This is a genomic window from Chryseobacterium barbadense, assembly GCF_042849955.1.
GTDB lineage: Bacteria > Bacteroidota > Bacteroidia > Flavobacteriales > Weeksellaceae > Chryseobacterium.
In genome coordinates, this window is record NZ_BAAFHL010000001.1 from 171653 (window position 1) to 229323 (window position 57671).

Below are 57671 nucleotides of genomic sequence, written 5' to 3' on the forward strand. Positions count from 1 at the left end.
TTTTGTATCAGGAGGAGTATTTTCACCTCTTACAAGCTTTAATTCATCTACTAATCTTCTTGCCCCTGCATATTTGTCAATTACCCAAAGAACGAAACGAACGTCAACATTGATTGTTTTTTGCCATTCAGGTTCGAAAACGATATCTCCACTTAAAGCTTCGCTGTTTCCATCGAAAGCGATACCGATAAGGTTTCCGTCTCCGTCAATTACCGGCGACCCGGAGTTACCCCCTGTAATATCATTGTTAGAAAGGAAGTTAACAGGCATATAACCAGCAGCATCTGCATACTGTCCGAAATCTTTCAGGTTGTAAAGATCAATTACTCTTTGTGGAAGATCGAATTCTTCGTCACCTTTTTTGTATTTGTTTACAAGACCTGTCATATCAGTATAATAGTTGTCCGTAACACCGTGGTAGTTTCTGTCAGTTCTTACAGGCAATCTGTCAACCGTTCCGTATGTCAATCTCATGGTAGAATTAGCATCCGGATAGAATTTTTTCTCAGGCATAGCTTTCATTAAACCAGCTAGGAATAAACGGCTGTTTTTAGCAAAGTTATCATCTACTTTAGCATACTTTTCAGCAGATAATCTTTGATCTGTAGCTAATCCGTTAGAGATTTTCAAAAGAGGATCAGCATCAAGCTTTAGACGATCCGGGTTTAGAATAAAGTTGGTAACAGAAGTTTTATTAGCGAAGATTGAAGAGAATGCTACTGTAGATAAATTTTTAGCATCCAATGCCATTAATGTAGGAGAGGCAACTTCTTTGTTTACTTTTGTCTGGTAAAGATTAACCATTGAGTTTAACATTTCTCCTTCCAGCTGCGTGTTGAAGTTTTCATAAACATTTTTCACAGCAGCATCCACCTTAGGCTTCATGGCAAGTCTTCCCTGCATATCCTGTTCAGCATAAGCCTTAAGAACAGATCCTAATTGGTAAGCAATACTAAGATATTTCGAATTTCTTGAAAGTTGAGTCATATAGTTTCTTTCAACATTTCTGTCCGAAACCTGCTTGTAATAGGATGAAATGTTTTCCAACACCCCGTCATACTCCAGGTTTCCGGGTTGTGAAGACCATTGTCTGAAGATTTTTTCAATATTTTGCTTATCAACAATCGTTTCGTTTTTGGCCACTGCATCAATGGTTCCTTGTCTGTTTTTCCAGTAGTTGGCAACAGATGCATATTGAGAAGCATAGTTAAGCTGAGTCGCTTTATCTTTATCCATATACTTCTTCATCACATCCATGGCTAATTTAGAGGCCTCTACCCATGCCGGATAATCTTTACCAACCATTTGCTGAATACCGTAAGAAGTAAGGTAACGGTTTGTTCTTCCAGGATACCCTAAGATCATTGAAAAATCACCAGGCTTGATTCCTTTAAGAGAAACAGGTAAGAAATGCTTAGGTTTTAAAGGAACATTGCTTGGAGAATATTCCGCTGGGTTTCCGGCAGCATCTGCATACACTCTGAAAACGGTAAAGTCTGCAGTATGTCTTGGCCATTCCCAGTTATCTGTATCACCACCGAATTTCCCTAACGAGGATGGTGGAGCACCTACCAATCTGATATCTTTATAGTCCTGGTAAACGAAATAATAGAACTCATTACCGTTGAAGAAGTCTCTTACCACAACAGTATATTTTCCGTTTTCAGAGTTTTCTGTCTGAATCGCTTTTGTTTCAGCATCAATCACAGCTTTTCTCTGTTCGCCGGTCATATTGTTATTTAGCTTAGAATTGATTCTTTGTGTAACATCATCCATTCTAACTAAAAATCTTACATATAGATCCTTTGCATTGAACTCGTCCTTTTGTTTCATAGCCCAGAATCCATTCTTCAGATAATCTTTTTCAGGAGTAGAAGCAGCAGCTACAGCTCCATAACCACAGTGATGGTTGGTGAAAATAAGACCTTTGTCTGAAACAATTTCTCCTGTACAAAAACCTCCAAAGCTTACAATCGCATCTTTTAAGCTTGAATTGTTAACCGAATAAATTTCTTCCGGAGTCAGGTGCAAACCTTCCTTTTGCATATCAACACCATTAAGTCTTTTGATGAGCATTAAAAGCCACATCCCTTCATCTGCTCTCATTTGAGCAAAACTCAATAAGAAAGTGAATAGTAGAAATATTCTTTTCATTTTTATAAATTAAATTTTTGTGTCGCTAATTTACTAATTTTTACGATATTCTGCTTAGAAATGGTATGAAAATGGGATAAGGCTGGATATGAAAAAAATAATAATTCTTTTTTTTCCATTGATTATAGTGGGAATAATGGGAGGCTGTTCACCGGCGCAGGTTAAAAACCCTCATATTCAAAGAGAGTGGATGTTGATTTCTTTTAAAGATTTTACCAAAGAACAACTTGTTGAAAATAAAGTAGGAATTAATCTTACGGACCAGAAAAGGGAAGGTAAGATCCATGGCGGAGCCTTTATGGGATGTAATAAAATGTTCTTTACTTCCGAATTTAAAAATAATGGAAAGGTAAAAATTTCCGGAGTAAGGAGTACCATGATGGCTTGCCAGAATATGGATTTGGAGACAGCTTTTACAGAAAGTTTTGATAAGATCACCAGATATTCTGTAGAAGGACATTTCCTTACATTATCCGGCGAAAACGGGAATATAATGAAATTTGTAGCTGCCGACTGGGATTAGTCATCCGTTTAAAAATAAAAAGTCCGCCAATTGGCGGACTTTTCTCCCGTTGAATCAGGTATTAGTTTTTAGGTATTGTCCTTTTAATTTCTTCTAATGTTGCGGTATTGGGAAGACCGGCCACATTGTTGTTTGTGTTCCTAGAATCAGCGGATACTTTACGTGTTTTTTGCCTGTTGGGAATTGTTGACAGCATTTCTTCGAAGCTTGCAGTGCTGGGCAATAGCTTTCCTGATGTATTGCTTGTACTGATGCTGGGCTGCGATTTGCTTTCCTGGGTATTGGCTTTAAGTCCCTGCTCTGAAACTAATGTATTAGGAGCTTGCTTAGGAGGTGCATTTTCCTCAAGACTTTTCAATAATTGCAGTTGGCGTTCTTTAGCCTGTTTTACAATCTGCTCCTGGTCTTCAATCTGCTCCGATGTTGTTCTCTCCTGGGCATACATGCTTATACTTAATGCCAAAAAGGGGATAATATATAATGATTTCATGGTATCTTATTTAATGTTTACTAAAACTTTTATTTTTCCGGTCTCATTTTGATTATAATCCTGAAGGGCTTTTCCTATTACCTGACCTACTTTTACTTTTTTCAGATCGGCCTTCATGGCTACTCCGGGTTTTGATGATGTCACCAGCATATCTCCTCTTTTGATGCTGCCGCCTTCAAGGCAAACCTTTGTGGGGATAACCCCGATAACTCCCATAGGGACTTTATCGGAAATGTCAGCATCAATATGTTCTTCCGTAAGCAGTACTCCCGGCTTGGTGGCATATACTCCTGCTACAAGAGTAGAATAGGGTTCAGAAGATTTTTCTACCGTTCTGTCGGAATCCGTTGAAATCACCAGAATATCTCCGGTTTCATATTCAGAAATATTGCCCTCCACGTCAAATACCTCTGCTACGTCTGCACCACTGTTTTGGGTTCCGTCATTAAAGAATCCTCTTCCTGCAGAATTGATACGGGCCACATTTACGGTTCCCGGATTTCCGGATTTGAATACGGCTATTGATCCGTTACTATGTGTTTCCACAGTAAGCGGAGGATTCGTATTGGTCGTATTGAAATTGGCAAACCTGGCTGCACGTCCGTTACCAAAATTAGGAACCCACGCATAAATGGCATTTCCTGTTCCGTCGGCCGTTGTCTCTATTCCATCTCCGGTATTTGAAGCATTGGCTGTAATCCCATTTCCGTTTCCATCTGCAATAGCGATCAATGCAGGGCCGTTACCTGCCGGGTTGCTGGCGTGAAATAAACCTGCATAACCTCCAGTCCCTGAAGATATCCCATAAATTCCGGCAGTCCCGAAATTGGCGAATTGAGAATTTACTTCCCCTCTTACGGCAGCTTTTGTTCCGGTAACTTTGTCAACCTTGAAGTTCCCTGCGATTCCGTTTCCTACAGTGGTTACAGTAATAACATCACTTGTGTTGGATTCATTGAAAATGTTAAATCTTCCTGCACGTCCTGTAGCAAAAGTAGGGACCCATGCGTACAGTGCATTTCCTGCTCCGTCAATATTGGCTTCTACACCATTTCCGTCTTTACTGGCGTTGGCGGTAATTGCATTTCCGTTACCATCTGTTATGGCTACTAACGCCGGACCGTTTCCGGATACGTTTGAAGCATGGAAGAGACCGGCAAAGCCTCCGGTGCCTGATGAGGTCCCAAAAATAGCCGCAGCACCAAAGTTTCCGAAAATGGTTTTTACTTCTGCTCTTACCGCAGCTGCGACACTATTCGTATTGTTTACCAGGAAGGATGCCGCATTTCCTTGAGTATTGTCAGGAATGTTTCCGTTTCCGTTGGTTTCTACCTCTAAAGCATTTTTCAGGTTGGTGGTATTAAGATTTTCAAAACGTCCTGCACGTCCTGTACTGTTGTTAAGCCCGATTTGTCCTAAAACACCTATCCCGGTGCCGGCAGCACTGGTAGCAACAAAGCCTCTTACTCCATATCCGCCCCCATCGTTTCTTCCTACCACAGAACCCGCGATATCACTGGTAGTTCGGCCTACCACAGCTTCGCCTCCTCCGTTATTATCTCCCACAACACCGGCAGAAGTTAACGCACTTGTGATACCGTGCAATCCGAAGCCTGCTGCTGTTGAGCTTCGTACACCGGCTCCGTTTCCAGTTGTAGTGACATTCACTACTGTTCCATTCCCTACTGAATTGGCGACGATAACATTATTGTTGTTGGCATTATTATAAATTGAAAAATTGGCCGGAATACCATTATTACTGGTTGCATTTAGCCCCGTTCCGGTATTGCTGTTTGCATATACACCATATCCATTGGCACTTGCATTTCCGTAAACCCCTAATCCGTCAGGAGTAACTCCGTAAACTCCCCATCCGCTTCCTGCCTGGCTTCCGTATACACCCACACCAAGGCCTCCGGTGCCATTATTGATCCCGCGGACTCCTGAAGAAAAACCACCGGGTGTTGCACTACTTACGATACCTCTGATGGCGGCGATGTTTGACGTTGTAGTCGCATTAGTTCCTTCCAAAGAAGTGCCGTCGCCATTATTGGTAAGTGAAAAAAGCGTAGCAGGATTGTTCAGAGAATTGGTGTATGGAAGCGTGAATCCACCACCGCCGCCACCTGCTGATTTAGCATACATGGCATAAGGAACACTAAGTAGCTGACTGGTTCCTGCAATAATATAATTAGTACCGCCCGCAGGATCGGTCTCTGTTTTTAAATAATAGCTTCCTGTAGTCCAGTCGATGGTATTGAATGTACCCGTAAGTACTGTTCCTGAACCTATTTCAAGGCTTACAAGACCGTTTGCATTGGTATTTCCTGTAAGTCTTTCCGAATATACTGCTGCTCCCGCAGGAGAACCTTGCAAAATGCTGACTTTTACAGCGATACTCTGATTAGGCACCAGTTGCCCCGAATTATTTCGGATCACTGCCTGATAACTCATTTTTTCAGGAACCTGAGCTGAAGCCAGAAAGACACCGAGCACAATCCCTATCGTAAATAAAAATTTTTTCATGGTCGTTTATTTTTTTATGATTTTAAATGTTTTGATGTCTTTGCCTTTCTGTGTTATCTTAATGATATACATAGCGGAAGGAAGATCAGAAAAATTAAGTTCGGATTTTGATTGGGTAACCTTATCATACCTGATCAGTTTTCCCTGAGCATCGAATAATTGATATTTTGAATCCCGATAACTATTTGATGTGAAATCTAAATAAAGAAAATCCTTAAAAGGATTGGGATAAAGTAAGATACCGTTTTCCGGACTGCCGGATTCATTTGTAGAAAGGGTCGTCACTTCAAAGGCGGTCTGTACTCCTTCCATTACTTCCGTATTACTGCCTTTGTGAAGATAGGCAATCTGTCCTACACTGTAGGAGCTTGAGCCGACTCCTGTGGCATTGCCTCCGGATGCTAAAACCGCCATTTGTGATTTTAGTAGTCCTGAAGTCGCTAATAGCCAAAGAAAAATAAGGTGAGTAAATTTGATTTTCATATCAGGTTTTATTTTTATGGTTATTAAATAGTTTTGTAAGTATTTAGGGACACTAAATTACCATATAATAAAACCCGATATTTTTAAAATAGATAAACGACCAAAAAAATCGACCAACGACAGTCGATAAAAGATGTCTTAAGGTTCAAAAAATGAAAGATTGCCCTTGTAAGCCCTTCCAATAGGGAGTTTAATGTTTTCTACGAGCTCTACCTCATGGTTGTTTTTACTTCTGATGAGATGGCGGGGAACCGCATAGCTCCGGTGTATCCGTACAAAAGAATCGAAATGGCTTTTATGGAGAATATTGCCAAGAGAATCCAGAATGCAATGTTTTTTTTCCTGGGTTATAATCCGGGTGTAATCTTTCAACGCTTCGAGATAAAGAATATCTGTGATCTTAACCTGTGAAATATTTCCGCCTTCCTTTATTTTGATACTGTTTTCGCCTATTAAGGCATCAAAGCAGTCACATTTTTCCTTTGTTTCAAAAAAATCGAAAAGCCGCTGCATGGAATGATGGAAACGGTCCGTTTTTAAGGGTTTCGGGATAAAATCCAGAGTGTCAAGCTCGAAAGTTTCTATGGCATACTCCGGATGAGAGCTTATAAAAATGCACGCCGGGATCTTATGGGCAAGCTTTCTGAATTCCATTCCGCTCATTCCGGGTAAATCAATATCAAGGAATAAAAGGTCTATGGGCAGGTCAAGATAGGGTATGGCTTTTTCTGCCGAATTAAAAGACGCAACAATTTCAATATTCTCATATTGTTTAAGATGATGGTGAAGAACCAGTCTGTCCAGTTCATCATCATCAATAATCATACATCTAATATTAGTAATCATGATCCGCTGGAATATTAGTTTTTATATAGCTTTCAATAATAATGGATTAAAATTGAAAAATAAGCACCATAAAGATAGTAAAATTCTATAAATCAACAATGTTGATGGTTTAAGATTATATCAATTAAATGTTAATGCTGGAAGTTTTTTTGCTTTTTATATTTAAAAATATTATCTTGTAAATCTCATAAACATAGACAAAACTTAATGTTAGAAAAGAAGGAACATCAATATGAAAAAGCGGTTTTGGTAGGATTGATTACCAAAGACCAGGATGAGGATAAGCTGAAAGAATACATGGATGAGTTGGAATTCCTGGCTTACACGGCGGGAGCAACAGTAGAAAAAAGATTCACTCAAAAATTATCACAACCGGATTCCAGAACATTTGTTGGAAGTGGAAAAGCAGAGGAAATCAGAGATTACGTGAAGGAAAATGAAATAGGGACCGTAATTTTTGACGATGAGCTTTCCCCGTCACAACTTAAAAACCTGGAAAGGGAACTTGAAGTTAAAATATTAGACAGAACCAATCTTATTCTTGATATTTTTGCGCAAAGGGCACAAACTTCTTATGCAAGAACTCAGGTGGAGTTGGCACAATATGAATATCTTCTGCCTCGTCTAACAAGGATGTGGACTCACTTGGAGCGTCAGAGAGGGGGTATCGGGATGAGAGGACCGGGAGAAACGGAAATTGAGACTGACCGTCGTATCATTCGTGACAGAATTTCCTTATTGAAGGATAAACTTAAAACGATTGATAAGCAAATGGCCACCCAAAGAAATAACAGAGGAAAAATGGTGCGTGTGGCTTTGGTAGGATACACCAATGTCGGAAAATCTACATTGATGAACGCTCTTTCAAAATCTGAGGTTTTTGCTGAAAATAAGTTATTTGCCACCCTTGATACCACTGTGAGAAAAGTGGTGATCGGAAATTTACCATTCTTATTAACCGATACGGTAGGATTCATCAGGAAACTGCCTACTCAGCTCGTAGAATCATTTAAATCTACATTGGATGAGGTGCGGGAAGCGGATCTATTGATTCATGTAGTGGATATTTCCCATGAAAGCTTTGAAGATCATATTGATTCGGTAAATCAGATTTTACAGGAAATTGATGCCCATAGAAAGCCGATGATCATGATTTTTAATAAAATTGATGATTTCAGCTATGAGAAAAAAGACGAAGATGATCTGACTCCTTCAACCAGAAAGAATATTTCCTTGGAGGAATGGAAGAAGACCTGGATGGGCAAATCAAAATATCCGACGGTCTTCATTTCAGCTTTAACGAAAGAAAACTTTCCCGAAATGAAAAGAATGATCTATGATGAGGTGATGAAGATTCATATTTCAAGATTCCCTTACAACGATTTTCTTTTTGAATACTTCGACAACGACGAAGAAGAAAACAACGATTAATGAAAAACTATTTTTTCCTTTTATTCCTGCTTTTTTCGGTTTTTGGGTTCAGCCAGAAATCAAAACTGGATTTTAAAAGCATTGAGAAAAATCTTACCAATGCACAGTCGCCTTACCATTACGACAAACTGATCTTCAAGTATAAAGGATACCCTAAATCTTTAGATAGTATTGAGGCTCAGTATCTTTATTATGGAAGAAACTTCAGAAAAGATAAAATCTCTACCTCGGATGATGTATTTAAAAGCTTAGCTGAATCATTTAAAGCTAAAAATTTTGAAGAATGCATCAGACAGGGAAAAATTTTGTATGATAAAGATCCTACCAATCTGGATGTGTTGCTTATCCTGCTCAGAGCGTATGATGATAAGAAGGACGCAAGCAATTTCAGTCATCATTTAAGCCAGCTTAGATTATTAACAGACGCCATAAAATCTTCCGGGGACGGGAAATCTGAGAAAACAGCATATCAGGTCAACTCTGTGGGAGATGAGTACATCCTGCTTAATATGCTAAATATAGGGCAGGACTATACCAGAGGTTCCAAGCCTGCAAAAGACGGCATGTTTGATATCTGGGAAAAAGACAACAATACCATTTATATCAAAGTTCTTTATCTGGATTTTTAATTTTTAAAAATATAAAAACACCTCAGTGGAGTTATACTATTCATTTTCAGCTTTAATCGTTTTAGCATCCATCTTCGCCTATCTTAATTACAGATTTCTTAAGCTTCCGAGTACCATCGGGATTATGGTGATCGCTATTGTGGTTTCCATTTTTCTGGTTTCATTTGGTGAAACGGTTTTGCCGAGGACTTTCGGACATCTCAATAAATTAATGGGCAGCATTGATTTTACAGAAGTTCTGATGGGGGCAATGCTTAATTTCCTGTTATTTGCCGGAGGGATCCACATCAATATAAATGATTTAAAGGAACAGTTCTGGCCTGTGGTTATATTTTCCACGGCGGGAGTGGTGATCTCTACATTTGTAGTTGCTTTTGGAGTGTATTATTTATTGCCTTTGGTGGGACTTCAGCTGCCGTTTATTTACTGCCTCGTTTTTGGAGCATTGATTTCTCCTACAGATCCTGTGGCGGTATTAAGTATTCTGAAACAGGCCAATGTTTCTAAAGCCCTGGAAACAAAAGTAGCCGGAGAATCTCTTTTTAATGACGGTATGGCTGTTGTTGTTTTCACCGTGGTGATGCAGCTGGCGATAGGAAAAGAAGTGGACTTGGGGGTAGAAAGCATTATCATACTCTTAATGAAAGAAGCCGGAGGCGGATTGCTTTTGGGTGTTATTTTAGGATGGGTGACTTCCAGATTAATGCGGGAAGTGGACGATTATATTATTTCCGTTCTGGTTACATTGTCTGTGGTCATGGGAGGATATCTTATTGCAAGGCAAATGCATATTTCAGGACCTTTAACAATGGTTGCGGCAGGTTTGTTCATGGGGAATTTTAATGTGAAGTTTAAAATGAAATCCGTGACTCAGGATTATCTTATCAAGTTCTGGGAATTGATCGACGAAATTCTAAATGCCGTATTGTTTTTATTCATCGGTTTCGAGCTTTTGATGATTAAAGATCTGAAGCACTTTATGATCCCGGGGTTGGTTGCTATTGTGGTAGTTTTATTGGCAAGATTCATTTCCATCTGGGGACCTACGAAATTCATGTCTTTCAAAACAAGATTCAGTCCGCAGACGGTAAAAGTTCTTGTCTGGGGTGGAATAAGAGGCGGCGTTTCCATTGCGTTGGCGATGTCTATTCCTAAAAGTGAATACAGTACGGTTATTTTAAGTATTACTTATTGTGTGGTTGTATTTTCCATTATTGTTCAGGGGCTTACCATTGCGAAAGTTGCTAATCCTAATAAAATTGCCAAAGAAGAGCAGGAGCAGGAGAATATCGCTTTAGATAATGTTCAATAATCTATTAAAAACCAGATGAGTATTGTTAAGGAAATCCGGGAAGCATTAGCGGTTTTATCCATTCCGGAAAAGGCTGAGTTTTTTCCAAGGTTCTTCAAAACAGGAAAAGGAGAATACGGGGAAGGAGACTTATTTCTTGGAGTAACGGTCCCGGATCAACGTTCCGTGGCCAAGGAATATTATTCGAAAATTTCGTTGGAAGATTTAAGTGAACTGCTTTCTTCAGCTTATCATGAACATAGATTGACGGCCTTATTCATGCTGGTTTCCAAATTTGAAAAAGCAAAAGATCCTGCCATAAAAAACAACATTATAGATTTTTACCTCAATCACCTGAAATATATCAACAATTGGGATCTGGTGGATTCAAGCTGTTATAAAATTCTTGGCAGATATGCTTTTGAGAATCAGAAAGAGGATTTGTTGAGGACACTTTCCGCTTCTGAAGAAATGTGGCATAAAAGAATAGCCGTGGTGGGAACTATGCATTATATAAAAAAAGGCTCTTACGGACTGACGAAAGAGTTGGTGACGAATAACCTGAAGCATCCTCACGATCTTATGCATAAAGCAAACGGCTGGCTGTTGAGAGAAATGGGAAATAAGAACGAAAAAGAACTGATTGACTATCTTAATACCTGCTATAAGGAAATGCCGAGAACATGCCTGAGATATGCGATTGAAAAGCTTGATGAAGATTTGAGACAGGACTACTTAAAAGGCAGGATATAATGGATTGCCTCTTTTGGAAAGCCTGTACCCATTATTTTTTACACCTGGTTTTTCCGGTTTTTATAGCGCTTGCCTTTTATCGTGAGAACTGGAAGACAGTTTATTTCATTTTACTGGCAACCATGTTGGTGGATTTGGATCACTTGTTCGCCAATCCGGTTTTTGATCCTTCCCGAAACAGCATTGGATTTCATATATTCCATTCTTATTATGCTATTGCGGTGTATTTTTTGATGTTGTTTTTTAGAGGAAATATCAGAATTATAGGCATCGGATTATTATTTCATATGCTGACGGATTTTCAGGATTTTCATCTATGGTGTCATTAAAATTTGATTAATATTTTCTTTTATTATTTCAAATTCAATAGATTTTTTGTATTTTGTAGACGCTTTATGAAATTAAAGGAACTTTTACATTATACGTATATCATCCCTGTTCTGGCAGTACTATATTACTTTTCCGGATTGATGGGAGGTGGAGTTTTGTATGATATTATAGCAGGGCTTTTGCTTACCGGGAGTGTATTGTCGGCGGTGCATCATGCAGAAGTGGTGGCCCATAAAGTCGGAGAACCTTTCGGGACAATCATCCTGGCTCTTTGTATTACTATTATTGAAGTGGCATTGATCATTTCCTTGATGGTCGCAGGCGGAGATCAGGCCATTACGCTAGCCCGAGATACGGTTTTTGCTGCTGTAATGCTGATTCTCAACGGAATTTTGGGAATATGTATTTTGGTGGGAGGTGTAAAATATTATGAACAATTCTTCGCCAGAACCTCAGCAACTACTTATCTGGTAAGTATCGTATCCATACTAGTTCTCACTCTCGTATTACCCAATTTTACCTCCAGTGTCAACGGGCCGTTTTACAATGAGGCCCAGTTAACTTTTGTTTCCATTGCGTGTCTTGTTATTTATGGTGTATTTTTAATGGTTCAGACCGTAAGACACAGGAATTATTTTACAATTCCGGAAGAACATCCGGAAGAGCTTTATATCCCTTCCTTTGCTAAAACACTGATCAGTTTTGTATTTCTGGTGGTTTGTTTGGGAATTGTAGTTCTGATGGCGAAAGGTTTATCTACCACCATCGAAAGTATGGTTCAGAGTTTCGGAGCGCCAAAATCTTTAGTGGGAGTCATCATTGCAGCGGTGGTATTGCTTCCGGAAGGTGTAGCAGCGATCAGAGCGGCAAGAAATAATCAGATTCAATCCAGTTTGAATTTAGCATTAGGCTCTGCATTAGCGAGTATAGGGCTTACCATTCCGGCTGTTGCGATGGTTTGTATCATGTATGATATACCACTAGTACTGGGTCTGGATAAGAAGGATATTATCCTTCTTTCGTTATCGGTATTTATTGTGATGCTGTCTTTAAGCAGAGGAAAGACAAATATTCTTTACGGGACAGTGCTTCTTGTTAATTTAGCTGCTTATATTTTCACTGTTATCGTTCCTTAAAGTCTTCTTGCCATTTCCATTTTATAGGCCATTAATTTGGCAATGTTTTCGGCTTTATAGATAGCCATATCAGCATTTTCACCTACAAAATTCTCTTCAATGGTTTTCTTCCAGAGCTCAATCCATTTTTCAAAATGTTTCATCTCCATAGCTTCTATTTCGTTAATGGGAAAATGAACCGCCATAGGATTACCTTTATAAGTCATTTGCCCGAAAAGAATAGATTCCCAGAATGAATACATCTTTGGAAGATGATGATCCCAGTTTACCTTGGCAATATCATTGAAAAAGAAACCAATCGTTTCATCCTGAGTTACTTTTTCGTAAAATGAATTAACGAGAAGTTCAATATCTTCTCTTGATTCCAGCTTTTTCATACATCAAAGTTAGTTCAAAATCAATTTATAAATTCAATGACAGAGTTGATAAATTTCATGAAAACAATATTTTATCTTTGCATGTTGGTTGTGGATAGATTTGTAAAAAGGTAAAATCGTAAAACTGTAAAATCCGAGAGTAAAATATACATAACGGACCAACCATTCAAACAAAATGAGATAACAATGGCAAGAGGATTCAGACAAAAAATTCGCCAGAAAAATACGGAGAACAGTGGTTTCGGAAGCAACGCACCTTCCGGAAGGTTTATTAATAAAGACGGTCTCCCCAATGTCAAAAGGCGCGGGGTAAACGTTTTCAACAGGCTGAGCTGGTATCACACCATGCTGAATCTGTCATCATTCCGTTTTCTCTCTTATCTGGTCATTGCATATATTGTAATCAACCTTGCCTTCGCATTCATCTATTACCTGATCGGGGTGGAACATCTCACAGGAATTGATAAAAGCGATCCGCTTAGTGAATTTATCGATGTGTTTTTCTTCAGCTCCCAGACTTTTACGACTGTGGGTTACGGAAGAATAGCTCCGGTCGGATTTGCAGCGAGTTTAGTAGCCACCTTCGAGGCGTTTTTAGGATTGCTTACCTTTGCCATTGCCACCGGCCTTTTTTACGGGAGATTTTCCAGACCAAGAGCGTATTTAAGATTCTCCGAAAATATGGTTCTTGCCCCTTTCCAAGACGCAACAGCTTTAATGTTCAGGCTGGCTCCTTATAAAAATAATGCGTTAACTGATGCAGACGTTATCGTTTCAGCAGCCATTGAAGTCATTGAAAACGGCATTCCTAAAAGTAATTTTTACCGTTTGGAAACTCAAATGAGTAAAATTAATACGCTGGCATTAAACTGGACGGTAGTTCATAAAATCAATGAAAATTCACCGTTCTACGGATTTACGGAAAATGATTTTAAGAATACGGATATTGAAATTATTGTTCAGTTAAGAGCATTTGATGAAGTATTCTCCAATACGGTAGTGCAAAGAACATCGTATACATCGAATGAAATTGTATATGGAGCTAAATTTACTCCGATGTATTATCCAAGTAAAGATAACCTCACGACGGTGCTGAACCTGGATAAGATCAATGAATATCAAAAAACAGAACTTCCCATTGCAGAAGAAATACCATCATAAATGAATCTGGAATTTTACAAAAAACAGGCTTTACAAAAGCAGAAAGAACATAAGAAATTTTTGGAGGGATTAAAGAAAAAACCACCCAAAAACCTGGATTATGTTGTTCAGGAAACCCATGGAGAAGTTTTTGAAAGAATAGATTGCCTGCAATGTGCGAATTGCTGTAAAACAACCGGACCTTTATATACAGAAAAAGATATTGAGCGGGTCTCCAAGCACCTCCGTATGAAGCCTGCCGATTTTGAATCCAAGTTTTTGAGAGTCGATGAAGATAACGATAAGGTGCTGCAAAACCTTCCCTGTTTTTTCCTGAATAATGATAATACATGCTCTATCTATGAAGTAAGACCAAAGGCTTGTAGAGAGTATCCACATACTGACCGAAAGAAGATATACCAGATTAATAATCTCATGATTCAAAACACAGTGATTTGTCCTGCAGCCTTTGAATTCGTGGAAAGAATTATGAAAAATTTAGGAAAATAAAGGATAATCCCAAATCGTCTTAAAGAATTATAAAGTACGTTAAATAAGCTGCTTAGACATAATTTAATAAAAAGAGCGTCGTTTAAGAAATATTAAACAACCATTTAAAATATTAGTTATGAAAAAGTTAATCTTAACAGCAGCATTCTCATTAGTCGGAGTAATCGCTGTATCGGCTCAACAAACCACTTCGTCGCAAAAACCGGCAGAAAATACTAACAACCAGACTACCCAAACTCAAACAACGCAGGCAAAAACAGATTGGAACACCACTTCAAACAGTAATACTGCAACACAGAATCAAAATACAACCGCTACCGCAACCGTAGATGCTTCAGCTGCTACAGCTGCCGCTACAGATGCCACAGTGAGTGCAAGTACAGATACAAGCCTTGAAGCCACCAAACCTTCAGAGGCTACGAAAGAAGAAAAGAAATCTAAAAAGAAAAAGTCGAAGTAGTAGAATTCAAAAAGTAGAAATGAGGTCCTGAAATATTTTATTTCAGGATTTTTTGTTGATTTCCTCTATTCTGAAATTAACGATCTTCTTAATCAATGTTATCGGAAGCTTTTCGTGAATGGGAAACTGAACGGCCCCTTTTGAAAATTTATATTTCAGTTCTTTAAAATCACTCTCAAAGTTTTCAATTCCTTCAGCTCCGGGATAAAAACCAATATGTTTCTTGTATCCGGCAAAATACACCAATGGCTTACCTTTATATTTAAAAGCAGGCATCTGATACCCTATATACTCTTCTATACCGAAAATCTGATCAAGAATTGTTTTTCTTAATTCTTCCAGCTTTTTCTGAACTTCCTCCGGAAATAAGAGAAGGTACTCATTAATATTTTTAAAAGAGTTTTCCATAGTATAAAAATAAAAAAGCATTGATGATCTCAATGCTTTCTCCTTTCACTTTTTACTTTTTTCCCATTTTCCCGGGAACAGGCTATAAGAAAAAAGGTCGGGAATTTTCCCAACCTTTATATATTTTACACAACACCCTGAGCTAACATTGCTTCTGCAACTTTCACGAATCCGGCGATGTTAGCACCTTTTACGTAGTTTACATAGCCGTTTTCTTCTTTTCCGTAGTCTCTGCAAGCCTTGTGAATTCCGATCATGATTTCTTTCAGTCTTGCGTCTACTTCTTCAGAAGTCCAGTTCAGACGGATGGAGTTTTGAGTCATTTCCAATCCTGATGTAGCAACACCTCCTGCGTTAGACGCTTTACCAGGAGAGAATAATACTTTGCTGTCCAGGAAATAGTTGATCGCATCTAATGTTGAAGGCATGTTGGCTGCTTCGGTTACGCAAACGCACCCGTTCTCAACCAATTTTTTAGCATCTTCAAGATCCAATTCGTTTTGAGTTGCAGAAGGGATGGCAACATCACACTTCACTTCCCAAGGACGTTTTCCAGCATGAAATTCTGCAGACGGATATTTTTTAGCATAATCCTCAGCTCTGTTATTTCCTGAAGATCTAAGCTCTAATAAATAATCAATTTTTTCTCCATCGATACCGTCTTTGTCATAGATGTATCCGTCTGGCCCGGAAATCGTTACTACTTTTCCTCCTAGTTCAGATACTTTTTTGATCACTCCCCAAGCTACGTTTCCGAAACCTGAAACAGTTACTACTTTATCTTTGAAATCTTGTCCGATAGTTTTAAGCATTTGTTCGGCAAAGTACACAACACCATATCCTGTAGCTTCAGGACGAATCAATGAACCTCCGTAAGCAAGCCCTTTTCCTGTAAGAACTCCGGTAAATTCGTTTCTGATTTTTTTATACTGCCCGAATAAATATCCGATCTCCCTTGCTCCTACACCGATGTCTCCCGCAGGAACGTCAGTTTCAGGACCGATATGTTTACATAATTCTGTCATGAAAGCCTGGCAGAAACGCATTACTTCCATGTCAGATTTACCTTGCGGATCAAAATCAGAACCTCCTTTACCACCGCCCATTGGAAGAGTGGTCAAAGAGTTTTTAAACACCTGCTCGAAAGCTAGGAATTTAAGAACAGATAAGTTTACGGTAGGATGGAAACGAATACCTCCTTTATATGGTCCGATCGCAGAGTTCATTTGAATTCTGAAACCCCTGTTGACCTGGATTTCTCCTTTATCATCAACCCATGGAACTCTGAATATAATGATTCTTTCTGCCTCAGCCATTCTTTCAAGAAGCTTCATTCCGTTATATTCTTTTTTAGTAGCAATGAACGGAATTACAGTTACAGCAACTTCTTTTACGGCTTGTAAAAATTCCGGTTCGTTAGGATTCTTTGCTTCAATCTTGGCAATAAACTCCTGAATTTTCTGCTCAATATTATATTGTTCCATATATTAAGGTTGAATATTATTGCCAACAAATTTAATTTTTTTTTCAAGATTCACAACACCTTAAAAACTGATTGTTGAAAATTTAATAATATAATTACTTAATATTAGTAAATTGATAATTTAGGTTTAAATGTTATTAAAAATTAAATGTTATCTGTGAAATAATGCAATATTAAGAAATAGTTAAATTTCAAATTGCCATAAATTGCCTCCCGGAAAACGTTTTCACTTTCCCCAAAAGCTCTAATTCTAAAATTACAGGTAGAATTTTGTGGGAAGCAAGGTTTATTTTTCCGGATAAATCGTCTAAAGAAATTTTAGGATGCTCCGTAATGACTTTATATATTGTTTCCTGATTTTCAGTTAATTGTATAGTTGTTTCAACAGCAGGGAATAATTCTTCCATTTTATGTTTCGGAGGATGAAAATCCAGCTGTTCGATGAGCTCCTTTACCGTTGAAATGGCAGTGGCTTTATTCTGAAAAATGAGCTTATTGCACCCTTGGCTATAGGGATCTGTGATCTTTCCGGGGAGTGCAAAAACATCTCTATTATAGGAATTGGCAAAAGTGGCGGTACTTATGGAGCCACCTCCGAATCCGGTTTCCACCACTATGGTAGCTGGGGAAATTCCCGCAATGATTCTGTTTCTTTGTATAAAATTTTCCCTGTCCGGTTTTCTGGAAGTATTGAATTCGGTTACCAAAGCACCTCCTTCTTCCAATATTTTTTCGGACAATTTTTTATGTTTGGAAGGATATAAAGTATGAAAACCATGGGCTAAAACGGCAACCGTTGGGATACGATAATGTATGGATTGCTCATGAACTTCTTTATCCGCACCTAAAGCCAGGCCGCTTACCGAAGTATATTCATAAGATTGTGTTCGTTCAAAAAAGTCTTTTATAAATTGCTTGCCGTATAAAGTTATATTTCTTGTTCCTACAATGCTTACCGTTTTTGCGGAATTATTCAAATGACCTTTCTGATAGAGAATAGCGGGAGCATCATCACATTCATTCAATAAGTTAGGAAGCTCATTGTAATGTCTTAATCTAATTTTAATACCATTTTTTTCACAAAATTCAAGCTCTTTTTCCGCAAATTTTAAATGTTCGGGGTTGCCAATATCATAAACGACTTTTCTGCCTATTCCTTCAGTTTTGCTGTATGCTTTTTTTGCCTGTTCCCATACCTGCTTGGCGCTTCCGAAGGATTTGACAAGCTTGAAGAAATTGATATCACCAATTAAGTTGCATTCGCGTAGAGCGATCGCATAAAGATGTTCTTCCGTAATCATTTGTGTTGTTTTCTCAAAAATAGTGAAATTACAACTATCTTTTCCTGAGCTCATCTAAATGATCCCAAATTTCGTCTCTTTTTTTATAAGGCAGCTCCATAAAGTCCTCAGGATGTTTTTCTTTATATTCCTGCCAAAGCTTGTCGTCCTTTTCACTATAATAATTGGGAAATTCCCAGATAAACTTTTTCTTTCTTTCTCCTACATTTTTAAATATGAATGCGATAATACTTCCTACCACGGCTCCGGAAAGATGGGCCTGCCAGGAAATTTTGCTGGGTTCGCTAAGATTGTAGAATAGCTCTTCAGGAAACATTCCCCAAACCAAACTTCCGTAGTATAGAACTACTAACAGAGAAATGGTAAGAAGCTTCATATTCCATTTGAATACCCCGCTGAAAAAAAGGAAAAAGGCTAACACATAGACCACGCCACTGGCCCCGATGGTACAGGTATATAAATACTCTCCCGTGAGAATATCAATGGGAGGTAAAAGCCAAACCAGCAAACCTGTAGCCAGCCAGCCCATAATAAACACTTTGTTGGCCACTAAGGGATAAAATTGGTATAGCAGGAACATTAATACAGCAATAGGAATAGAGTTGCTTATGATATGATCCGTATTCCCATGAAGAAGAGGGGAGGTAATTACGCCTAATAACCCTTCAGGTAATAAAGGTATAATGGCTCCGAAACAGCTGTCGAAAAAGCCGTGTATTTGTAAAAAGTAGCCGAACCACATTGCAGAAAGCATCAGCAATGGGGTGATAACAGCTCTTTTTGATATTACATTTTTCAGCATAGGGTATTCATGTCAAATGAAAAGCCAATGATAAATTTCGGAAAATTTGGCGATGTTTTGTAAGATTTGATTTGTTTTAAGACAAAAGGTAATGATTTTGAGCAGCTTTTGACTTTCAAGGTAAAATATTTTGTCATTTAATTATCTTTAATGAAGCTTTTTAAAGAATCTTCAGAGTTAAAGTATTCATTCCACAGTGAATTGTAGGTCGGGAAAAATGATTTTTCTTTATTTTTGCATGGAAAATCTTCTAGATATGAAAAAACTTTTATTCATCGTTTCTATTTCATTGGGAATGAGTGTAACTGCACAGGAGGCAAAAACAGATGCCGCTGTTGTGGATACTACAAAAGCATGGTCTATTCAAGGACAAAATACTTTAATGCTGAATCAGGCTGCCTTCTCTAATTGGGTGGGTGGTGGAGCCAACAATGTAGGATGGCTTGCCGGCGTTAATTATAACCTTACGTATGAAAAGGGAAAAGACCTTTGGGAAAACATTATTGTTCTTGGCTATGGCCAAAATAATACAAAAGAGATAGGAACAAGAAAAACCCAGGATGTGATTAATCTTTCTACCAATTACGGACGAGAGTTTGCGAAAAGCTGGTATTATTCAATGGGAGCGAGTTTACAGACTCAGTTTGCACCGGGATATGAAGACGGAAATAATCCTGAAGCAACAAAGCTATCCAATTTCATGGCTCCGGGATACGTTAACGTTGGTGCTGGCATTACGTATCGCCCTAATGACAATTTTACCATGACTTTGCGTCCTGCTAATGCAAGATGGACATTTGTCTTGGATAAAGATTTACAGCACGCCGGAACTTACGGGTTGAAAAATGACGGAGATTCATCATTGTTCCAATTCGGATTCCTTGGGACTGCGATTTATAAATTGCAGATCATGGAAAACATCACATTATTGAATACAGGTTCTGTATTTTCCAACTATCTGGATCATCCGGAAAGATTGGTACTGGCTTACGGAGCTGTTCTGAATATGAAAATCAATAAATATATTTCTTCTAATGTTACTTTAGACCTTTTATATGATCACAACCAGATCAAGAAAACACAGCTGAAGCAGACTTTAGGAGTAGGTTTGGCTTATAATATTGATAACGGGGTAAAACGTTCAGATAAAAAAGATAATCAGGGATGGCTGAAAAAATAACCATTCATCATAATCATAAAAAAGCACTTCCAATAGAAGTGCTTTTTATTTACCAATTATTTATTTTTAAAATTCGATATCTACTTCAAGCTTTTCAGCCAATAATTTAGATATTTTTTCTTTTAAAGGCTCAATGTCAATATTCTGCATGGCGTCATTAGCAAATGCATATAATAATAAAGCCTGCGCTTCTTTTTTGGAAATCCCTCTTGCTCTTAGATAGAATAAGGCATCTTCATTCAATTGTCCTACCGTACAACCGTGGGAACACTTAACATCATCCGCGAAAATTTCTAATTGAGGTTTAGTATCAATAGTAGCACCTTCACTTAGTAAAACATTATTATTTTGCTGATAAGCATTGGTTTTTTGAGCAATTTTATCTACGAAAACCTTTCCGTTGAATACTCCGTGAGCTTTATCCTTGAAAATACCTTTGTAGTTCTGGTAGCTTTCGCAGTTAGGCTGATTATGATGAACAGCTGTATGGTGGTCTACCAGCTGATCTTTCCCAATGATCGTAATACCATTCATGAATGAATTGATATTGGACCCGTTATGAATGAAATCTAAGTTATTTCTTACCAGTTTACCTCCAAAAGAGAAAGTATTGACAGTTGTTAAACTGTCTTTTTCCTGTTTTGCAAAAGTATTGTCGATCAGATAAGACGTATCGTTGTCATTCTGAAGCTTATGCCAGTCTGCTTTTGCATTCGGATAAGTGAAGATTTCCGTTACAGAATTCGTCAATACATAAGTGTCATCAAAATTATGATGACTTTCAATAACTTCTACTTTAGCACCATCTTCCACGATCAAGAGATTTCTTGTATTGTAGAACGTGTTTTCTTCTTGATTTTGAGAAAGATAGAATACGTGGATCGGTTTCTCAATCACTACATTCTTAGGAACTTTCAAAAAGAAACCATATTTGCAATAGGCAAGATTTAAGTTTGTGAAAGCGGAATCCTGAGCAATTGTGTTAAAATACTTATCAAAAACCTCTTTGTGCTTTTCATCATTCAATGCGTAGTTGAACGAAAGAAATTCCACATTTTCAATAGAAATTTTTGATAATTCTTTATGAAGTTTACCGTTCACAAAAGTAATCCAGTCAAAATTCTCTTCACCAAGATGAAGCTGGTCCAGCTGTTCTTTAGTGATGTTATGGCTTTCTTTCGGGAAAAAGTTATACTCCTTCTCGGTAATCTCCTTTAGGTTGGTATATTTATATTCTTCGTCTTTTTTTGTCGGAAAACCAAGAGCTTCAAATTTTTGAAGAGCGGCTTTTCTGTCCTCGTCCAGAAATCTGTGACGAAGGCTCTCCAGAAATTGACTATGGTTGTCTGTAATTTGTTCGTATAAAGCCATTATTGATATTTCGGCCATCACACCTTATTTATATATTTAAAATAATATTGTTTCTATGGTACGGTTTCCCGTTTTTTCTGGTTCTTCCGATTAATTCAGAAGCCAGTCGTATCCTTTTGCTTCAAGTTCTAAAGCAAGAGATTTGTCACCTGTTTTGATGATCTTTCCGTCTGCTAAAACGTGAACAAAATCAGGTTGAATATAGTTCAGCAATCTTTGATAGTGAGTAATCAGAAGAACTGCGTTTCCTTCATTTTTAAAGTGATTTACACCGTCTGCAACAATCCTCAACGCATCAATGTCCAGTCCTGAATCTGTTTCATCAAGAATGGCCAATTTTGGATTAAGCATCATCATCTGGAAGATCTCGTTTCTCTTCTTTTCACCACCGGAAAACCCTTCATTTAAAGATCTGGAAAGGAAATCTTTTTTGATTCCTAATTTCTCAGACTTTTCACGGATCATCCCCAACATTTCTTTAGCCGGCATTTCTTCCAATCCGTTGGCTTTTCTGTTTTCGTTTAAAGCAGCCTTAATGAAGTTGGTTACAGAAACTCCCGGGATTTCTACCGGATACTGGAAAGAAAGAAAAATTCCTTTATGAGCTCTTTCTTCCGGAGCATCTTCATTAATGTTTTCTCCTTCGAACATGATCTCTCCGTCTGTAATTTCATAGTCTTCTTTACCTGCAATTACAGAAGAAAGAGTAGATTTACCGGCTCCGTTCGGTCCCATAATGGCATGAACTTCACCTGGTTTTATTTCAAGATTGATCCCTTTTAATATTTCTGCGCCGTCTTCAATTTTGGCGTGTAAATTTTTGATATTTAACATTGTTAACTTTTATAAGTAAGCCTCTTCGGCATTTTGTTTATATTTTATCCTACAGAACCTTCTAATGAAATTTCCAATAACTTCTGAGCTTCAATAGCAAATTCCATGGGTAATTTATTTAAAACTTCTTTGCTGAACCCATTTACAATCAAAGCGATTGCTCTCTCAGTGTCAATCCCTCTCTGGTTACAGTAGAAGATCTGATCTTCCCCGATTTTTGAAGTCGTAGCTTCGTGCTCCAATTGTGCAGAAGGGTCTTTGATCTCAATATAAGGGAAAGTGTGTGCACCACATTCATTACCCATTAATAAAGAGTCACATTGGGAGAAGTTTCTTGCTCCTTTTGCAGAAGGCATTACTTTTACGAGTCCTCTGTATGAGTTGTTGGATTTCCCTGCAGAGATTCCTTTGGAAATGATGGTTGATCTCGTATTCTTTCCGATATGGATCATTTTAGTTCCTGTATCTGCGTACTGATAGTTATTCGTAACAGCGATGGAGTAGAACTCTCCGATTGAGCCGTCTCCCTTCAAGATACAAGAAGGATATTTCCATGTTACGGCAGAACCTGTTTCTACTTGTGTCCAGGAGATTTTTGCGTTTTTCTCACAAAGCCCTCTTTTCGTTACAAAGTTGAAAACCCCTCCTTTTCCTTCTTCATTCCCCGGATACCAGTTCTGAACCGTTGAATATTTAATCTCCGCATCATCCATTGCAATAAGCTCTACAACAGCAGCATGAAGCTGGTTTTCATCTCTTGATGGTGCTGTACATCCTTCAAGATAAGAAACATAGCTTCCTTCATCGGCAATCACAAGCGTTCTTTCAAACTGGCCTGTTCCTGCCTGATTGATACGGAAATAGGTGGAAAGTTCCATCGGACATCTTACTCCTTTTGGAATATAGCAGAAACTTCCGTCAGAGAAAACTGCGGAATTTAATGCCGAGTAAAAGTTATCTGCTCTCGGAACTACTTTTCCAAGATATTTTCTAACCAAATCAGGGTGATTTTTGATGGCCTCTGAAATAGAGCAGAAAATAATTCCTTTCTCTGCCAATGTATCCTGGAATGTTGTTTTCACAGAAACAGAGTCCATCACAATATCAACAGCAACTCCTGAAAGTCTTTTCTGCTCTTCGATATTGATCCCTAATTTTTCAAAAGTTTTTAATAATTCCGGGTCAACCTCATCTAAACTTGCCAATTCCGGTTTTACTTTGGGTGCTGCATAATAACGGATCGCCTGAAAATCAGGTTTTTCGTATTTAATGTTCGCCCAGGTTGGTTCTTCCATCTTCTGCCAGATTCTGAAAGATTCCAAACGCCATTCAGTCATCCATTCCGGCTCCTCTTTTTTAGCAGAGATAGCACGGATGATATCCTCATTTAAACCAATCGGGAAATCTTCGTAATCAATCTTGGTCTCCCAACCGAATTCATATTTTTTATTTTCTAAGTCGACGCGTAAATCGTCTTCGGTATATTTACTCATTATATTTTATTAGATTTCAGACTGTTAACGTCTTTTAATCTTTCGTTGTTATAAACTAAATGATTCTCCGCAACCACATGTTCTGGCTGCATTGGGATTGTTAAAAACAAACCCTTTTCCATTCAAACCTCCGGAATATTCCAGAGTGGTCCCTGCTAAATAAAGGATAGACTTTTTATCTACAATAATTTTGATTCCATTGTCTTCAAAAACCTGGTCTGTATCCATTTTTTGATTGTCAAACTTCAAAACATATTCTAAACCAGAGCATCCTCCGCTTTTTACTCCTACTCTTATATAATCGTTAGCAGGGTTAAAACCATCTTCCGTCATCAGCTGGATGGCTTTTTCCTTTGCGTAATCTGATACTTTTATCATTGTATTTATTTAGAATGATTTAATGATGCAAAAATACGAACAATAATTAGGAAATTCAAATCGGCATTTTTATTTTATCGATTTTTATTATTGATGGCTTTAACTTTGCTAATATTTTGAAATCCAAACAACAAATTAACCGTACAATGAAAAAAATAGGTATCCTTGTTTTGGGGTTATTCATACAGGCTTTTTTTGCTCAAACCAATAGGTTTGTGTATCAAGTTACCATGAAATCAGATGCTTCTGATCCCAAAAATATAACAACGGAAAATGCATATTTGGATATTTCTCCGGAAAAATCAGTTTTTTATTCTGAAAACAGGATCAAAAGAGACTCTATCTTGCAAAAAGCATTTCAGAGTGGAGGAGGAAGAGGAAGTATCAATAGGGATCAGATGGAAAGTCTGAGATCTAATATCAATTATTCTGTTGAAAAAGATAAAACCAATCAGAAAACTTTTTTTAAAGACAGGATTGGACGAGATATGTACAGCTATGAAGAAGACAGACCCCTGAATTGGAAAATTTCTTCCGAAACTACAAAAATAGGAGAGTATAAAGTGCAGAAGGCTGAAACAGATTTTGCCGGAAGAAAATGGACAGCCTGGTTTACTACGGATCTGCCTTATCAGGATGGACCATACAAATTTGGTGGACTTCCGGGGCTGATTGTAAAAGTAGAGGATGAAAAAGGTGATTATTCTTTTGACTTAATGAAAAATTATAAGATTGCTGAATTTCCTACCCTGAATCAGTTTGGAAATACTGTTAAAGTAAAAAGAGCAGACTATGTGAAGCAGCAGAAAAAATTCTTGGAAGATCCGATGTCTTTCATGAGCCAGGGAGGCGGAGGCTTTAACCAGACCAGAATTGGAGGTGGCGGAAACCGTAGCGGCGGGGGAGGCTTTGGTGGCGGAAATCAAAACCCTGCTGAAATGAGAAAAAGAATGGAGGAAAGGATTAAAGAAGAGGTAAAGAAAAACAGCAACCCAATAGAGTTACAATAAAAAAGCAAACCCTGAAGAATTTCTTCAGGGTTTAATTTTATCTAATTAATCAATTTATCTTAAAAGTTGATTGAAAGTATCTCCTTGTCTGATATCACCGGTGTTATACCCTTTCATAAACCATTCTTTACGCTGAGCAGATGAACCGTGAGTAAAGCTTTCCTGGTCCACATATCCCTGCGATTTTCTTTGAATATTGTCATCACCTACCGCTTGCGCTGCTTCTATAGCTGCTTCAATATCTCCGGGCTCCAGGAATTTTTCTCTGTTATCGGTTTGTCTTGCCCAAAGACCGGCATAAAAATCAGCTTGCAGTTCTGTAGCTACAGAAACTCTGTTCAGTTCAGCTTCAGAATATCTTCCGCCTCTTCTTAAAGCATCTACTTTTTGGGTAGTCCCTAAAAGAGTCTGAACGTGATGTCCCATTTCATGAGCCATTACATAAGCAATAGAAAATTCTGTAACCTGAGCACCAAATCTTTGCTGTAACTCTTTAAAAAAGCTCATATCCATATAAACGGTTTGATCTGCCGGACAATAAAATGGTCCCATAGCGGATTGTGCAGGCCCACATCCGGATTGTGTTGCATTTTCAAACAAAACCACTCGGGCTGGCTGATAATTCATTCCATTTTCGGCAAAAATTTTAGTCCATGTCTGCTCATTTTCAGCAGTGATCATCTGCACAAATTCACGAACTTTAAGCTCATTGGCACTCAGTTCTCTCTGTTCGGTCTGAGCTGAGCTGCTTCCACCTCCTGAAGAAAGGATAGATGAAGGGTCTCCACCTAAGAAAAATATAATTGCTGCGATAATTAAAGTTCCCAAACCGCCTCCTACAATGGCACCTCCGCCACCCAGTCCTCGTCTGTCTTCCACATTACCGCTTCTATCGTTTGTCCATTTCATAGTAAAATAATTTTTGTCTGTAAATTTAAAATTAAAATCATTATTATAATTACTTTTGTGAAAATTTACGATTAAAAAGTGAGAAAAATTAAGTATTATTTTTTGGTTCTGGGTGCAATTACCTTAACGGCTTGTAATGAGAAAGAAGTGAAAGAGGATGAAGTAAGCAGCGTAGATAAAAATGCTTCCATTGAAACTGAACTTTCGGTACAGCATATCGACACGGCAGATGTTCTTATTACCAAGCATAAAGTGTGGAAAGATAACAAGCTTGTCAGAGAGATTATAAAAAGAGACACTATTCCCGGATTGAAGGATTCCATCATGGAAGTAGGAGACAAAGACGGTTATGAACATACGACCAATGTCAAAAAGGATTATGAATTTTATATCACGGTTCAATAATTATGAAAAAGTCTAGTTCTGTAAAATTACTTTTTGTAACCGGAATCTTAGCTGCCTGTTCGCAGGAGAAGCCAAAAGGGGAATGGAATAATGAGAAAAAGGTGTATATGAGATCTGATACTACAGCATCGTATACAAGAACTCATGGTTTTGTTTCCGGGTTTTTGCTGTATCATGCATTCAGGCCGTATGGATTTTACAATAATGGAGCTTATCAGAAAGCAGGGTATTATAGTGATGCCATAAGTGCTAAATCCAATCTTGGAAGAAATACCTATAAAGGAAGCATCTCAAGAGGCGGTTTGGGAAGAAGTGGATTTAGAGCTTCCTCATAATTATGAAAAGAATACAATCAATAATCCGCAAGGATTGGGAACATAAACTGGAAGCTTTAGGGTTTGGTTATCATTCTTTAGAAGGTTTATACTGGGACGAAAGTCATTATTATGAATTTTCTTTACAGGAGATTGATACAATAGAAAAGGCAACTTCTGAATTATGGCAAATGTGCCTGGAAGCGGTTGACTATGTTATTTCTAAAAATCTATGGCATCAATTTAATATTCCGGAGTCATTCAGGAACTATATTATCACGAGTTGGGAAGAAGATCATCCTTCTATTTACGGACGGTTTGATTTTGGATTTGATGGTGAAAACCTGAAATTACTGGAATTTAACGCCGATACACCAACTTCGCTTTATGAAGCTTCTGTTATTCAGTGGTACTGGCTTCAGGAATTGTTTTCCGATAAAGATCAATTCAATTCCATCCATGAAAAATTGATCGATTACTGGAAGTATCTTAAAAATTACATGAATCCGCATTACATCTATTTTGCATCTTTGACTAATATTGAAGATGTTACTAATGTGGAATACATACGAGACTGTGCGGCACAAGCGGGGTTTGAAACAGAATTTATCCCGATCCAGGATATTGGCTGGGCAGAAGATATCGAAGAATTTATTGCAGCAGACAGATCTGTCATGGAATACATTTTTAAATTGTATCCTTATGAATGGATTCTGGAAGATGGTTTTGGTGATAAATTAGTAAAAAATGGTTTCAGGTCCCAATGGATTGAGCCTGCCTGGAAAATTCTCCTTTCCTCTAAAGCTATTTTACCGATTCTTTGGGAAATGTATCCGAATCATCCATACTTGTTAGAGTCTTATTTTGAACCCAGACATCTGAGAGATTTTGCTAAAAAACCGATCTATTCAAGAGAAGGAGCGAATGTAACCCTGCATAAAAACAACCTTCCGATTGAGCAAAACTCAGGGGATTATGGTAAAGAAGGCTTTATTTATCAACAATTATTTGATCTTCCTGATTTTGACGGAAACTATCCTGTTATCGGCAGTTGGGTGATTGGTCAGGAACCTGCCGGAATCGGGATCAGAGAGAGTACTCATTTGATCACGAATAATCAAAGCCGGTTTATTCCTCATTTAATTAGATAAAGTTCTGTTGGAAGTTCTCGATACATTTTCATCATTTCATTTCGAAAATTACTCGAACTGACGAACGTTTTTATTTATATTCAATGGTTACCGGTTAAGCTGTTTGATTTTTAGCCAATAGGAGGTGGACTGATACGCTGAAATGGCATCATTCACCAGTTTTTGCTCAGGTGTTTTCAATAGTTTTTCGTCGTAATATAAATTAAACTCTGGAGCCAGGTTATTTCTTTCTGGTTGTAAAGAATATTGCTTTGCTTTTTTTACCGGAGAAATAATGGTCAGGCGATTATCTTTTATCAATCCTAAATCCTGGTAGGTTGCTACATATGCTTTTGGCTGAAATTCCGGCTTGAATACATCCTGGCCTAAGAACTTCGATGTATAATTAAAATTTAGTATTCCCAAAACAGTAGGCATCACATCGATCTGGGACATTAGCTTGTCAAACTTTTGAGGCTGGATAAAGCCTTCGGAGAAAACCATCGCCGGAATTCTGTATTTATCCATCGGAAGTTCGGTTTTCCCGGCACTGGATGCACAATGATCTGAAATGATGACGAATACCGTATTTTTGTACCAATCCTGCTTTTTAGCCATTTCAAAGAATTTCCTGATGGAATAATCGGTGTATTTTACGCCTCCGTCACGGGATTTTGCATTCCCCGGAATATCAATTCTTCCGTCAGGATAAGTGAAAGGTCTATGGTTTGAAACTGTCATCCAATGATTAAAGAACGGTTTCCCGGATTTAGCTTCCTGATTCATGACCTGTATTGCTTTTTTGGCCATATCTTCATCGGCAACGCCCCAAACGTTGGCAAAAGTAATTTCTTCCGGTTTGAAGCTGTTCCTGTCAACTATATCATAGCCATTTCCACCAAAGAAATCTTCCATATTATCAAAATAGCTGTAACCTCCGTATAGGAATTTTACATCATAGCCTTTGGATTTAAAAACACTCCCTGTGGTAAACTTATTTTTATTGTCATCTCTTTTAATGATACTTTCTCCCGCGGTTGGCGGAATACAAAGCGTTAATGCTTCCAAACCGCGAACTGTTCTGTTTCCTGTAGCATACAGATTGGTAAACATCAAAGATTGATTGGCCAGGCTGTCCAGGAATGGAGTTACTTTTTGAGTATTTCCATAATGTTCCATAAAATCGGCAGATAAACTTTCAATAGAAATTAAAACCACATTCTTTTTGAGTTCCGGCTGTCCGGAGACAATATTCCTTGCAAGAGTATGTTGTGGATATTGGCTTAAGAAGTTCTGTTCTGCCTGTTTCTGATCGATCTGGGAATAAAACTGGAAATAATCAAGCTCATTATGAGTGAACGCCCAATAAAACTTCGGAATTCCATTCGCCTGGATCTCATTGGCAAAAACATTGGAAGATCTTATCTGTTCGGTGGCAGGAAGCACAATTAAGCTAATGCCTACAGAAACGATGTACATGCTTAATAACCCGAATTTTTGTTTTAAATTGGGCAATGTCAGAAGCTCATCTTTTGTTTTCTTATAAATAAACCAGGTAACACCTGCCGTAATCAGGAAAATAGCAATAAAAAGAGGAGCTACCGGGTAACTTTCCATGATGTTTCCAATTACTTCATTTGTATAGATAAGATAGTCTACTGCAATAAAGTTATAGCGTACTCCAAATTCATTATAGAAGAAATATTCACTTACGGCATTAAAAACGATGAGCAATACATAGAGCGAAATGATAATACAATATAAAACATTCCGGATTTTGATCCTTTTGGTAGGCAAAAAGAGCATCAGTCCGAAAAAGAAAGTCTTTATTCCTACAAAGGTCAGGGCTATTTTTGTTACAGGACCGCCGTATTGCCTGAAAATATTGTTGGGTATTAAAAGAATATAGAGGAAAAGAAGAATTAAAATCCCCAAAATGATATGCCCATACGGATTTTTATATTTTGAATTGGAAAGGAATAAAAAATACAAAACCAAAAAAGAACTTGCCGGTATAAATACAAATACATCGTTCACCGAACCCAACAATAAGACTTTTATGATCTCAAATATCCCAAAACTGGCGGTGGTAATGGGATGAAAGAAAAATACCACTCTTATGATCAAAGAGAGTAGGAGGTAAAAACCACCTAAATAGATAAAGGGCTTTATTTTTTGTAAATACATTCTAATGTTAACGGTATATTAATTCCACAAAGATAGTTTTTGTATGGATTTGTTTATAATAAAAAAAATAAAAACATGATATTGTTGCATAATTTGTATTATTTCCAAAATATGATAAATAAAAAAGGCCATTTTTTAAAATGGCCTTTATAGAGTACTTTCGAAGATAATTATGCGTTTCCGAAACCGATGTTTCCTTTTTTATCAGACAGTTTCTTTTTAAAGTCGATCATTCTTAATGCTGTTACTGCAGCTTCCACCCCTTTATTTCCTAAATCACCACCGCTTCTTGCGATTGATTGTTCTTTAGTATCATCCGTAAGTACGCAGAAGATTGTTGGGGTATCCGTTAAGATATTACAATCTTTAATTCCCTGTGCTACTGCTGAACATACGTAATCGAAGTGTGGGGTTTCTCCACGAATGACACATCCGATGGCAATTACCGCATCGTATTTTCTTTCCTTACAAAGCTGCATGCTTGCATAATTCAGTTCAAATGCTCCCGGAACCGGAAAAAGTTTGATGTTTTCTACCTTTACGCCTTCTTTTTCAAGAATTTCCAGGGCTGCGTCACGAAGATTGTAGGTTACAAAATCATTCCACTCAGAAAAAACAATGCCGATAGAAAAATCTTCGGCATTGGTTATATGAAGTGGCTTGTAATCTGAAAGATTAACTGTTGCCATATATTAGTAATATTTAGTCATTTCAATATAAGAATCAGACATTCCGTTATCGTAATCCTGATATTTTTCATCAATAGTAGCGAAATATTTTTTAGCTTCTGCGTTTTTCTTTAACCCTAGAGCTACAATACCTGCCTTTCTTGTAAAGTAATACATGGTATAAGGATCATCAGAAGCAGATGCAGCCTTATCCAAAAGACTCAAAGCTTCATCATTTTTATTCAATCCTGACTTTGCGTCTGCCATTGCTCCATATTTCATAGCCATTAATACTTTATTATCAGATGAAAATTTATCTAAAAGATCATAAGCTTCCTGGAATTTTCCTTCTTTGAATTTCAATAAACCAGCATTATAGGCAGAAAGTTTACCGATTTCTGTGGAAGAATACTCGTTGTAAGTCCCTTTGAAACCAGGGTTTGCAGCAGAGTTTCCTCCTAAAGCTTCTTTATCTTTTCCCTGAGTAAGATTTTTTTGTGCGGCAAGGAAGCTTTTTACTGCTTCAGCATTCTTAGGAGCAACAATAAATTGCTTGTAACCAAAAAAACCTAATACACCTACTATCAATAGACCAAAGATAATACTTAATGGTTTTGAATATTTTTCAAGGAATCTTTCAGTATTTAAAGCCTCTTTATCAAGGTCTTTAAAAAACTCCACTGTTTCTTTACCTTCTTGCTCGTTCTGAGCATTCTTTGTAAGTTTTGCCATAAATTCTTAAAAATTGAAATGCAAATTTAATTGTTTCTGAATGATTTACAAAATATAAATGATGAATATTGCTTATGAGGGCCTAAATATCAAAAGATTTTCTTGATTTGTTTTTAAAACTTCAATTTAAATATTTTGTAAGTATTTCTTTTCTCTTTTGGTAAATGTATTTGAGAGGTAGTAAAATAGAGGTTTCCACGGCGATCAAAAGCAAAAGAATCAGGCCATTTTATAGCTTTGTCATGGATTATTTCAGCAAAAATGCCTTTTTTGTTTACTTTACTGATTGCGTTTTTTTCTAAACTACTCAGAAAAAGATCTCCCTTTTTGTTGAATATTATCCCATCATTAGCCCCGGTTTCTGCATATTTTTCCACCCTTGCTTCCAGGGATGAGTCAGACAGATTTTTATCCAATAAAGAAGAAACAGGTATACGGTAAATATTTTTGCCCATCAGTGAACAATAATATACATATCTGCTTTCAGGATCCAGCTCTATTCCATCTGAATGTACGGGATGATTTCTTTCATAGCCTTCTATTATTATCTTTTCTACTTCTGCTAAAGTAGAGTAGTGGGTTGCAAGAACTCTTCTGACTTCACTTGTGTTTAAGTCTAAGATAACCAGGCCGCCGACCTGTGAATCTGTAAAATAAGCCATATGATTTTTATGATCAACCCTAAAATCATTTAAATAGGCTTTATGTGTTATTTTTTCTACGGGTAATATATATTCGTATTTAAGAGTATTGTTGTTGAGGTCAAAGCAAAATAAGCGCGCCCCTTTTGTTGTGTCATTTGACCTTTCATAGCCCGTATCCAAAACCCAAAGGAGGTTTTTATGGTCTATATATATACTTTGAACACAGATAAACTGATTTTTTCGCCCTGTGTTTTCTGTCCAATTATTCCAGTTTGGATCAGGAAAAGGAATAATTTTCCCATTAATAATTTCGGCGACTGAGACAGGAGTTTCTGCAGACCATCTTGGAAAATTAACAAAAACACGATTCGTTTTGGAAATGGCAATACCGGTCCATTGATGCCGGCTTTCAGCAAAAATGCTGATCTGAACATTGTTATTTGTTTTTTGACTGTAAATAGTAATGTTTATTATCAAGAAACAGATAGCAAACATATTTTTCATCAGAGACATATTTAAATTCATTTTATATTAAATCTTAATACAAAAATGGATTTATAATAGCTGAGGTAAAAGGAAGGATCTCACAAATATTTTGTGATAAATCTCACAGCTTAGTATTTAATCTGCTCAGAGATTCTCTCGAAACTCCAAGATAAGATGCAATTATGGTCTTTGAAACTCTTTGGAAGAGGTGAGGATATTGTGAAAGCAGGATTTCATAGCGTTCTTTTATATTATTTGACATAAAGGAAAGCATTCTTTTTTGCAAAGCAATAAATCCGCTGTTGGCTTTTTTTCTGAAAAAATGTTCAACTTTTTGCATTTCTCTGCACAGCTTTTCACGGTTTTCATAAGACAGGCACAGAAGCTCCGAGTTTTCGAGACAATCAATATTGAGTATAGCATTTGTGCGGGTAAAATAGGCTTGATAATCTGTTATCCACCAATTTTCCATCGCAAACTGTAAAATGTGCTCCTTTTCCTTTTCGTCCGTATAAGCTGCTTTTAGCAGTCCTTTTTTTACCCAATACGTATGATTTACCTTATCTCCTATCTGAATGAGGAACTGATGTTTTTTTAATTTTTTTGTAGTAAAATGCGAGAGAATATAGGCAAATTCATCATCAGTCAATTCAATTATTTCTTCGAAATGCGCTTTCAGCTTTTCCATTCCTGCTCTTAAAATTCTAAGATATGATAGACTTCCGCATTGAATTTTTTCAGCTTTTCATCTCCATTCAATCCTTTCAAACCAATTAAAAAACTGAATTGGGAAACTTTTGCGCCTTGTTTTTCTACCAGCTTCGCAGCCGCTTCTGTAGTTCCTCCTGTTGCCAGCAAATCGTCATGGATGAGAATGCGCTGTCCTGTTTGAATCTGTCCTTCACGGGTTTCTATTTCTGCACTTCCATACTCAAGGTCATATTTTTCTGAAATAACAGGAGGCGGAAGTTTCCCTTTTTTACGGATCAGAATAAATGGAACTTCTAAGGCAACAGCAATAGCAATTCCGAATAAGTAACCACGGCTTTCTATTCCACAAACGGCATCTACTTTTCCTTTGCTGAAAGCGACAAGGTCTTCAATAACGTCTTCATATAATTTGGGGTTCAGAAATATAGGAGATATGTCTTTAAACTGAATTCCCGGGACGGGAAAATCAGGGATGTTTTCTATGGTATCTTCTAATTTTCTGATCAGTTCCTGTGAAGCCATTACGGATTGATTTTATAGCTGGAAATTTTCCAGTCACCATTTACATTTTTAAGTCCAAAAGTGGCTTTCAGAGAAGTTACTCTTCCGTTTTTGTCTGTTACATCGTAAGTGGCATTCACACTTGCACTACTAGGATTCGATGCATTCGTAGTGATATTTTTTACACTTACATTCTTGATCGACCCAAATCCTGAGGTAGGATTGGAGAAAGACTCATAGCTTCCCCAGCTTGGATTGCTTGAAGCATCGAAAGCAGCTTTAAGGTTTTGGGAACTTACGTTATTTAAAAACTTGTTTACGGTTGTTTTAGGATCCGCTGTAGGCTGCTTCGGAGTAGATGTTGCATTCGGGTCCGTTGGATTTGTTGGATTGGCATTTGGATTATTAGGATCTATAACTGCCGGATCCTGGTTCACTGCTGTAGAATCTACTTTTGGAGGAACAGGGACTTTCAGGGCTGAAGGATTTACGTCTAATCCTATTTTTGACATTTTGAATGTTTTAGCCGTAGTTTTTACAGTTACCGTAATATCAATTTTATTATCCACAACCTTTGAAGCAGGAATAGATGAGAATTTTAAATTAAATCCTTTGAAGTTATTATCCTGCATTAGGTTTTTAGCGGTTGAAAGTTTTACGCCATTACTGAAAACTTCTAAAGTAGTTTCCAGTCCGGCACCCGTGAAGGCAACAGGATTCCCCGCATTGTCCACTAATCTTGGAATGATCTGAATAGCAGTTGCACCTTCTCCGTTATCACCGGTTGGTCTTGTTATAAGACTCAGGGAATTTGCTTTTACATCATTAGGATCACTTTCCTTGGCTGTTTCATCCCCAAAAATATTCATTTCTCCTAATGAAGGAGGTGCTGTACTTGCCCATTCAATTCCGTTTTTTTGAGCTACCTGATCCGCCATGGTCATGATTTCAGGAACTTTTTTGCCGTTGATCAGCTGCCCGAGAGCTTTCAATTCATTAATGTCTCCATCAGCTTCTACTCCAAAAGTTTTCAGAATATATAGAGCCTCGTTAAACTTAATTTGTTTAATGGTCGGGAGACTGGATGCCATATCATTAATACTGGACTGTAGAGTCTTTGTACTGGTAGCATCCACATGATCTTTCTTACATGCTGTAAAAAGCAGCAAACTAAAAATCAAAAGAAAAGAAAACTTTTTCATTTTTATTCGGTTTGCTACAAATTTAATAAAAACCTTTACTAGTAAGTATTTTTATTTTCTTTTTATTTATTTTTTACCTGAAGTTCTATGCTATTGTTGTTTCTATTCAGTTCCTCTTTCATCTTTTTTTCTGCTTCACGCATTTCCTGTGATATAGAAAAACCATCAGGGAGTTTCACTTCTGAGGGGAGTTGGGTAAGCATTTGTTTCATGCTTGCTAAGGGGTCATTTTTATACTGCTCGTATTTTTCCAGAAACTTTTCTTTTGAAATTTCTTTGGAACTTGATAATCCTGATTGCTTTATCAATCCTTCCGTATATAAAGTGTCTTTAATCTGATCTATTTTTCTATTGCCTTTGAGTTCCCAGGAATAGTTTTTAGCATCGTCCTCAACTTTTACAATCAGTCCCGGAAGTCCGTAGAATTTGTATGGGCCGTCTTGGAAAGGAATTTCTGTAGTAAACCAGGCGATCCATTTTCTTCCTCCAAATTCCGTGGTTGCTTTTTGAGTAGTATAGGCTCCGAATTTCTGTTTTTCATCAGAAATTTTCCAGCTAATTCCGGGATTTTCGCGGTAGGAATAATAATCCATTAATATCTGGTCTTTATACACTATTTCCTGTACAGGATAGTTTTTAAAGATCCTATGAAGGAATTGGGTGGGTTTTCTATTGCTTAGACTCTTTTCGTCCGGCATATTTCCGGATTCCATTGCTTTTTGAATCATTACGTTTGCCAATGAATCCAAACCTATGAGTTCGTAGGATTGATAGACCGACTTATTTTTATCTATATCTAAAGTCATCATTTCCTTTTCCAGCTTTGCAGAATCTTTGTTGGGCTTATAAGTTAATTCATAGAAAAAACGATTGGCCATATTTTGTGCATTAATTATGGCGAAAGAAAAAACTAATAGAATTTGAAATATTTTTTTCATGATCCGTGTATTTTTGAAAACTTTAGTGAATTATTTTTTAGTACCTACAGAGCTGGAGTTTTGCTTTTCTTTCAGATCATCTTTGAAATAAGAACTGAAAACAGTCTGCATATTCGGAAATGAAGTTTCTTCCCAGAAATTATTCTGATAATTACTGTTACTGGTATTGAATTTTACTTTCTCTATATCATTATCGTTCTTGAAATTTAATTCGGTAGGATAGAAGTTACTATAAACAACAACTGCATTGTATTCCGGCTCACTTTTATGTTTTAGTTTTAAAAACTCAATTTCGTTATATTCAAGAAGATCTTTTAATGTTTTTTTGGAATCCTTTTCATAAGCTATATTCAAAATACTTCTGAAATCAAAAAAACGATAACCGAATAAAGCGAATTCTTTTTTTTGCAATGCTTCTCCGGTAATTTCCACTTCATCTTTACGGGCTCCTTTTAATTCTTTGAATCTTGTGTTCTTGGTTTTATATTCCTCCACATTGCCAACATTTTTAATCTTTGGAACTTCTAAGAAAGTATCATAATCCCAGGATGAAAGTTGCTTTCGGTCCATGCTTACATTTTCCAATCGAAAAATTCTGTATTGTTCAATGTGGGTACTTTTTAATTTTTTCGACTTATTATCAAAAATATAAGTGACAACTCCATCGGCATAACAGTTGAGTTTATTGTTAAGGGTTACATATGTGTTGAAGTTTCCTTTTACAAAGACATATTTTGCAGGTTTGTTGTTTTTGATGACCACTGCTTCAATTTCTCTTACTTTATCATCTATTTTAATAACCTCTTTATCAAAATCTGAATAAGATAGAGTTGCAACAGGGTAGTTATCATATACCAATTGAAATTTTTCCTGTGATGGCGTTAAAGCCTGCTTTTCAATCTTGCCATCAATATCGGAATACGCTAAAATGCTTCCGTCTTTTCCGAAAACTGATACTTTGGGTAAAGGTTTGTTGGTATTTTCAGAAATGAAAGTAATGGTTTGTGCGTTGATGAAATTTACAATGAGTAAAAATAAAACATATAGCAAATAATTTCTTTTCATAATAGGATATTTAATAGTTATCATTCTGATGTCTATTTATAAGACACTTAAATTTTGAAAAGGTTGCCTGGGAAATAATTTTTTTGTCCATATACATTCATAAAAAAAGACTGATTTCTTAGAAATCAGTCTTTATAGTTTATTTGTACAAGTCCTTAGAAAGGATACTCATAAATTTCAGATTCGTGTAAGTAAGGGTTTCCTGTAGGAATTAACTTCAGCTTAGAAAGTGCAGTTAATACAGTGAACATGAATAATCCCGCTACGAATAAGATTGCTCCTAAGATCAAGATGAATACTTCAGGATTTTTCCAGTATGGTCCTACTGTTCCCGGCATTACCATATTGAAGTAATCAAGAATGTGTCCTAAAAGAACTACTACAGCCATAGTTGTTACTACTTTGTAGTTTCTCTTGATGCTGCTGCTTACTAATACCAATAACGGTAATAAGAAGTTGATGATCAACATCGGTAAGTAAGTAGGAGAGTAGTGTTGGAATCTTCCGAAGAAGTAGTTAACCTCTTCCGGAACGTTTGCATACCAGTACAACATGAACTGCGCAAACCATGTATACGTCCAGAGCATACTTGTAGCGAAAAGGAATACTCCTAAATCATGTAAGTGATTATCATTGAACTGTGGCAAGAATCCGTTTTTCTTTAAGTAAACACTGAAAAGAATGATGACAGCGATTCCACTTGAAAGGCAGCTCACCATGGAATACCAGATATACATCGTTGAATACCAGTGAGGGTCAATAGACATCAACCAGTCCCAAGCCCAGGCTGCAGAACAGAATCCGAAGAATACAATGTATCCAACCGCCCATCTGTAAAGCATTTGATAATCTACTCTTGATTTTGTTTCATCTACTTTCTTAGACATCGCTTTTAATTTCCATGCGAAGAAAGATGCTCCCACTACGTAAAGGATAGTTCTGAATGCGTAGAAAGGGATATTTAAGAATTTTTTCTTTTCGAATAAGATGGTATCAAAATGTGGGGAGTTTGGATCTGTCAATTCAGGATCCATCCAGTGGAATAAGTGCCCATTGTGAGTAATGTTTAACAACATGATGATGATCAAAATTGCACCTCCATAAGGGATATAAGAAGCGATAGCTTCCATTACTCTTGTAATGATGATTGGCCAACCTGCATGTGCAGCGTGCTGAATAGAATAAAAGAATAATACGCAGCAGCTAACTCCAAAGAAAAATACAGCTACAAAATGTATTGCCGCCAAAGGCTGGTTATGAACCTGTAAAGTTGCATGCTCCAAATGAGCTGCATGATCCTGAGGACCTACCATTTCACTTGAGTGAGTAGGTGCATTGTGCCCTGAAGAATGAACAGCCTCCATCATGTGTTCAATTTGTTCTGTAGTGATTCCTTTGTTCATAAAGAAACCAATAGCAAATAAAACTAAACCTACAACAAGGAGTATTATAGAAGTTGATTTTAATTTTGGTGAAAAACTATACATTTCTTTTCTTATTTTTTAGTTTCAGTAGTAGTTTCAGGTTTAGCCTCTGCTGTCGTTGCTGTAGCTGCTGCCGGAGCTGCTCCTTTTTTGAAAGCACTCATTACATACATGGCTACTCTCCATCTGTCTCCAGGATTTAATTGTCCTGCATAAGATCCCATCGCATTCCTACCGTTTGTTAATACATAATGAACAGATCCTACTGTAATTTCTCTGTCGGCATAGTTTGGTACACCAGAATATGCTCCACTTTGAACAATCGGGCCTTGTCCATCTCCTCCTACACCATGACAAGCAGCACATGTACGCTCAAATAAGAACTTTCCTCTTTCAATATCCTTAGCTGCATTAGCCGGGTTTAAAGGAGAAGCAGTAACTGTCTTCGAAGCATCGTAACCTGCATTATACTGATCCGGGTTTTTAGGAAGCAAGCTTTCTTCAAAAACACCGTCTTTATTTTGAGCCACTGTTCCTTCTACCGGAGAAAGACCTGTTGCTCCATTATTTCTTACAAAAGCAGGAATTTCATTTTCATGATCTGAATAAGCATCCTCTGCTTTCATTAATGGATCATAAGCTACCGGGAAGTACATATCCGGGAAATATACCAATGGTACATTTTCTTTTGGTCCGCAAGAGTTAAGTAAAACTGTTGTTAAACCTAAAACTGCTGTAATTTTTAATACATTCTTTTTCATTTTAAGCATCTTTAACAGTTATTTCTTCAACTCCAGTTTCAATAAGTAACTGTTTTACAGATTCTACATCATCAGTTACGAATTCCATCATGAATTTATCATCAGTAGTCCTTGGATCCGGGTTTTGTGCCGGAGCTCCAGGATACATTTTATTTCTTACCAGGAAAGTCAATGACATCATGTGAGCAGCACAGAATACCATTAATTCGAACATGGGAACTACGAATGCAGGCATATTATGTCCCCAGTCGAAAGCCGGTTTACCACCAATATTCTGAGGCCAGTCATGGTTCATTACGTACCATGTTAAAGTTGCACCGATCGTAACACCATAACAAGCGTAGATAAAAGCGGCATCAGAAATTCTTGTTTTCTTTAACCCTAAAGCTTTATCTAGTCCGTGGACCGGAAACGGAGTATAAACTTCGTTAATTTTAATTCCTTTATCGTTGAATGCTTTAACGCCGTTCATTAAATCGTCGTCATCAGCATAAAGTCCGTATACAATTTTAGTGGTGCTCATCTCCTTCTTTTGCTTTATAAGTTTCACCTGAGATTTTCAAAATCGATTTTAATTCAGCCTGTGCAATTACAGGGAATGTTCTTGCATATAATAAGAATAATACAGAGAAGAATCCGATAGTTCCTAAATATACACCCACATCAATGATTGTTGGCTTAAACATCGTCCATGAACCTGGCAAGTAGTCTCTTGAAAGGTTGATAACGATAATGTCAAAACGTTCGAACCACATACCGATGTTGATAATTAATGCAACGATGAAAGTCCAGATAATATTCGTTCTCGCTCTCTTGAACCAGAAAGAAGCCGGGATAACAAGGTTACAGATGATCAACGACCAGAAAGCCCACCAGTAAGGTCCTACGGCAGCTCCCGGAGAAAGATAAGTAAAGTCTTCGTATCTTGACCCGGAATACCATCCGATGAAATATTCAGTAGCATAAGCAACAGTTACCATACCACCCGTTACGATGATTACGATGTTCATAATCTCGATATGATACATAGTGATGTAGTCTTCCAAGTGACAAACTTTTCTCGCAACCAATAATAGCGTTTGTACCATTGCAAATCCTGAGAAAATTGCACCGGCAACGAAATAAGGAGGATAGATCGTAGAGTGCCATCCTTTAATTACCGAAGTGGCGAAGTCGAAGGATACGGTAGTGTGTACTGAGAATACAAGTGGAGTTGCCAAACCTGCTAATACCAAAGATAATTCTTCGAATCTTTGCCAGTGTTTTGCCTTACCACCCCAACCGAATGCAAGGAATGTATAAATCTTTTTAGTCCAAGGCGTTTTAGCTCTGTCTCTGATCATTGCAAAGTCAGGAATCAATCCCATGAACCAGAATACTGTAGATACTGAGAAATACGTAGAGATCGCAAATACGTCCCAAAGTAGAGGAGAGTTAAAGTTCCCCCAAAGAGAACCGAATTGGTTTGGCAATGGGAATACCCAATATCCTACCCAAACTCTACCCATGTGAATTACAGGGAAGATTGCCGCCTGTACAACCGCAAAGATCGTCATCGCCTCTGCTGATCTGTTTACAGACATTCTCCATCTCTGTCTAAATAATAATAATACCGCTGAGATTAGGGTTCCGGCGTGACCAATACCTACCCACCATACGAAGTTAGTAATATCCCAACCCCAGTTAATAGTTCTGTTAAGTCCCCATGCTCCAATACCTGTTCCGATAGTATAAGCGATACACCCGAATCCATAAATGAATAGAACTAAGGCTGCATATAATGAGATCCACCATAATTTACCTGCTCTTTCTTCGATAGGTCGTGCAATATCTTCTGTGATATCGTGATAAGTTTTGTGACCAATAATTAGAGGTTCCCTTATCGGAGCTTCGTAATGTCCTGACATTTTTTACCTATTTATTATTTAAACTTTATTTTTCTACTCTGTTTCTTACTTTAGTGTGATAGAACACGTTTGGTTTTGTTCCGATCTCTTCAAGTAAATAATATCTTCTGTTGCTGGAGTATAGTTCTCTAACTTCAGATTCTTTGTCATTCATATCTCCAAACGTCATTGCTCCGGTAGAACAAGCAGCAGCACAAGCACAAGATTTTTTGAACTCATCGTCTGTTACTTTTCTGTTTTCTCTCTTCGCTGCTAAAATAGTAGCCTGAGTTTCCTGAATACACATTGAACATTTCTCCATAACCCCTCTTGTTCTAACCACTACGTCAGGGTTTAGCACCATTCTTCCAAGATCGTTGTTCATGTTGAAATCGAACTTGTCGTTTAGGTTATAAGTAAACCAGTTGAAACGTCTCACTTTATATGGACAGTTGTTTGCACAATATCTTGTACCGATACATCTGTTGTAAGCCATATGGTTCTGTCCTTGCTTACCGTGTGAAGTAGCCGCTACCGGACATACTGTTTCACAAGGAGCGTGGTTACAGTGCTGACACATTACCGGCTGGAAGATTACATCCGGGTTATCTGCAGGGTGGTCTAAAGCACCTTCGCTTGTAAGAAGAGGAACTCTGTTTCCATAAAGTTCAGGAACAGCCATTCCTTCTTTTAATCCTTCATATACCTCAACTTTCTGTGTAGTAGAGTAGTAACGGTCAATTCTTAACCAGTACATATCTCTCGACATTCTGATTTCTTCTTTACCAACAACAGGAACGTTATTTTCAGCCTGGCAAGCAATAATACATGCTCCACAACCAGTACAAGAGTTCAGGTCGATTGATAAATTGAAGTGAGGTCCGTCTGTATCATCGAAAGCATCCCAAAGGTCAATCTTTCTTGCAGGAAGAGCCCCACTGATTGTGTGGTATTCCAAAGGCTTATTCCATCCTTTGTGCTCATCGTCAAACGCTACGTTTAAGAAATCAGCCAAAGGAACTTCCTTAGCAATTTCATAACGTCCCATTAATGTATTTTGAAGCTGGATACCCGCAAATTCATGATCTTCACCTGTCTTTTCTAATTTAACATTAGATAGAACCAGATTTGAACCATCAAATAAAGGATAAGCGTTTACCCCTGTATCTGCTGTAGCCCCCGAGTTTTTCTTACCGTACCCAAGCGCAAGACCTACAGATCCCTCAGCTTGTCCCGGTTGAATAAATACAGGAACATTTTCTATTTTTACTCCACCTACAGTAAGATTTACGATAGAACCATCTAACTGCATTCTCGCATTAAGATCGTTCTCAATTCCTAATCTCTCTGCATCTTTACGAGAAATGGTCAAATAGTTATCCCAAGACATTCTTGTGATTGGATCCGGTAGCTCCTGTAACCAAGGGTTGTTGGCCTGAGTTCCGTCTCCCATTGAAGTCTTGGTATATAGTACCAATTCTAAATCAGAAGCTTTGAAGTTCCCCAATTCAGCGATTGCCTGAGCCGCATTTCCTCCTGCGTAAGCCAATGTTGTGGCATTGGCAGAAGTATTAATACCGTTGTACAATGCTTTATTGAAAGAAGTACCTCCTAATAAAGAAGTAGCATTTGCTTTTAAATAATCATAGTAGTTATTAGCCGCGTTGTTTTTACCATTCTTCCAAACCAATAGAGATTCTTCGATCTGTCTTGATTTGTAGATTTTCTGGATCGTAGGCTGCATTAAAGAATAAACTCCTGTCTGAGGTTCAATATCTCCCCAGGACTCTAGCCAGTTAGCTACAGGAATTACAGCTTTCGCTGCTTTATACATTGCATTTTTCTTATCGGCAATGGCAATCACATAAGGAACTTTTGATAAAGATTTTTCAAAATCTGCCCCTTTGTGATGAGAATAGATAGGGTCTACGTTGTTCGCAATTAATACTCCAACCTGACCAGCATTGATCCATCCTAAGAATTCCTGATATCTAGCCTTATCAAATTCTTTAAGTAAGTTAGCTTTACCAGTGAAAGCAACTGAGCCTAATTTCTGGTTGATTAAGTGAGCTAAAACCTGTGCTCCTTTAGAACCGTCCGCAAAAACAACTGCTTTGCTTCCTTTTGCAGTTAATTCTTTAGCAATTTCAGATGCGGTCTTATCAGAAGTTCCACCTCCTACGATGGCGTTATAAACTTCAACTAATGTTTTGTTTACTAAGCTTGGTTTTAAACTGATTCTTTCGTCAGCATTAGCACCTGTTAAGGACATGTTAGATTCCACCTGAATGTGTCTCAACATGTTTTTCCCCGGTTTTCTAGCGGCCGCATAGGAAGTTTCTAAGCTTGAAGCATTGTAATCTCCTAAGAAATCTGCCTGGAAAGAAACTACTAGTTCACTGGTTGAAAGATCGTAAACCGGTAATGCTCTTTGTCCGAATACTTCCTGAGCTGCATCAAGAGCTGCGGAGTATGGGAAAGCATCATAAGTTACTAATTCTGCTGTAGGATATTTTGCTTTAAATTCAGCAAATAGTTTTTTGAAAGTAGGTGAAGGTAAAGAATGTGATAAAAGCACAATCTTTTTTCCTCCTGCCTGAGCCTCAGCTAAACCTTTAAGAACGAAATCATCTACTTTATCGAAAGTTTCGTCTTTCCCATTTAGTTTAGGCTGCTTTACTTTATCGTTGTCATAAAGAGAAAGTACACTTGCCTGAGCTCTTGCATTGGTTTTACCCAAATCTTTTGCAGCAGGATTTGGATCTATTTTAATGGGTCTTCCTTCACGAGTCTTTACTAAAACACTAGCAAAGTCGAAACCGTCAAAATAAGTGGAAGCGTAATAATTAGGAACCCCCGGAATAATATCGTGTGGTTTTACCACATAAGGAATTGTTTTAATTACCGGAGCTTCACAAGCAGCTAAAGTTACCGCTGCAGTAGAGAAACCTAATAATTTTAAGAAATCTCTTCTTGAAGTACTAGATCCGTTTTGTTCAGCATCTCCAAGGAAATCTTCTACCGGAATTTCTTCCTGAAACTCTTTCTGAGCCAGCTTATTGTTTAAAGCAGGATCTTTAAGTTCATGAATACTTCTGAATTGTATTTTGTTTGAAGCCATTGATACTTCTAATTTTTAGTTATTAATAATGACATTTACCACACTCAAGACCTCCAATTGCATCTACAGTAATCTTGCCTCCATCCTGAGGATATTGTTTTTTCAACTTGTCATGTAGATTCTTGAAGTACTCTTTATTATAACCGTTGTTCATATCGATCTCTGTAGTTCTGTGGCACTCAATACACCATCCCATTGTGAAATCATTTGCCATCTGAACAACATTCATCGTGTCTATTTTTCCGTGACAAGCTTTACAAACAACATCAATTTTGTTATTTGGGTTTTTCTTGTTGAAAGAGTTGATGATAGCTTGTTCTCCTGCTACAACGTGCTGTGAGTGGTTGAAGTATACGAAATCCGGCATATTGTGGATTCTTGTCCATTCTACTGGCTGAGTTTTTCCTGTGTATTGCTGTTTCTCAGGATCCCAACCTGTAGCGGCATAAATTTTCTGAATCTCCCCGTCATAGAATGCCTTGTCTTTTCCAGGCTCCATGTATTTGCCATTGTACTCAGAAATTGTTCTGTGACAGTTCATACAAACGTTCATGGATGGAATTTCAGAAACTTTACCGTATTTAGCACTGGAGTGACATAACTGACAGTCAATTTTGTTTTCGCCGGCGTGGATTTTGTGAGAGAAGTAGATAGGCTGTTCAGGCTTATATCCTTTGTAAACCCCGATCCACATGATCCAGTTCCAAATTCCATAAGTCGCTAAAATAGCCAGGATAGCCAATAATCCTTTACCTACGTAGTGATATTTCTGGTAGATTTCACTGAAAGAACGAACTCTTGTTTCGTTAAGTCCTGCTAAGTCTTCAGACTGGCCTAATTTAACTAATTGTCTTAGTTTTATTAAGATCCAAACTAATAAACCTGCAATGGCTAAAAGTGAAATGATTACAATGTTTGTAGTGGTTTTGTCTGCTGGTGCAGCAGCAGCTGCATCACCGGCAGTAGCCGTTTCCGCAGTTTTTTCCGGTTCTGGAGCCGGAGGATTAGTTGTGTATGCTAAAATGTCATCGATATCCTTGTCTGTAAGATTTGGAAACTGTAACATTTCAGTTTTATTGAATTTTTCAAAAACCTCATTGGCGTATTTGTCACCTGAAGCTCTAAGCGCTTTGTTGTCTTTGATCCACTTGTGAAGCCATTCTGTATCCAGCCCCTGCTCACTCTTAAGCCTTTCTACAACTCCTTTCAAAGGAGGCCCTATAACTTGTTTGTCTAGCGCGTGACATGCAGTACAATTTGCTTTGAAAAGTTTCTCACCATTTTTTGGATCGCCGTCTTGCCCGTAAATTGAAGCACTGGTTGACAACAATAAGCCTATTGCGATCAACGTTTGTTTATAATGCTTTCTCCAACTAATCATTTAAATTATCTTATGTTAGTAAATTATTGAACATTCAATCAATTCGGCAAAAATAATGTTTTTAACAGAAATTTAACGGCATATAGAAAAGGGAAAATATCATTTCCGTTTAATTTGTATTCATTCTAAATAACTAGTTTGGCATATTTTTTTAATTTGTATAAATTTGCGGAAATAAGCTTAAATGAGAAATTTATTCAAAATATTTTCAGTATTATCTGTATTCGGATTTTATACTGTTGAAGCACAACAGGTTGTAAAAAGAGACACTTTGGCGGGAACGGAGCTGATTATGTCTATGGACCCAAAAGTAAAGGAAGCTCTGGAAGGTTTGGAGGAAAAATGCTCCAGAACAGCCAGCAATACTTCTGTTAGGGATAATGATGATGATTCACCTTCAAGACCTTCTAAGATTTATGTCCCAAGCAGGGAGCTTACCAATGCTGAGATTTGTAGAAAAAATCCACGGATTTTAGGATATAAAATTCAGATTACTACCGTAAAAAGCAATGAAGAAGCTAATGAAGTGAAGGCCTATTTCAGAAGAAGATTTCCTAATCTTAAAGTGGAAACGGATGCATCATTAAGGCCGAATTATAAAATTTTAGCAGGAAGCTATTTTACTAAGCAAAGTGCTGCTTCCGACCTTTCAAAAGTCAGAGAGTATTTTAAGTCTGCTATTGCGGTACAATACAGAATATTCTGTGCAGAAGCCAAATAAGCGTTATTCGATATAAAAAACAAAAGCTGAGAAAATCTCAGCTTTTTTTTATTGGTAATATTGATTCATAAAATGGAAGAATTCTGTCATCCGGAAATAATTATTCATCGATAAGTAGACTAGTAAAATGCCGATTACTACAGTTAAAAATGATAAAGTCTTTGGTGCAGATCTGTACGAATGGAATAACCATCCCAATAATAAAGGATAGACAAAAACAAAGTGTCCGCCATAAATGTAAGAAGTATGGAGCCCGAATTTCAAAACGCAATGGATAATGATATCTATAAAAAAAGAAATCATCAGCACCTGAGCCAGTTTGTTTTTAAAATTCCTGAAATAGCTCCAGAAAATAAGGGCCAGAAGTAGTGAGATGAAAATATAAGGAACCCATGATGAATAAGCATCCATGATAAGAGCTTTATAGTTAAAACCCTTCATATTGTGTTTGTCCCGGATGATAAAGCTTGAAAATAAGATATTTCCTCCAAAAAAGAAGGAAGCGATCATATCCCATGTCGGAATAGACTTTACATTAGAAAACTTTTCATACTGTCTGTTGGTCTGATCAAAAATATGCTGATATTTAAAATTAATTCTGTTCAGGTAAAGAAGAATAAAACAGACACACGTAAGGGAAACTCTGAAAACAATATTTCCGAATTTTTTCCAGCTTTTAAAAATGTTTTTCTCAAATGCAACGGGGATGAAAACTTTTACAATATTAGTAATGGTTAGCCCGCCAATTGTTATTCCTGCTAGTGTTAGTGCTAAAGCCGGAGTTTTCTCATCTTTCTTTAGCTTAATGGCAGAATAATGGTTGTACAGGGTAAGTAAAAACAGGGTATACGTAAAGTTTTCCGGAGTGAAAGACAACAGAATATTGGTAGAGAAAAATCCAAAAAGGAATATAAGCAATAAACTTAACGGATTGGGTAAACCAATGATGTTTTTTAAATACTTGAAAACCTGTAGAATACTTAAGCTTACCGCCAGGTTACTGAACCACGCTAAAGCTAATCTAAATACGGCATTGGTTTTTCCGTCTGAAATATATAGCGCCAATTCTCTTATCCAGTTGAAAAAATAATAAGAGAGAGGATGCCTTTCAAAGCTCCCGCCGGTCATGACAATAGAGCGGTTATCAAAGCTGAAATAAGAATCCCATGGGATTCTGGAATCATAAATAATCCGATAATCAAGGGCAATGTACCATCCCAAAATGCCGTAAAGCAGGGTGAAAAAGATAAAGACTCCCAGTTCTGAATAGGATGAAGGAAAGATGGTTTTGAAAAAATTGTAAAGCTTTAATTTGAAAGACACTTGTTAAAAGTTTTTGCAAAAATAAAAAACTCACCTGAATTGGCGAGTTTAATAAGTATAGGTTTTGCTTTTCATGGCTATGAACTGCACGAAAGCATGGAACACCCTGAGATATCATCATACTTTGATGGCCTTTTTTTAGAAAATTCAGGAAATATTTCTTCATATGGATTTTCATGGGCAGTGATTAATTTGTTCAACATTTCTGTTTTACCTTGTTCTATTTCTTCAATACATTCAAACAACAAATAATTTCTTAAAGTAAATTTAGGGTTGGCTTTTTTCATTAATTTAATAGATTCTTGTCTGGAAATAGTGTTTTTAGAAAGCCTTTCATCATATTTTTTGATAAAGTTGTCCAGCTTTTTAATGCTCTCTTCTCCTAAATGCGTGTAGGAGGCATTTTCAAAAGCGGATTTCAAATCACTTTCTATCGTTATATTTTCTAATTGATTAAAGAATAGGGTATAATCTAATTGTAATTCCTGCATTAATCCCTGCCAGTTGATGAAAAACTCTTCATCCCCGTCAAGAAATTCATTAAATCCGAATTTTTCACACAGCATGTTGTCATGAGATTTCCAGAAATAATTTCCATAATTGTTTAGCTTCTCTTCCAGGAACTTTTCGTCTTTGATAAGGGGATAAAGTGCATTCGCCAGTTGCCATAGGTTCCATTGAGAAATCTGTCCTTGTTTTCCAAAAGCATATCTTCTTCCGGGAAGATCTGTGGTATTGGGAGTGAAATTCAAATCATATTCATCCATCATAGAATAAGGTCCATAATCGATGGTTATTCCCAATATAGACATATTATCCGTATTCATAACGCCATGAACGAAGCCCACACGATACCATTCCACCATAAGATCGGCAGTTCTCTGACAAGCATTTTCAAAGAAGTCTTTGTATTTCTGTGCTCCTTCGGACTGGATGTCCGGAAAATAATTTTTAATGGTAAAGTCTGCCAGATCCTGTAGAATTTTGTATTCTTTTTGAGCAGACATCAGTTCAAAATGTCCAAATCGAAGAAAGCTTTCGGCAGTTCTTATGATAACGGCTCCTTTTTCTTCTTGGGGATTTCCGTTGTACATCATATCTCTTACCACATTTTCCCCGGTAAAACATAAGCTTAGCGCTCTTGTTGTAGGAATTCCGAGATGATACATAGCTTCGCTCATGAGATATTCTCGAACTGAAGACCTCAGCACCGCTCTTCCATCTGCGTGTCTTGAATAAGGGGTGGCTCCGGCTCCTTTCCATTGGAGTTCTGTTTTCTGTCCGGATTCATTAATGATTTCTCCGGCCAGAATTGCTCTTCCGTCTCCCAATTGTCCTGCCCAGTTTCCGAATTGATGTCCAGCATAAGCTGTTGCATAAGGCCGGATGCTTTCGGGAAGATGGTTGCCAACTAAAAAGTCCAGATCTTTGGTTTCATATTTTCCTAGCCCGATCTCTTTAGAAAGAGTTTCATTGAAGACTATTAAAGAAGGGTTTTCAAATCCAACAGGGCTAGCAGTTGAAAATAAAACCTTTGGTGTATTTCGCTGTACCGGATTGTTTGAAAAATCTCCCGGAAAAGCTTTTATAAATGGCTGCTTAATGTTGTCAATATTCATACTTCAAATATACCAATAATACAAAAAGACCTTCCGATTATTTGGAAGGTCTTTTCATTGGTAAAGAAGAGTTTATTTATTAAAGTCTACTTCTTCGCCGGTATTTAAATTTTCGTTAACGTTTTCCTCTTTCTTTTCAATATTGTTTTTAGGAGTAGGTTCTACAGGTTTTGGGTTTTTGATTTCATCAATAGTCTGAAGTCCCCCTTCATCCCCATATCCGGCTCCAAGCCCTTTAAGATCGGAACAGCCGTCTTTCCATTCGGAAGGTTTCACAAACTTGTCATCAGGAGAAACACCTAAGCTCTTATCGGCCCATACTTTTTTCATGAAGATGGCCCAAATCGGTAATGCCATTCTGGCTCCCTGTCCTTCACCTGTTCCAAAGAAGTGCGTGGCCCTGTCTTCCCATCCAACCCAGGCTCCTGTTGCCAGTTTTGGAGTGATTCCCATGAACCAACCATCAGAGTTATTTTGAGTAGTACCTGTTTTACCTGCAATTTCCACGTCTTTAGAAATTCCTTTTCGTCCTAATTCTCCGGCAGCTGTACCATATTGGGCAACCCCTTTCATTAGTTCGATCATGGTGTAAGCATACAATGGGTTCATGACTTCCTTCGGCTCTACATTCACTTCCTTGATTACTCTACCGTTGGCATCTTCAATTCTCCAGATCATTTCAGGCTTGTTGTAGTTTCCGTAATTTGCAAAGGTACTGTAAGCTCCTAACATTTCATAAATGGTGATGTCTGATGAACCTAATGCAATGGTATTGTTTCTTGGGATTTCTTCCGTTACCCCTAAGTCTCTCGCGGTCTGAATAACAGCATCCACACCTGTCATTTCTATAAGGCGGGCTGCTACAGGGTTTTGAGAGTGTGCCAACGCATCTTTAAGCGTCAGCATCCCGCCTCTTCCCGGAACATGCCATCCTTTATGATTATAAGTGCCATTTGAAACGGCAGAACAAGGAGTCATTCCCAGTTTCATAATAGCTGTGGCATATACGAAAGGCTTAAAGGTTGAACCAACCTGTCTTTTTCCCTGTTTAATGTGGTCATATTGGAAATGCTGCCAATCGATTCCACCTACCCAGGCTTTGATTTCGCCGGTTCCCGGAACCATAGACATGAGCCCCGCCTGAGCAATCTGCTTATGATATCTGATAGAATCCCAAGGAGACATTTCCACTTCTTCCTCACCATTCCAGGTGAAGCGTGAAGTTTTGATCGGTTTTTTGAATTCCATCATGATGGAATCCTCGGAAACTCCTGCCGCTTTCAACTGCTTGTACCGGCCGGTTCTTTTCATAGCCTGAACCATTACTTCATTAATCTGCTTATCATTCAGGTAATAGAACGGTCTTTGTTTTCTTCCTCTCTGTTCGGCATCAAATCTCTTCTGAAGATCCGTAAGGTGTTCCTTGATAGCCTCTTCTGCATATTTCTGCATTTTAGAATCAAGAGTTACATATATTTTTAAACCGTCTTTATAAAGATTGAGTTTTTTACCGGTCTGCTTTTCGTAGTCCTGAAGATAATTGTCTATCTCTTTTTTCAGGTAAAATTTATAATAAGCAGAATAGTCGTCATTGATATTTTTAATAGGATGATAATCTATAGTCACCGGTGTTGCTGCAGCTTTATCATATGTTGCCTGATCAATATACCCTGTTTTCAACATTTGTTCCAATACCACATCCCTTCTTGCTTTTGCTTTTTCGGGATTTCGCATCGGGTTGTTTTTTACCGGGTTTTCCAGCATGGCTACAAACATGGCAGCCTCAGGTAAAGTCAGCTGAGAAGTTGTCTTATTGAAATAGATTTTGGAAGCCATTTCAATTCCATTGGCATTATATAAGAAGTCAAACTTATTGAAATATAAGGTTACGATTTCTTCTTTAGTATATCTTTTCTCAAGGCTTACGGCAACTACCCATTCTTTCAGTTTCTGGAATGCTCTTGAAATTTTATTTTGGGAAGCTCCGCCTGTAAATAACAATTTAGCAAGCTGTTGGGTAATGGTAGATCCACCACCTCTTCCTCCTCCATAAACCACTGCTCTGGCAACAGACTGAAGATCAATTCCGGAATGTTCTTTGAAACGTTCGTCTTCTTTAGCCTGCAAGGCATATACAAGATAGGGCGGAAGGTCTTTATAAGCAATAGGTTGCGTTTTTTCTTTTTCAAACTTGCCTAATAATACCCCGTCTGCAGAATAGATTTCGGAAGCAACATAAATGTCCGGATTTTCAAGCTCTTTCACATCAGGCATTTCACCAAGAAAACCTTGGGAAACCGCAAAGAAAAGTGCTGAAATTCCTACCACTGCCGCAATGAGTCCAAGCCAAATAAACTTAACCCATTTTTTCCAAGAGGTATCTTTTTTATTTTTTTTGGGTGGAAGAGGGAATGTTTTTCCCTGGCTTCCTGCGTTTTGCTTTTTTTCTTCCATGTATGGTTACGGTTTAGCCGTTTCTATTTTTACTCCAATATCTTCAATTCCCGGAAGGTTGTCATTTCTCATGGCCTGGATCAGCCCTATTTCATATTTTCCTTTGGCCGGAAACCTGTAGTTCAGTTTATACTGAAAAAATATCTCCTTCGTATCTCCAAAACCTGTACCAAGCCATTCGCCATTAGGTTTTGCCAGGATATAGTTTAAGGTGTCGGTCTCCTTTTTTTTGTTTTGAAGATTGGTGAAATTAACGATGAACCTTATATTGCTATAAGGATAGTCATTGTTATTTCTTACAACAAATATAATATTTTTAGGATTCTGCGGATCTGAAACTTCAAGATTAAATTTTTGTTCATTTTTCTTATTCCATTTATTATCAACGGAATTCATAATGATATTTTCTCCTGAAGAGTTACAGCTAAAGAAAAGGATAAGCGGTAATAATCCTAAAAATTTACGCATTTTTATCTTTTTTTGGAGGATACTTCTTTTTGAATTTTTTCTTGTTGTTGGGCTTCTTTTCAGCATCAGGACCTGCCTCTACCTTTTCCATATGCGGGGCCTGTTGTGGCTTTTGCTGTTTGGGCTGATGGTTGGAATTGGTATTTTCAGGTCTGTCCGGTCTGTTATCGGATCTTTCAGGCTTATTTTTTCTTTGATTGTTGTTCGGCCTGTTCTGACTTTTGTTTTTGTGATGAGATCCTTTTCTCTTCTCAAAACGATCCACGTTATTTTCCTGAATCAGGTCAATGCTATGCAAAGAAGTTTCCGGCTGTTTCAAATCTTCAAGAGGTAACGTTTTTTCTCCGCGTTTATTTTTCGAGATTAGTTTTTTAACTAAATCAATATCGAAATCATACCATGCGATAGAATTTTCCACATAGGCAAACCACATTTTCTTTTTGAAAACATCTATTTTGATACAGAAAGCTTTACCTTTTTCTGTTTCTAGCGTGGTAGAAGAGGACGGAAAGTCGCTTAATGCGTCAAGGTAGCTGTCCAGCTCATAGTTAAGGCAGCATTTTAACTTTCCACATTGTCCGGCTAATTTTTGAGGATTAATGCTTAGTTGCTGATATCTGGCAACGTTGGTGTTCACGGATCTGAAATCCGTTAACCAGGTTGAGCAGCAAAGCTCTCTTCCGCAGGAACCGATTCCCCCTACTTTTGCCGCCTCTTGTCTGAAACCGATCTGTTTCATATCGATCTTAGTTCTGAAGGCCGCGGCGTAGTCTTTGATCAGTTGCCTGAAGTCTACTCTGTTGTCAGCGGTATAATAAAAAGTGATTTTCGATCCATCGCCTTGATATTCAACATCTGTGACCTTCATCTCAAGGCCAAGCCTGTGGGCAATTTTTCTTGCTTCAATTTTTACATTATCTTCTTTTTTCCTTGCTTCCTGCCAAACTTCAATATCTTTTTGGTTAGCAGGTCGGTATATTTTAAGTGATGATTCTTCTGAAAATTTTTTCTTTTTCATTTGAATTTTCACTAATTCTCCGGTGAGACTTACCACACCTACATCATGTCCGGGACTGGATTCTACTGTGATTACACTACCTATATGTAACGGGATATTATTTACATTCTTATAAAATGATTTTCTGTCATTTTTAAATCTGACTTCCACATAATCACACCTGTTTTCCACAGGGTTGTTGATGTTGGATAGCCAGTCGAAAACACTTAATTTATAACTATTACCACAGGTATTTACACTTTCACAGCCATTCGCGGATTTTGTTCCGCATGAATGTGCAGAATCGCCGGATGTTTTACATCCACAACTCATATATTATATATTTAATCTTGCAAATTTATATATTTTTATCTTTATGTAGTTCTGAAAATTTCAAATATTCGTGATCAATTCTGTTTAATATTAAACATGGAACCATGGATAAAGATTTTATATTATTAATTGACTAATATTTATTTAATTAAACTGCATGATCTCTAAAGTATTATTTCAAACATAATTTTCTTTTGTGTTATTGTTTAATTTATTGGGAAATTTTAACAGGCGTATCTAAAATAATTTTATATTTGGGTTATATAATAATAGTCTATGAAAAAAATATTAGTATCAACTGCATTATTGGCGGGGGTTTTATCTTATGCGGGAGGCTTCAGGGTTTCTTTGCAGGGGGTGAAGCAATTGGCAATGGCACATACCAGTGCTCATGCTGAAGATGCGAGTGTGGCATTCTTCAATCCTGCGGGTATATCATTCATTCCCTCAAAATTAAGTATTGTTGCCGGAGGGTTTGGCGCAAGCAATAAAATTACCTTTCAGAATCTGAATACTTTGCAGAGTACGGAGACAGATAATCCTACTGGAACGCCTATTTATGCTGCAATTGCCTACAGACCCATTGAAAAATTATCTGTTGGTTTTAGCTTTTCTACACCATTCGGGAGTACCATTCAGTGGCCAAATGATTGGGAAGGAAAGGAAATGGTTCAGAAATTGGAGCTAAAAAGCTATTATTTTGAGCCTATGGTTTCCTATAAATTTAATGACTGGCTGGCTTTCGGTGTAAGCTATATCTATGCAAAAGGTACTGTAAACTGGGATAAGGCAATTACTCAATTTGGAGGAGAGCTTAATCTTGATAGTAAAGCAAGTGGACATGGTTATGGATTCGGGTTTTATTTCAGACCAGATCCTAAACTAGACGTGAGTGTTGCCTACCGCTCACCGGTTGATATGAAAGCGAAAGATGGAAAAGCGACATTCAAATTCCCTTCAGCCTCTATTTATCCGTTATTAGGATTAGATGCATCAGGAACTGACAGTTTTAAAGCGACCTTACCTTTAGTAGAAGAATATACAATAGGTTTTACTTATAAAATTACTCCGAAGTGGCTGGTTTCTGCAGATTTCAACTATCACGGATGGGAAAGATACAGCAAGCTGACATTAGATTTTGCTAATGCTCCTGTTGGAAACCAGGCAGATCCAACAGTTTCAGTTTCTCCTAAAAACTTTAGAAATGCTAAAACGTTCAGATTAGGAACTCAATATGCATTTAATGATATGATTTATGGGCGTTTAGGTGCTTATTATGATGAATCTCCTTATACTGATGAAAACTTCATCCCTGAAACACCGTCCTTTAATACTTACGTAGTTACTGGAGGGGTAGGCTTTAAGCTAAAACAATTCGGGGTAGATATAGCGGGAGGATATGCAATGCCTCAGGCAAGAGATGTGAAAAATGCTAATCTTGGATTCTACGGACAAGCTAAAGCTACCGCATTTTATTTAGGTCTGGGATTATCTTATAACCCTTTTTAATTGAAAGACTATGAAAAAAATTATAATTTCTACATTCGCTATTTCTGCTCTTCTTTTTACCACGAGCTGCGAAGATGATTTCGATACAGATGTAAAAGATATACAAGTGACGGCTGGAGAGGCAGACTTCTCCAAATATGTTGCTTTAGGAAATTCCTTAACTTCAGGTTACAGGGACGGAGCTCTTTATATTGACGGACAGAATGAATCGTACCCTTCCATGATTTCAATGCAGATGAAACTTGCAGGAGGAGGGGAATTTAAACAACCGTTGATGCCAAACAATACAGGCGGGTTTACCAATTTGCCGGGCTTTCCGGGAAAACTTACCCTTCAATTGGTGAATGGAAGTCTTGCACCTGTTGAAAGTGCTCCCGGAGCGGCGTTGGACAATGTAAAAGCGGGAGGCCCATATCAGAACCTGGGTGTTCCGGGTGCTAAAGTAGCACATTTATTAGCTCCTGGATACGGGAATCCTGCAAACCTTCCATTAGGGTTAGCCAATCCATATTATACCAGATTTGCAACTTCAACCACTTCATCTGTAGTTGCTGATGCATTAGCTCAGAATCCGACTTTTATATCTTTATGGATTGGAAATAACGATGTATTAGGATATGCCACTACGGGAGGAGATGGATCTAACCCAATTACGCCTGTTGATGGTGCGGTAGGAGTAGGTTTTAATAGTACTTACACTGCTTTGGTTGGTGCATTGTTCCCAAGTGGAACGACCAGAAAAGGAATTATAGCAAATATTCCTACAGTAACAAATGTACCTTTCTTCACCAGGATACCGGCAATGCCTCTGACAAATTTAACAGACGCACAGGTTACTCAATTAAATGGTGGTTATGCACAGTATAATGCAGGATTAGCACAGGCTAAAGCATTGGGAGCAATTAATGATGCTGAATATCAAAGAAGGTTGATTAAATTTACTGCCGGGGCTGTTGCCAATGGTGCGGTTATAGTAGATAAGGATTTAACGGCTGTTCCGGGGTTACCAAAATACAGACAAACAACATCCAAAGATTTAATATTGTTGCCTGCAAGCAAAGTGCTTAATCCACAGGCGGGAGGAGGAACATCAAACCCGTTAGAAGATAAGCTTGTATTAACAGAAGCTGAAACTGCAAAAGTATTGGCGGCAACTACAGCTTATAATAATACGATTAAAACAGTGGCCGATTCCAAAGGCTTAGCGTTTGTAGACATGAATGCTAAAATGACGGAATTGAATTCTAAATCAGGAATTTTGTGGGATGGAGTAAAGTATACTTCTACATTTGTAACTGGGGGTGCATTTTCTTTAGATGGTGTTCACCTTACGGGTAGAGGATATGCTATTGTAGCTAATGAGTTTATAAAAACGATTAATGCTAAGTATAAATCCACATTGCCACAAGTTGATCCGAATAAATATTCAGGGGTAAAATTCCCATAATGAATAAGGTAACAAAAAACATAAAAACCACAGGAGTAAATCTTGTGGTTTTTTTTTAAATTTGCAAATCTTTAAAAAGTAAAAATGGCCGAACAGTTAAGTTATCTATTTTGTACAAGGACAAGCAGGGACTTGGCAGAGAAAATTGCCCAACATTATGGGCAGCAATTAGGGAAAATCAACTTTCAGGAATTCAGTGATGGTGAGTTTGAGCCGGTTTTAGACGAATCGGTAAGAGGAGGAAGGGTTTTCCTGATAGGATCCACATTCCCACCTGCAGATAATCTTTTGGAGCTTCTTCTTATGATGGATGCTGCAAAGAGAGCATCCGCAAAGAGTATCACTGTTGTGATTCCCTACTTCGGACTTGCAAGACAAGACAGAAAAGACAAACCAAGAGCCCCGATCGGCGCTAAATTGGTTGCCAATCTTTTGACAGCTGCAGGTGCTACAAGGATTATGACTATGGATTTACACGCAGATCAGATCCAAGGGTTTTTTGAAATTCCGGTAGACCATCTGTATGCTTCTACTATATTCGTAGATTATATCAGAGATCTGAATTTGGAAGACCTTACCATTGCTTCTCCGGATATGGGAGGTGCAAAAAGAGCGAAAAATTATGCCGGACACTTGGGAGCGGAAGTTGTAATTGCCTATAAGGAAAGAAAGAAAGCCAATGTTGTGGAAGAAATGTTCCTTATCGGAGATGTGGAAGGAAAAAATGTTATCCTTATTGATGATATGATTGATACAGCGGGTACACTTTGCAAGGCAGCAGATATATTAATGGAGAAAGGCGCAAAAACGGTAAGAGCAATGGCAACGCATGGAGTACTTTCAGGAAAAGCTTATGAGAATATTGAGAACTCAAAATTGTTGGAAGTAATTGTTACTGACTCAATTCCTGTAAAAAATCATTTGTCATCTAAAATAAAAGTGCTATCTTGCGCCCCGTTATTTGCAGATGTAATGAAGATGGTTCATGAGCATCGA

54 protein-coding genes (2 of these 54 running past the window's edge) are annotated in these 57671 nt (G+C 37.6%); 19 read left to right on the forward strand and 35 right to left on the reverse strand.

Annotated features, from left to right (window positions below; genetic code table 11):
- Positions 1-2154: the 5' portion of a S46 family peptidase gene (locus ACGHIN_RS00915; protein WP_390450134.1), read on the reverse strand. It extends 54 nt beyond the left edge of the window; 2154 of the gene's 2208 nt are visible here — the first part of the coding sequence; its start codon is at positions 2152-2154; the stop codon falls past the left edge of the window.
- An 88-nt stretch (positions 2155-2242) separates the two neighbouring features.
- Here ACGHIN_RS00915 and ACGHIN_RS00920 point away from each other — a divergent pair, with 88 nt between their 5' ends.
- Positions 2243-2677: an META domain-containing protein gene (locus ACGHIN_RS00920; RefSeq protein ID WP_390450135.1), complete on the forward strand. Its 435-nt coding sequence runs from the start codon at positions 2243-2245 to the stop codon at positions 2675-2677.
- A 61-nt stretch (positions 2678-2738) separates the two neighbouring features.
- Here the strand turns inward: ACGHIN_RS00920 and ACGHIN_RS00925 are convergent, their stop codons facing one another.
- From ACGHIN_RS00925 to ACGHIN_RS00940, 4 genes are all read right to left on the reverse strand, one after another.
- The gene (locus tag ACGHIN_RS00925; RefSeq protein WP_390450136.1) at positions 2739-3167 is read right to left on the reverse strand and encodes a hypothetical protein; all 429 of its coding nucleotides are present in this window, start codon (positions 3165-3167) and stop codon (positions 2739-2741) included.
- A 6-nt stretch (positions 3168-3173) separates the two neighbouring features.
- Entirely contained in the window at positions 3174-5693 is a 2520-nt protein-coding gene (locus ACGHIN_RS00930; RefSeq protein ID WP_390450137.1) for a beta strand repeat-containing protein, read from the reverse strand.
- 6 nt (positions 5694-5699) lie between these two features.
- The gene (locus tag ACGHIN_RS00935) at positions 5700-6176 is read right to left on the reverse strand and encodes a T9SS type A sorting domain-containing protein (protein ID WP_390450138.1); all 477 of its coding nucleotides are present in this window, start codon (positions 6174-6176) and stop codon (positions 5700-5702) included.
- 138 nt (positions 6177-6314) lie between these two features.
- Positions 6315-7022, reverse strand: coding sequence for a LytR/AlgR family response regulator transcription factor (locus ACGHIN_RS00940; RefSeq protein ID WP_390450139.1), 708 nt, complete (start codon positions 7020-7022; stop codon positions 6315-6317).
- A gap of 207 nt (positions 7023-7229) precedes the next feature.
- On the opposite strand from ACGHIN_RS00940, the gene hflX reads away from it, so the two are divergent.
- From hflX to ACGHIN_RS00970, 6 genes are all read left to right on the forward strand, one after another.
- Positions 7230-8453, forward strand: a complete 1224-nt coding sequence (gene hflX / locus ACGHIN_RS00945; RefSeq protein ID WP_390450140.1) for a GTPase HflX — start codon at positions 7230-7232, stop codon at positions 8451-8453.
- Positions 8453-9082, forward strand: a complete 630-nt coding sequence (locus ACGHIN_RS00950; protein ID WP_390450141.1) for a DUF4919 domain-containing protein — start codon at positions 8453-8455, stop codon at positions 9080-9082. The genes hflX and ACGHIN_RS00950 overlap by 1 nt, the downstream gene beginning before the upstream one ends.
- A gap of 25 nt (positions 9083-9107) precedes the next feature.
- Positions 9108-10394 (forward strand): cation:proton antiporter, encoded by a 1287-nt coding sequence (locus tag ACGHIN_RS00955; protein WP_390450142.1) that lies wholly within the window; start codon positions 9108-9110, stop codon positions 10392-10394.
- A gap of 15 nt (positions 10395-10409) precedes the next feature.
- The gene (locus ACGHIN_RS00960; protein WP_390450143.1) at positions 10410-11126 is read left to right on the forward strand and encodes a DNA alkylation repair protein; all 717 of its coding nucleotides are present in this window, start codon (positions 10410-10412) and stop codon (positions 11124-11126) included.
- A complete protein-coding gene (locus ACGHIN_RS00965) occupies positions 11126-11455 on the forward strand; it encodes a DUF6122 family protein (protein ID WP_390450144.1) in 330 nt (109 codons plus the stop codon). Before ACGHIN_RS00960 ends, ACGHIN_RS00965 begins: the two co-directional genes overlap by 1 nt.
- A 66-nt stretch (positions 11456-11521) precedes the next feature.
- Entirely contained in the window at positions 11522-12592 is a 1071-nt protein-coding gene (locus ACGHIN_RS00970) for a calcium:cation antiporter (protein ID WP_390450145.1), read from the forward strand.
- On the opposite strand, the gene ACGHIN_RS00975 is transcribed toward ACGHIN_RS00970, so the two are convergent.
- A complete protein-coding gene (locus ACGHIN_RS00975) occupies positions 12589-12969 on the reverse strand; it encodes a group III truncated hemoglobin (RefSeq protein ID WP_390450146.1) in 381 nt (126 codons plus the stop codon). The two genes, ACGHIN_RS00970 and ACGHIN_RS00975, sit on opposite strands and share 4 nt — an antisense overlap.
- Positions 12970-13155: 186 nt before the next feature.
- On the opposite strand from ACGHIN_RS00975, the gene ACGHIN_RS00980 reads away from it, so the two are divergent.
- The 3 genes from ACGHIN_RS00980 (at position 13156) to ACGHIN_RS00990 (ending at position 15079) form a co-directional block, all read left to right on the forward strand.
- Positions 13156-14130, forward strand: coding sequence for an ion channel (locus tag ACGHIN_RS00980; RefSeq protein WP_390450147.1), 975 nt, complete (start codon positions 13156-13158; stop codon positions 14128-14130).
- Complete coding sequence (locus tag ACGHIN_RS00985; protein WP_390450148.1) at positions 14131-14619, forward strand: YkgJ family cysteine cluster protein; 489 nt, start codon at positions 14131-14133, stop codon at positions 14617-14619.
- 118 nt (positions 14620-14737) lie between these two features.
- Positions 14738-15079 carry a hypothetical protein gene (locus ACGHIN_RS00990; protein ID WP_390450149.1) on the forward strand — a complete coding sequence of 114 codons (342 nt, stop codon included), beginning with the start codon at positions 14738-14740 and terminating at the stop codon, positions 15077-15079.
- Positions 15080-15121: 42 nt separating this feature from the next.
- On the opposite strand, the gene ACGHIN_RS00995 is transcribed toward ACGHIN_RS00990, so the two are convergent.
- The 4 genes from ACGHIN_RS00995 to ACGHIN_RS01010 form a co-directional block, all read right to left on the reverse strand.
- Complete coding sequence (locus tag ACGHIN_RS00995) at positions 15122-15487, reverse strand: iron chaperone (RefSeq protein ID WP_390450150.1); 366 nt, start codon at positions 15485-15487, stop codon at positions 15122-15124.
- 125 nt (positions 15488-15612) lie between these two features.
- The gene (gene gdhA / locus ACGHIN_RS01000; protein ID WP_123263967.1) at positions 15613-16971 is read right to left on the reverse strand and encodes an NADP-specific glutamate dehydrogenase; all 1359 of its coding nucleotides are present in this window, start codon (positions 16969-16971) and stop codon (positions 15613-15615) included.
- Between the two features lie 190 nt (positions 16972-17161).
- Positions 17162-18271, reverse strand: a complete 1110-nt coding sequence (gene dprA, locus ACGHIN_RS01005; RefSeq protein ID WP_390450151.1) for a DNA-processing protein DprA — start codon at positions 18269-18271, stop codon at positions 17162-17164.
- A 34-nt stretch (positions 18272-18305) separates the two neighbouring features.
- Entirely contained in the window at positions 18306-19073 is a 768-nt protein-coding gene (locus ACGHIN_RS01010) for a rhomboid family intramembrane serine protease (RefSeq protein ID WP_390450152.1), read from the reverse strand.
- Between the two features lie 256 nt (positions 19074-19329).
- Between ACGHIN_RS01010 and ACGHIN_RS01015 the strand changes: the two genes are divergently transcribed.
- Entirely contained in the window at positions 19330-20253 is a 924-nt protein-coding gene (locus ACGHIN_RS01015) for a DUF3078 domain-containing protein (RefSeq protein ID WP_390450153.1), read from the forward strand.
- A gap of 66 nt (positions 20254-20319) precedes the next feature.
- Here the strand turns inward: ACGHIN_RS01015 and sufD are convergent, their stop codons facing one another.
- The 4 genes from sufD to ACGHIN_RS01035 form a co-directional block, all read right to left on the reverse strand.
- Complete coding sequence (gene sufD, locus ACGHIN_RS01020; RefSeq protein WP_390450449.1) at positions 20320-21624, reverse strand: Fe-S cluster assembly protein SufD; 1305 nt, start codon at positions 21622-21624, stop codon at positions 20320-20322.
- A 90-nt stretch (positions 21625-21714) separates the two neighbouring features.
- Positions 21715-22458 carry a Fe-S cluster assembly ATPase SufC gene (gene sufC, locus ACGHIN_RS01025; protein WP_390450154.1) on the reverse strand — a complete coding sequence of 248 codons (744 nt, stop codon included), beginning with the start codon at positions 22456-22458 and terminating at the stop codon, positions 21715-21717.
- A 44-nt stretch (positions 22459-22502) separates the two neighbouring features.
- Positions 22503-23951 (reverse strand): Fe-S cluster assembly protein SufB, encoded by a 1449-nt coding sequence (sufB, locus tag ACGHIN_RS01030; protein WP_390450155.1) that lies wholly within the window; start codon positions 23949-23951, stop codon positions 22503-22505.
- A gap of 48 nt (positions 23952-23999) precedes the next feature.
- Positions 24000-24329, reverse strand: a complete 330-nt coding sequence (locus ACGHIN_RS01035) for a HesB/IscA family protein (protein WP_390450156.1) — start codon at positions 24327-24329, stop codon at positions 24000-24002.
- 146 nt (positions 24330-24475) lie between these two features.
- Here ACGHIN_RS01035 and ACGHIN_RS01040 point away from each other — a divergent pair, with 146 nt between their 5' ends.
- A complete protein-coding gene (locus tag ACGHIN_RS01040; protein WP_390450157.1) occupies positions 24476-25339 on the forward strand; it encodes a GLPGLI family protein in 864 nt (287 codons plus the stop codon).
- A 54-nt stretch (positions 25340-25393) separates the two neighbouring features.
- Here the strand turns inward: ACGHIN_RS01040 and ypfJ are convergent, their stop codons facing one another.
- Entirely contained in the window at positions 25394-26248 is an 855-nt protein-coding gene (gene ypfJ / locus ACGHIN_RS01045) for a KPN_02809 family neutral zinc metallopeptidase (RefSeq protein WP_390450158.1), read from the reverse strand.
- A 78-nt stretch (positions 26249-26326) separates the two neighbouring features.
- Between ypfJ and ACGHIN_RS01050 the strand changes: the two genes are divergently transcribed.
- From ACGHIN_RS01050 to ACGHIN_RS01060, 3 genes are read left to right on the forward strand one after another with little or no spacing between them, the layout of a single operon-like run.
- Positions 26327-26653, forward strand: coding sequence for a hypothetical protein (locus tag ACGHIN_RS01050; RefSeq protein WP_390450159.1), 327 nt, complete (start codon positions 26327-26329; stop codon positions 26651-26653).
- A 2-nt stretch (positions 26654-26655) separates the two neighbouring features.
- Entirely contained in the window at positions 26656-26988 is a 333-nt protein-coding gene (locus tag ACGHIN_RS01055) for a hypothetical protein (protein WP_390450160.1), read from the forward strand.
- Positions 26989-26990: 2 nt separating this feature from the next.
- On the forward strand, positions 26991-28118 hold the full coding sequence (locus ACGHIN_RS01060; protein WP_390450161.1) for a glutathionylspermidine synthase family protein: 1128 nt from the start codon (positions 26991-26993) through the stop codon (positions 28116-28118).
- 87 nt (positions 28119-28205) lie between these two features.
- On the opposite strand, the gene ACGHIN_RS01065 is transcribed toward ACGHIN_RS01060, so the two are convergent.
- The 15 genes from ACGHIN_RS01065 to ACGHIN_RS01135 form a co-directional block, all read right to left on the reverse strand.
- Positions 28206-30284, reverse strand: a complete 2079-nt coding sequence (locus ACGHIN_RS01065; protein ID WP_390450162.1) for an LTA synthase family protein — start codon at positions 30282-30284, stop codon at positions 28206-28208.
- Between the two features lie 170 nt (positions 30285-30454).
- A complete protein-coding gene (ribH, locus tag ACGHIN_RS01070; RefSeq protein ID WP_390450163.1) occupies positions 30455-30973 on the reverse strand; it encodes a 6,7-dimethyl-8-ribityllumazine synthase in 519 nt (172 codons plus the stop codon).
- A gap of 3 nt (positions 30974-30976) precedes the next feature.
- Positions 30977-31684, reverse strand: a complete 708-nt coding sequence (locus ACGHIN_RS01075; RefSeq protein ID WP_390450164.1) for a YfgM family protein — start codon at positions 31682-31684, stop codon at positions 30977-30979.
- Between the two features lie 113 nt (positions 31685-31797).
- A complete protein-coding gene (locus ACGHIN_RS01080) occupies positions 31798-32832 on the reverse strand; it encodes an SMP-30/gluconolactonase/LRE family protein (RefSeq protein WP_390450165.1) in 1035 nt (344 codons plus the stop codon).
- Between the two features lie 103 nt (positions 32833-32935).
- Positions 32936-33502, reverse strand: a complete 567-nt coding sequence (locus ACGHIN_RS01085; protein ID WP_390450166.1) for a Crp/Fnr family transcriptional regulator — start codon at positions 33500-33502, stop codon at positions 32936-32938.
- 8 nt (positions 33503-33510) lie between these two features.
- On the reverse strand, positions 33511-34047 hold the full coding sequence (locus ACGHIN_RS01090) for an adenine phosphoribosyltransferase (protein WP_390450167.1): 537 nt from the start codon (positions 34045-34047) through the stop codon (positions 33511-33513).
- Positions 34047-35228 carry a hypothetical protein gene (locus tag ACGHIN_RS01095; RefSeq protein ID WP_390450168.1) on the reverse strand — a complete coding sequence of 394 codons (1182 nt, stop codon included), beginning with the start codon at positions 35226-35228 and terminating at the stop codon, positions 34047-34049. The genes ACGHIN_RS01090 and ACGHIN_RS01095 overlap by 1 nt, the downstream gene beginning before the upstream one ends.
- Positions 35229-35290: 62 nt before the next feature.
- A complete protein-coding gene (locus tag ACGHIN_RS01100; RefSeq protein ID WP_390450169.1) occupies positions 35291-36166 on the reverse strand; it encodes a GLPGLI family protein in 876 nt (291 codons plus the stop codon).
- A 30-nt stretch (positions 36167-36196) separates the two neighbouring features.
- The gene (locus tag ACGHIN_RS01105; protein WP_390450170.1) at positions 36197-37231 is read right to left on the reverse strand and encodes a hypothetical protein; all 1035 of its coding nucleotides are present in this window, start codon (positions 37229-37231) and stop codon (positions 36197-36199) included.
- Positions 37232-37386: 155 nt separating this feature from the next.
- Positions 37387-38718 (reverse strand): quinol:cytochrome C oxidoreductase, encoded by a 1332-nt coding sequence (locus tag ACGHIN_RS01110; RefSeq protein ID WP_390450171.1) that lies wholly within the window; start codon positions 38716-38718, stop codon positions 37387-37389.
- An 8-nt stretch (positions 38719-38726) separates the two neighbouring features.
- On the reverse strand, positions 38727-39425 hold the full coding sequence (locus ACGHIN_RS01115) for a c-type cytochrome (RefSeq protein ID WP_390450172.1): 699 nt from the start codon (positions 39423-39425) through the stop codon (positions 38727-38729).
- Complete coding sequence (locus tag ACGHIN_RS01120) at positions 39418-39939, reverse strand: DUF3341 domain-containing protein (protein WP_050021928.1); 522 nt, start codon at positions 39937-39939, stop codon at positions 39418-39420. The genes ACGHIN_RS01115 and ACGHIN_RS01120 overlap by 8 nt, the downstream gene beginning before the upstream one ends.
- A complete protein-coding gene (gene nrfD, locus ACGHIN_RS01125) occupies positions 39926-41323 on the reverse strand; it encodes an NrfD/PsrC family molybdoenzyme membrane anchor subunit (RefSeq protein ID WP_390450173.1) in 1398 nt (465 codons plus the stop codon). Before nrfD ends, ACGHIN_RS01120 begins: the two co-directional genes overlap by 14 nt.
- 25 nt (positions 41324-41348) lie before the next feature.
- The gene (locus ACGHIN_RS01130) at positions 41349-44423 is read right to left on the reverse strand and encodes a TAT-variant-translocated molybdopterin oxidoreductase (protein ID WP_390450174.1); all 3075 of its coding nucleotides are present in this window, start codon (positions 44421-44423) and stop codon (positions 41349-41351) included.
- 22 nt (positions 44424-44445) lie between these two features.
- On the reverse strand, positions 44446-45804 hold the full coding sequence (locus tag ACGHIN_RS01135) for a c-type cytochrome (protein WP_390450175.1): 1359 nt from the start codon (positions 45802-45804) through the stop codon (positions 44446-44448).
- A gap of 184 nt (positions 45805-45988) precedes the next feature.
- Between ACGHIN_RS01135 and ACGHIN_RS01140 the strand changes: the two genes are divergently transcribed.
- Positions 45989-46525 (forward strand): SPOR domain-containing protein, encoded by a 537-nt coding sequence (locus tag ACGHIN_RS01140; RefSeq protein WP_390450176.1) that lies wholly within the window; start codon positions 45989-45991, stop codon positions 46523-46525.
- Between the two features lie 48 nt (positions 46526-46573).
- On the opposite strand, the gene ACGHIN_RS01145 is transcribed toward ACGHIN_RS01140, so the two are convergent.
- From ACGHIN_RS01145 to ACGHIN_RS01165, 5 genes are all read right to left on the reverse strand, one after another.
- Positions 46574-47848 carry a DUF6080 domain-containing protein gene (locus tag ACGHIN_RS01145; protein ID WP_390450177.1) on the reverse strand — a complete coding sequence of 425 codons (1275 nt, stop codon included), beginning with the start codon at positions 47846-47848 and terminating at the stop codon, positions 46574-46576.
- A gap of 77 nt (positions 47849-47925) precedes the next feature.
- The gene (locus ACGHIN_RS01150; protein ID WP_390450178.1) at positions 47926-49467 is read right to left on the reverse strand and encodes a protein adenylyltransferase SelO; all 1542 of its coding nucleotides are present in this window, start codon (positions 49465-49467) and stop codon (positions 47926-47928) included.
- 72 nt (positions 49468-49539) lie between these two features.
- Positions 49540-51921, reverse strand: a complete 2382-nt coding sequence (locus ACGHIN_RS01155; RefSeq protein WP_390450179.1) for a penicillin-binding protein 1A — start codon at positions 51919-51921, stop codon at positions 49540-49542.
- Between the two features lie 6 nt (positions 51922-51927).
- Entirely contained in the window at positions 51928-52389 is a 462-nt protein-coding gene (locus ACGHIN_RS01160) for a gliding motility lipoprotein GldH (RefSeq protein ID WP_390450180.1), read from the reverse strand.
- Positions 52382-53719: a PSP1 domain-containing protein gene (locus ACGHIN_RS01165; RefSeq protein WP_390450181.1), complete on the reverse strand. Its 1338-nt coding sequence runs from the start codon at positions 53717-53719 to the stop codon at positions 52382-52384. The genes ACGHIN_RS01160 and ACGHIN_RS01165 overlap by 8 nt, the downstream gene beginning before the upstream one ends.
- 276 nt (positions 53720-53995) lie before the next feature.
- Here ACGHIN_RS01165 and ACGHIN_RS01170 point away from each other — a divergent pair, with 276 nt between their 5' ends.
- The 3 genes from ACGHIN_RS01170 to ACGHIN_RS01180 form a co-directional block, all read left to right on the forward strand.
- The gene (locus ACGHIN_RS01170; RefSeq protein ID WP_390450182.1) at positions 53996-55228 is read left to right on the forward strand and encodes an OmpP1/FadL family transporter; all 1233 of its coding nucleotides are present in this window, start codon (positions 53996-53998) and stop codon (positions 55226-55228) included.
- Between the two features lie 10 nt (positions 55229-55238).
- Complete coding sequence (locus ACGHIN_RS01175; protein WP_390450183.1) at positions 55239-56675, forward strand: G-D-S-L family lipolytic protein; 1437 nt, start codon at positions 55239-55241, stop codon at positions 56673-56675.
- A gap of 84 nt (positions 56676-56759) precedes the next feature.
- A protein-coding gene (locus tag ACGHIN_RS01180; protein ID WP_390450184.1) for a ribose-phosphate pyrophosphokinase crosses the window boundary here: on the forward strand, positions 56760-57671 show its 5' portion. The gene runs 27 nt beyond the window's last position; only the first 912 of its 939 coding nucleotides appear in the window; the start codon lies at positions 56760-56762; its stop codon lies off the right edge, out of view.

Coding starts and splice junctions, on each gene's coding strand:
- ACGHIN_RS00920 (WP_390450135.1), top strand. CDS start 2,243: ATGAAAAAAATAATAATTCTTTTTTTTCCATTGATTATAGTGGGAATA.
- ACGHIN_RS00925 (WP_390450136.1), bottom strand. CDS start 3,167: ATGAAATCATTATATATTATCCCCTTTTTGGCATTAAGTATAAGCATG.
- ACGHIN_RS00930 (WP_390450137.1), bottom strand. CDS start 5,693: ATGAAAAAATTTTTATTTACGATAGGGATTGTGCTCGGTGTCTTTCTG.
- ACGHIN_RS00935 (WP_390450138.1), bottom strand. CDS start 6,176: ATGAAAATCAAATTTACTCACCTTATTTTTCTTTGGCTATTAGCGACT.
- ACGHIN_RS00940 (WP_390450139.1), bottom strand. CDS start 7,022: ATGATTACTAATATTAGATGTATGATTATTGATGATGATGAACTGGAC.
- hflX (WP_390450140.1), top strand. CDS start 7,230: ATGTTAGAAAAGAAGGAACATCAATATGAAAAAGCGGTTTTGGTAGGA.
- ACGHIN_RS00950 (WP_390450141.1), top strand. CDS start 8,453: ATGAAAAACTATTTTTTCCTTTTATTCCTGCTTTTTTCGGTTTTTGGG.
- ACGHIN_RS00960 (WP_390450143.1), top strand. CDS start 10,410: ATGAGTATTGTTAAGGAAATCCGGGAAGCATTAGCGGTTTTATCCATT.
- ACGHIN_RS00965 (WP_390450144.1), top strand. CDS start 11,126: ATGGATTGCCTCTTTTGGAAAGCCTGTACCCATTATTTTTTACACCTG.
- ACGHIN_RS00970 (WP_390450145.1), top strand. CDS start 11,522: ATGAAATTAAAGGAACTTTTACATTATACGTATATCATCCCTGTTCTG.
- ACGHIN_RS00975 (WP_390450146.1), bottom strand. CDS start 12,969: ATGAAAAAGCTGGAATCAAGAGAAGATATTGAACTTCTCGTTAATTCA.
- ACGHIN_RS00980 (WP_390450147.1), top strand. CDS start 13,156: ATGGCAAGAGGATTCAGACAAAAAATTCGCCAGAAAAATACGGAGAAC.
- ACGHIN_RS00985 (WP_390450148.1), top strand. CDS start 14,131: ATGAATCTGGAATTTTACAAAAAACAGGCTTTACAAAAGCAGAAAGAA.
- ACGHIN_RS00990 (WP_390450149.1), top strand. CDS start 14,738: ATGAAAAAGTTAATCTTAACAGCAGCATTCTCATTAGTCGGAGTAATC.
- ACGHIN_RS00995 (WP_390450150.1), bottom strand. CDS start 15,487: ATGGAAAACTCTTTTAAAAATATTAATGAGTACCTTCTCTTATTTCCG.
- gdhA (WP_123263967.1), bottom strand. CDS start 16,971: ATGGAACAATATAATATTGAGCAGAAAATTCAGGAGTTTATTGCCAAG.
- dprA (WP_390450151.1), bottom strand. CDS start 18,271: ATGATTACGGAAGAACATCTTTATGCGATCGCTCTACGCGAATGCAAC.
- ACGHIN_RS01010 (WP_390450152.1), bottom strand. CDS start 19,073: ATGCTGAAAAATGTAATATCAAAAAGAGCTGTTATCACCCCATTGCTG.
- ACGHIN_RS01015 (WP_390450153.1), top strand. CDS start 19,330: ATGAAAAAACTTTTATTCATCGTTTCTATTTCATTGGGAATGAGTGTA.
- sufD (WP_390450449.1), bottom strand. CDS start 21,624: ATGGCTTTATACGAACAAATTACAGACAACCATAGTCAATTTCTGGAG.
- sufC (WP_390450154.1), bottom strand. CDS start 22,458: ATGTTAAATATCAAAAATTTACACGCCAAAATTGAAGACGGCGCAGAA.
- sufB (WP_390450155.1), bottom strand. CDS start 23,951: ATGAGTAAATATACCGAAGACGATTTACGCGTCGACTTAGAAAATAAA.
- ACGHIN_RS01035 (WP_390450156.1), bottom strand. CDS start 24,329: ATGATAAAAGTATCAGATTACGCAAAGGAAAAAGCCATCCAGCTGATG.
- ACGHIN_RS01040 (WP_390450157.1), top strand. CDS start 24,476: ATGAAAAAAATAGGTATCCTTGTTTTGGGGTTATTCATACAGGCTTTT.
- ypfJ (WP_390450158.1), bottom strand. CDS start 26,248: ATGAAATGGACAAACGATAGAAGCGGTAATGTGGAAGACAGACGAGGA.
- ACGHIN_RS01055 (WP_390450160.1), top strand. CDS start 26,656: ATGAAAAAGTCTAGTTCTGTAAAATTACTTTTTGTAACCGGAATCTTA.
- ACGHIN_RS01060 (WP_390450161.1), top strand. CDS start 26,991: ATGAAAAGAATACAATCAATAATCCGCAAGGATTGGGAACATAAACTG.
- ACGHIN_RS01065 (WP_390450162.1), bottom strand. CDS start 30,284: ATGTATTTACAAAAAATAAAGCCCTTTATCTATTTAGGTGGTTTTTAC.
- ribH (WP_390450163.1), bottom strand. CDS start 30,973: ATGGCAACAGTTAATCTTTCAGATTACAAGCCACTTCATATAACCAAT.
- ACGHIN_RS01075 (WP_390450164.1), bottom strand. CDS start 31,684: ATGGCAAAACTTACAAAGAATGCTCAGAACGAGCAAGAAGGTAAAGAA.
- ACGHIN_RS01080 (WP_390450165.1), bottom strand. CDS start 32,832: ATGAAAAATATGTTTGCTATCTGTTTCTTGATAATAAACATTACTATT.
- ACGHIN_RS01085 (WP_390450166.1), bottom strand. CDS start 33,502: ATGGAAAAGCTGAAAGCGCATTTCGAAGAAATAATTGAATTGACTGAT.
- ACGHIN_RS01090 (WP_390450167.1), bottom strand. CDS start 34,047: ATGGCTTCACAGGAACTGATCAGAAAATTAGAAGATACCATAGAAAAC.
- ACGHIN_RS01095 (WP_390450168.1), bottom strand. CDS start 35,228: ATGAAAAAGTTTTCTTTTCTTTTGATTTTTAGTTTGCTGCTTTTTACA.
- ACGHIN_RS01100 (WP_390450169.1), bottom strand. CDS start 36,166: ATGAAAAAAATATTTCAAATTCTATTAGTTTTTTCTTTCGCCATAATT.
- ACGHIN_RS01105 (WP_390450170.1), bottom strand. CDS start 37,231: ATGAAAAGAAATTATTTGCTATATGTTTTATTTTTACTCATTGTAAAT.
- ACGHIN_RS01110 (WP_390450171.1), bottom strand. CDS start 38,718: ATGTATAGTTTTTCACCAAAATTAAAATCAACTTCTATAATACTCCTT.
- ACGHIN_RS01115 (WP_390450172.1), bottom strand. CDS start 39,425: ATGCTTAAAATGAAAAAGAATGTATTAAAAATTACAGCAGTTTTAGGT.
- ACGHIN_RS01120 (WP_050021928.1), bottom strand. CDS start 39,939: ATGAGCACCACTAAAATTGTATACGGACTTTATGCTGATGACGACGAT.
- nrfD (WP_390450173.1), bottom strand. CDS start 41,323: ATGTCAGGACATTACGAAGCTCCGATAAGGGAACCTCTAATTATTGGT.
- ACGHIN_RS01130 (WP_390450174.1), bottom strand. CDS start 44,423: ATGGCTTCAAACAAAATACAATTCAGAAGTATTCATGAACTTAAAGAT.
- ACGHIN_RS01135 (WP_390450175.1), bottom strand. CDS start 45,804: ATGATTAGTTGGAGAAAGCATTATAAACAAACGTTGATCGCAATAGGC.
- ACGHIN_RS01140 (WP_390450176.1), top strand. CDS start 45,989: ATGAGAAATTTATTCAAAATATTTTCAGTATTATCTGTATTCGGATTT.
- ACGHIN_RS01150 (WP_390450178.1), bottom strand. CDS start 49,467: ATGAATATTGACAACATTAAGCAGCCATTTATAAAAGCTTTTCCGGGA.
- ACGHIN_RS01155 (WP_390450179.1), bottom strand. CDS start 51,921: ATGGAAGAAAAAAAGCAAAACGCAGGAAGCCAGGGAAAAACATTCCCT.
- ACGHIN_RS01160 (WP_390450180.1), bottom strand. CDS start 52,389: ATGCGTAAATTTTTAGGATTATTACCGCTTATCCTTTTCTTTAGCTGT.
- ACGHIN_RS01165 (WP_390450181.1), bottom strand. CDS start 53,719: ATGAGTTGTGGATGTAAAACATCCGGCGATTCTGCACATTCATGCGGA.
- ACGHIN_RS01170 (WP_390450182.1), top strand. CDS start 53,996: ATGAAAAAAATATTAGTATCAACTGCATTATTGGCGGGGGTTTTATCT.
- ACGHIN_RS01175 (WP_390450183.1), top strand. CDS start 55,239: ATGAAAAAAATTATAATTTCTACATTCGCTATTTCTGCTCTTCTTTTT.